Consider the following 57,671-nt stretch of genomic DNA (forward strand, 5'->3'; position numbering starts at 1 on the left):
AAAATACTTTTCCGTCCTTATTTTCATAATAAACGGCTTCCGGTACCCCATCTTCTACATCAGCAAATAATTGGACGTATTCCTTTGAATAATAAACATCTAATTTAGGGAATTTTTCTATATACGTGTTCCAATTATCATGTACACTTAATTTTACCATTTTTCCAGACACCTCTGTTTCACCACCTAACACTCCAAATACTGAGATGCTTTAGCTTAATATTTGGAGTTACGAATGTTTCATTTTTTTCTCCTAGATAAGTCTCTCCTCTTTTAGCTTAAGCGTAAAAAGAAGGAGTACAGTTATACAAATGGTTAAAACCATAAGAATGAGCTAAGGCCTCTAAAAAAACATAGACGGCACAACTAACATCATGAACTAAGTTGTGTCGTCTTCATTTAGATTCAATGTTGGATAATATTCAGCTAGATTTTGTTTAAACCTTCTTTGTGTATGGTCAATGACAGAAATTTTTTAAAGGATAATTCAGTTTTGAACTCTAGGAAACTTCCTTATAATATTGGTATTCAGTCAATAGACATTTGAATCTGCTATTACTACATATGAACTTTAAGTTCGGTAACGATTGTATATCTGGGCTTGGAGATAAAACAAGTAGGGTACGGTTAGGTTCGATAATAGACAGAGCTTTAAGTAAGTCTGAATCCTGTAAGCATTTTATATCTGTTATTCGAAGATACTGATCATTTACCAGTCCTATTGTATATTCCCCATTAGTTGTTTCGATTTCTAATAATGAAAAGTTGTATGTTTTTTGTGCGACTTCAGTTTGAGGGTAGTTTTTTAATTTAAATGGTATATTCTCATTTGAATTTGTATGATAAGGATTTTTTCCCATAAACCAATAGGTTTTTTCTGTCACCTGAAATCCAGTTCTTTCTTTCCAGGCTTTAGTTGTGACATTTTGATCAAAGACATCACAGGTTAGGTGTGAAATACCTTGCTCTTTAGCAAGTTTACATCCTCTCTTCATTAATTCTTTACCTATTCCGGAGCCTCTTATTTCAGGAGAAATAAAAAGATTATTATAATGTAATGTATTTTTGGTTAATCGGCATTCCAAGAATCCGGCTAACTTCTCCTCAATAAATGCTCCAAAAAATATGCAATTAGAGTACTGATATGGAACATTTACAATAGAGTTTACATAGTTTTTGTAACCTGGACATGCATAAATCATCAAGGAAAATAAATACGGGTCCATACCAGACTTTATCAGTGTGATGACATCGTCAACATGCTCCGTACTTAAAGGTAATATTTTCATGTTCATATATCCCTCTCTTTATTCTTTAAACGGCGTTCTTCGTCTAAATCTAACATAGGTCTGTTAGAAAATTCCGCCACACCATCCTTTTTGAAAACTTTAATGACGGTTATTAATAATATTTTCATATCCAACCAAAATGATCGTTCTTCTACATATTTAACATCCAACTCTAGTCTTTCGTCCCACCCTAACAGATTTCTACCTGATATTTGTGACAACCCGGTAATGCCTGGCTTTACGGAATGTCTTTTCATTTCCCTTTCTGTATAATAGGGCAAGTACTTCGTAAATAAAGGTCTGGGTCCGACTAAGCTAAGATCCCCTTTAATGACATTAAATAATTGTGGTAATTCATCTAGACTGTATTTTCTTAGTAAGTTCCCAAACCGAGTCACTCGTTTTTCTTCAGGTAGAAGATTTCCTTGTTCATCTTTATCATTCGTCATCGTTCGAAATTTATAAATATAAAATGGTTTGGCATTTAAGCCTGGGCGTAACTGCTTAAATAAAATGGGAGAACCTAGATAAATTTTTACTAACAAAGCAACGCATAAAATAATTGGCATAAAAAGAATAATTAAAAATAGAGCTGTAAAAAAATCAAATAGACGTTTCCACTTCATCCCCACACCATCTCACCCCTTTAATGTATCACCTTAGCTATATACATCTTTTTATCTATCAACTATTTATTAAATTGACATATCGTTTGCTATCCACATTACGTCCCCTTACTACTAACAAAAATCTTTCCTTTTGTATTTCATTTTATGAAGATATAATGCGAAGGGAACGTTTGGAATGAGAATTGGGTATTTGAAAAGTTCTTATTCCTCCTCAAAGGTTTGAGCAGCTTTTATGGCAGCGGCCAACTTCAGATCCCACTCTGTATCGATATCTAAGGAACGCTCTCTAGGCATACAAAATCCAACCGTCTCTGTTGATAGAAACGTTTTCTTTTCTTGAAACCATTTACATCTCGCGATATAAATGGCCCCATTCAATGAAAATACTTTTGGCAGGTCCTGGCGTCTTAGAGCTGATTGATTCAAATCAATGACTTTTCTCAACTTTGCTTCCTGATCCATAAAATACATCCAAAAAGGACTTTTTTCGGTTTCAGTAACAGATACACATGAATTGGCATTTTTCTTTATACAATATTCAATACATTGATCGATATCGTTTGTGGTACGGAAAGGGGAAGTTGGTTGAAGCTGGATGACCCAATCGTAGTCATCGAGATGTTGAAGACAATGTAAAATAACTTCAACGGAAGAAGAGTGGTCTAATGCTAGTTCTTTTGGTCGAATAAACGGGACTTCACAACCATATTGTTTGGCTACTTCAATGATTTTTTCATCATCTGAAGATAACACCAGCCTGTCAATATACTTTGATTTTTTAGCTTCTTCAATTGTCCAAGCTAAAAGGGGCTTACCTGCTAATGGGCGTATATTTTTACCTGGTATTCCCTTCGAACCGCCCCTTGCTGGTATGATCCCCAGTATACGTTCACCATTAATCATGGGACTCCTCCTGATATCGAATTGCTGTACCTACTTCCCTTGCTGGTACTCCAAGGACTTTTACACCTTTCTTTACGTCTTTATTCACAAGCGCACCTGCTCCAACTAACGCAGCTTCTCCAATATGAATTCCTTGAATAACGGTTGCCCCTGTTCCTACATGACAACGTTTTTCAACATGAACGTTTCCTGATAACGTTACGCCAGGTGCTAAATGAACATGTTCACCAATTATACAATCATGGTCAACAGATGCTTTTGTATTAACAATGGAGTTCGCGCCAATCACTACTCCTGGTTGAATAACAACGCCTGCCATAATTTGAACACCCTCTTCTAACACAACATTCGTTGCAATAATGGCAGAAGGGTGAATAATATTTTCAAAGGTATAACCTAATTTTTTAAACTTTCTAAACATATATTCTCTTTTCTTGGTGCTGCCTACTGAACCGATTCCATTCACTAAATGAATTTCGTCTTGGTGGTATTCTAAAATCTTTTGATTATCTCCTATAATATGTCTTGGAGAACTTCTGACTAGGGGATTATCATCTATATAACCTAAAATGGAGCGGTTTTGGAGTTTCAAAATATCAGTCAATACTGAAGCATGCCCTCCGCATCCGATAATAATCAACGGCTTATTCATAAGAAAACCCGCTCATTTTTTTGATACGTTTTGTTCGCCTTTTTCCCCAAATACTCCCAATAATAAAATGGGGAAACCCCATCTCCCGGCCTCTTTATCGTTAAGTTTTCGCTTGAAAACGTTTCTCCTTTATTGATTTGTCTAGAGGCTACAATACTCTTTCGTATCACCGGTTTGTTTTTTAATTCAGAATAAGAGGGGATTTTAAGAGATTGGCCAAGAGAAGCTTCAACTTGACGAATAGAGGAAACCATTTCGCTAAATTCATCTAGTTCAAGGGAAGCCCTATGGTCAGGTCCTGGGAGATTACAATCCAATGTAATATGCTTTTCAATCACGACAGCTCCCATAGCTACAGCGGCTATTGGAATGGCAATTCCTTTCGTATGATCCGAATATCCAACAGGAAGGGAAAACGTCCTTTGAAGCGTTTTCATTGCATTTAAATTAACTTCATCAAAAGGCGCAGGATATTCAGATGTACAGTGAAGGAGTGTTACGTTCTCTTGCAAAAGTTTCTGTCCCTCTTCACTGCTATATGCTCTTTCAAAAGCTTCAATCGAAGGTGTTTGCATGTGAGTGGATTGATAACCGAAAGCCAAAACACCTAAAGCTTTTTCGACATCTGCTATCGAACTTGCCCCAGTGGATAAAAGAATCGGTTTTCCCGTTCTTGCCATTTTCAGCAACAGCGGAGCATTGGTTATTTCTCCGGAAGCAATTTTTAATAGCGGGACGTTAAATTTGTTCACTAACAGGTCTACACTTGGTTCATCGAACGGTGTTGACAGGAACAGGATGTTATTTTTATTACAATGTTCGATTAGTTCCTCATGCATTTTGGGGCTTAATTCCAATTTTTTAACCATTTCAAACTGAGATTCGTCAGGGTCAGTTGACTTTATTTGATAATCGGCTTTTACTGCCGTTTCCGTTAAACACAAGTCTGTTATAAACGTTTGAAATTTGATCGCATCCGCCCCAGCTTTTGCAGCGCCTTCAATTAATTCTTTTCCGAGCTGAATGCTTCCATTGTGATTAACCCCTGCCTCTGCAATGATAAACGTATGTCCCACTTACATCACTTCCTTTATCAACATAAAAGATTCTGCAAAAGGAAATCCTGAAGTTGCCCCTCGATAGGCAGATAGTGCCTTGATCGCTTGATCACTCCTTGGGAAAGGATATTCTCCCATTTCACTCTTGAAAACCTTCATAATTTCAATTTTTTGATCAAGGTAGCGGGTAATATCCACATATACATTTGGTGTAAATTTTATATTCGAAGGATTGATTCCGAATTCCGTTTCTGAAAGAGTTTCATAGACGAGGATCCGTTTAATAGATGAATAGCGAAACCATTTCGTACAAGAGAGCCCGCTTTCAAACACAAATTTATGATCGCTGTGTATATCTCCTGGGTATGGAAGATAAACAATGTCAGGACGTATTCGATGAATCGTTTCGCCTATTTGTTGAACCAACTTTTCTACCGGTACGGTATCTAATCGCGCAGTAGGAAAACCAAGTTTAGAAACAGAGTCAAACCCATAAAGATTTGCTACTTCATTGATTTCCTTCTCTCTATTGTTGATACGTTCTTGTGTAAAACCGTGCTCTACGGTCATTTCCGTAACAATTAGCCAGTGAATATCATCTCCATTATCTTTATGCCGTAGTAACGTTCCTCCACATCCTAACGTTTCATCATCCGGGTGTGGGGCTATAACTAAAATTGTGCTCATAAGTAACTCCCTTCCTCAGGAAGATCATTAAATTCATGGTCAATAACCTGTACGGCACCATCCCCGCATTTGACAACAATTGTTGTTCCGTCCGATTTTAACACTTTTCCAGGTTCCAAGTTTTTTATGTTGGATGTAAAAGTTGGATCTTCAACAATCTGTACTTTCCATATTTTAACTTCTTCATTTTTATACATACAATGGGCCCCAACGTAAGGATGGGTTAATGCCCTTACTAAGTTATAAATTCCTTCTGCACTCATTCTCCAGTCGATTTCCCCGTCTTTTACAGAACGTTTTCTCCAATAATTTGACTGCAAATGATTCTGAGGATATTTCGTTAATGTGCCTGTAGCAAGCTGCTTTGTAATTTCAGTGATTTGTTCGAGTGCGATATCCGTTAATTTTTGATATAAAGTGCCTGCGTCATCTGTATTCTCAATTGTGACAAAGCGTTGACTAATAATGTCTCCTGAATCTGCTCCCTCGTCCATGAGAAAGAATGTGGAAGCTGTTTGTTTTAAGCCAAGGGCCAGAGCCCATATGATGGGATGCCTTCCTCTGTTTTGGGGTAAAGCTGCAGGATGATAGCCAATGACTCCTAGTTTAGGAATGTTTAAAATTTCTTTTTTTAATAAATAAGACCATCCAAAGCAGTATATGACATCTGGACTTTTCTCTTCCAACCACCTGGCCATTGGAAGTTGATCATTCCCTTCAGCAACAAAACAAGGAATGTTGTTTGCGTTAGCTAGCGGTTCTAACGAACAAAAATCGGAATTAATTTTTGATTGTCTTCTTGTAATAACCCCGATGACTTCAATTGCTGAATTTTTCATTGATAACAGTTGCTTAAGAGCTTGGTGACTGAAACGAACACAGCCAATGACAATTATTTTCATTGGTGTTGCTCCATATCATAAAATTTTTTCATCAGTAAATCTTCAAGAGAAACTTCTTTCAAAATTTTCTTAATTTTATTCGCCACATTTCCAGTACCATATGGGGATATTACTCGTTTCAATGTTTGTTGGAAGTCTGCCGATAACGCTTTGTTAATCGCCAAAACAATATCTTCAGCTTTCTCTTTACAATCGATGACGGAATTCGCTCTAAGTCTTCCCTTTTGGCGATCACCTATATTGACCGTTGGCTTATGAAGAAAAGGAGCCTCAACCAATCCGCTGGAAGAATTTCCAATAACCACATCTGAATGCTTCATTGCACTTAAATACCGTAACTGTCCTAACGATGTATAGGCAATTGATCGTTCAGGATTCTGCGAGACGTACTCATCGATCAGTTGATTAATAATCCGCCCTTCTGTGTCGGAATTCGATTTTGTAAAAATAAGATGTGCATCATGAAAGGTATCTAAAGCTTTAAAAAGTTCTTTTATCGCGCGGAATGGACCGGTTTTACTTAATGTAACCGGGTGGTAAGTGATAAGGAAGTTTTTTTCTCCTAATTGAAAGCCAATAGAATCTTCTAATTCTTTTTTTTCTAGTAACTTTAAATATTGAATATTGTCGATGGAAGTCGCCCCTACATTCCATACTCGGTCTGGATGCTCTCCAAGTTGAATGACCCGTTTCCGATAAGGTTCAGCTGCTACAAAATGAAGGTGAGACATCTTTGTTACTGAATGTCTGATGGCTTCATCAATTAATCCTTCTGTGGTTTCTCCTCCGTGCAAATGGGCGATAGGAATTCTTGCTACCATTGCCGCTTGAGCAGCTGCTAAAATTTCATACCGATCACCCAACACGACGAGTAAATCCGGTTTTAACCGTTCAAAGGCATCAGCAAATCCCATTATTGCAATACCCATTGATTTAGCAATACCAACTGGTGTATCACTGGAAAGAAGCATTTCCACTTTTTCATCAATCTTAAACTGATCTTCCTCGATGACTCTATAGGTTAAACCAAATTCCGGTGATAAATGCATACCGGTTACAACAATTTGCAAGGATAAATCGGGATCTGTATCAATTTCCTTCATCAGCCAATATAACAATCCATATTCTGCTCTCGTCCCTGTGACCACGCATATTTTCCGTTTATTCACCAATATCACCTAATTTTTTCAATAAGAAGTTTTTCATAACATTTTATGAATAGGTTTAATTTCCTACCACTGATTTTTACTTCCGTTTCAATGTTCACTTTTTTCCAAACAAAAAAATGATCAAAAAGGAAATCATTACACCTAACATAAAGGAAATACTAATATTTATAAAAGGTTTGGGTTTTACAGGTGTGGCATTGGTTTTGGCTTCTGAAAGGATATGGACATTCTTTGTTTTCATTAACTCGTAAATTTCTTCTTGGAAATAAAAAGCATAAGTATTGGCAATGTAAGCGGCTTTCTCAGGCGATTCATTTTCTACGATAATCTTAATTACCTGGGTATTTTCGACATTCTCGAATGATACTTTTTGTTCAAGGTCCTCCCTATTACCCGTTTTGGCAATTTCTCTCTCTACTCCGTCCATAATACGAGGACTTTTTAAAATTTCCATGTACGTACCGATTAATTTAAATTGATCATCAAGATTGATTAATTGCTCTTCAACTTCACCTTCGCCTTCATCGACCTCATTCGTTTCGTTTACTAAAATTTCAGCCTGCGCTTGATAGGTCGGCTTCATAACATAAAAGCTAATATACGCACTTCCCACAGTGAAAAGAAAAGTAATCACAATGATAACCCATGAATATTTCCACAACATGCGAACATAATCCTTAAATAAAATTGGTTTATCTGCCATCCTATTGATCCTTTCTTTTTTTCTTTAACAATTTATGCATTCACAAAATCGCTTGACACTTTATTGATGTCTTTTGAATAGAAAAGGGATTGGTAAATGAACCTTTGGTAGATCTTATTCTTGGGATGGAGTCTCTTCTATTTCATAAACCACAGCTTCTTTTGATTGATAAATTAATTTAAAGTTTGAAGGGATTTGTTCAGAGTCGGGGTCAAATAAAAAGGAAAATTGAGGAAGATACTTCATTGTAAATCGATCATAAATAAGATAGTCGCTTTTTACGGGTAGGGTGAGCGGACCAGAAAACGAATTTGGTGCATGTTGAATCACCTTCTCATTAAGATCTTCATAGAAATAAATCCCATCTACTTCTCCCTCATAATATAAAGGGATCATTAAAAATTGTGTTCCTAAGTAATAGGCTCTAGCAGGATTGACGGCCATCACTGTTTTATCTTCGATATTCGAATCATAAGCTTTAAGCGTCTCGGTAATGGCTTTCTGGTCTGCTAATTGTCCACCATCATAATCGTCTTCTTGAATATATTGATAGGTCAAATAACCAGTTATTATAAATCCGCAACTGAGCAGCGAGAGTAGAAGCCATTTCCGCATAACCATGAGCGAAGGATAACATTTTTCATAACGGGTCAAAAGGTTACTAATCAAGTGAATTGATAAAATAGTGAATACAACAGTCCAGCTAAGAAAAACTTCTGGAAACACAAAAGCTTGGGAAACTAAAATAATAAATAAGACGACACCAATTAACAGACTTACCGAATAAATCTTCTTAATCGAAAACCAACTCCCTATCCATGCAGGCAATACAAATGGACTTAAGATCACGCACGTTGCTACCAAAAGCAGGATACTTAATAACATATTCGAAAATACATGATGAACATATGCCCATGGATTGGAGAAAATGATATCGGTTATTCCGTTAAAGTCTGCATGTAGTTTCCACCACCACATTGGATTTCGATCAAAAAATCCAAATCCAATGTTTAAATATTGCCACGTAGCAAACGGAGAGCCATTCTGGATGGTGTTCATAAGCCACCATGGAGAATTAACGACCAAAAAGGAACCTGCAAACATCATCAACGGTTTGCATGCCTTTTTCCAATGAAATGCGCGAAAAATGGTTAAGGCGATGAACGGAACAAGTATATAACTCGTATATCTTGATAATCCGGCTAACCCGGCAACCAATCCTAACAAAATAAACCGTTTCGATTCAGGAGCTTTCAAAGACTGAAACAATATGAGAATACTTGATACAAAAAAAAGAGAATCCAGCATATGATTTTCAGCCTGTAGTGAGGATATCAAAAAAAGGGGGTTTCCAACTAAAAACAGTTGTGTTAATAAGGCAATCGATTTCTTCCCCGTTAGCTCTACGGCTAATTTATAGGCTACATAAAGTAGCAGCACCCCCGATACGTGTGAGATAAGTTTAGATGCTAAAAACCCCGGAAGAAATAAATCGAGGAATCCCGAAAGCGATGAATACAATGGAGGCCAATAGTGGGAAGGCCAGCCTGTATACCCCTCCCCATTAAAAATACCACGACCTGCAAATAATTGAATGACTCCATCCCATTCTTCAAATGTATTATGAAAGTAGGATAGAGGAATTAAAAGGATAGCAAAGAGAATTGGAATAACAAATCCATTTCTAATTTGAATCATTTTCTTGATGTTCTCCACAATAGATTTTTCTCCTTCCCATTATGTTTTGCTTTATAATAATGAACCTCGATCATTTTGGATTCCACTCCACAGGTCGTACCAGCGAAAAAACGTGTTCCCAGAATAATAGAGTTACGGTGTTGCCTACTGGACAGTATCCCCATCCGCCACTAAAACATCGCGTAGTACGTTAAACCAATCGGGGATCTTATGGGCGTCTTCCTCACATAAAATAAATGTAGGGAGGACGCCAAAAAAATATTAAATTAGCTTATCCCCAAGGGCATGTAATAGCCATCCAAGCAGAAATCCTAGTATGATTCCCCCAAGAACCTCTATTTTAGAATGACCAATCTCTTCTCTTTGTAAGTTATTTTGTTCTTCAGACGTAAATGCTCGATTGATGCTATTTAATTGTTTCGCGTGCTCTCCGACATATCTTCTTAAACCTGTTGCATCCATGACCACAATCCATAAAATGGTCACTCCTAATCCAAAAAGGGGGCTAATAAATCCTTCGCTAAATCCGATTAAAGTAGTAGGAGTCATTACAACCGTAGCATGGGTGCTTGGAAATCCACCATTTCCAGTTTTTTGTTGTGCATGATGATAACCAAATTGATAAAAATGAATGAGAAATTTCATTGTTCCGGAAACGAACCATCCAATAAAAGGAGCTAGAAAATACAACATTTCTCCACCTCCTTACTCAAAGCTGATACCGTTTTCTTGTTCTTATATAAACGAATAACCCGATTAAAAACCCTAGCCACAAGGTGACTAATCGGACCAATAATGTCACGGAAACAGCCGTTGATTTCTCCATTCCAAAATAAAGTAACATTCCTGTTAAACTACCTTCTGTAACTCCTACCCCGCCAGGAATCATCGATAATGCTCCTGCTAATGTTGAAAACGAAAACATAAAGATTGAATGGAGAAGATTAAGATCAATACCCATCCCTTTAAGAATAATAAACATGGACACGCATTCCAAAAACCAAGCTACGATACTTATTACAAATGAAACCAATATAATTTTTGGTCCTATTAACTGGTATATACTTTCATAAAACAGGAGCAATTGCTCTTTGTATTTATTGACGATATGAAAGGAGGCTAATTTTTCTATTATCCACGTAACCATTTTTCTTGATTGTAAAATCAAGAAAAACAAAATAGTCCCAATCAAAACTATTAAAAAAAAGAGCAAGCCAAACTGAAAAATGACGACTCCTAACGCAGCCAATAAAACCACGGCAAGAAAATCAGATAATAAATCGACAAAAATAACCGGAGCAGACAGGTGAACCTCTATCCGGAAGCATTTTTTTAGGGAGTAGGACTTAATAAATTCTCCTATTTTTCCTGGTGTCATAGACATACAATGGCCAATAAACCAAATGTTGAAACTGTCTTTTACATTTAAATCAATTTTTATCTGTTCAAGCAGATAATGCCATTTCACAAACCGAAAAAAGTAACTAATTAAAGTACTGAGAAGAGCTAAAACAATGACGGTCCATCCAATGGACAGCACCTTTCCACTTACTTTCTGAACATCTCCCCAGAGGATAAAGATCGAGAGTGTAACCACTCCGATTACAAACCCTGTGACAATTTTGGATGAGAGGTTTTTGTTCTTTTCCAATTCATTTTTTTGTCTAGGCATGGCTCTAGCACCCTTACCATTTTATGAATTTAAATAGTTTTTCTGGAACCATTCGAATGACCTGCATAATATAAAACCAATACCAAGGAGTGTAGAGGATCTCTTTTTTCTTTAGGATTGATTTGTAGATCGATGCGGCAATTGTTCGGGGAGGTGCCACTAATATCGATGGCTTTAGCAAACCGTAGGTCATTTTCGTGTCGACAAAACCCGGTTTTACGGTTAGTACATTCACTTTTGAATGAGCTAGTCGATTTCTTAACCCTTGTAAATAAACCGTTATAGCTCCTTTTGAAGCACCATAAATGTAATTATTCCGTCTTCCGCGATCTCCAGCAACGGACGAGATTGCACAGATAAACCCTTTTTGTTTTTTCTCAAAAAATCTTGCTGCTTCTTCAAGAATATATACTACTGAAGTAAAATTCACGTTAATCATTTCACGAATGGACGAACGATTTTGTTCCATTTCTTTTTGGTCATGCATTAAACCATAGGAGACGATTATTCCATCCAAATCACCAGTTAATTGAAGACATCTTTCAAAAAAAGACGAGATGTTTTCTTCTTTTAATGCGTCAAAATAAATGGTATTTGCATGAATTCCGTATCGGATTTCAAGATCGGTTGCAAGCCTGTTAATTTCTTCCATATCCCTTCCCGCTAGAATAAGATTTACATGTTTAGAAGCAAAGTGATAAGCTAACGCTTTGGAGATTCCGGACGTCGCACCTACTATTAATACCTGTTTCATTGACAATCCCCCGTTATCCCAAGCCTTCTAGACATCGACGATGAAAAAATTCCTTTTGGATCGACTTCCTTTTTTATTTTTTTAAACTGCTCTAATTTAGGGTACATCGCCTTAAAGGTGTCTGGATGTAAAACCGAATCTTTTGCAAGGTATATTCGACCATTATAACGAAGAACTAACTCATCCATTTCTTTTAAAAACGGAAAGATGGTTTGGTCTTTCACTGGAAAATCCAAAGCCAATGTATGACCTTTGAAAGGGAAGGAAAGCAATCCCTTATTTTCCATGCCAAAACTTTTCAATACCGCTAAAAAAGATGGCCTTTTAGATTGACTCAGTTTCTTTAGCATTTCTGTTAGCCCTGCAAAACTTGTCTCTTCCGGAAAGACAACCTGATACTGAATAAATCCTTTTTTTCCATAAAGTCGATTCCAGTTGAGAATGGAATCCAAAGGATAAAAATACGAATCATAATCAATGGTTTTATGAGATCCGTCCTTGAAAGAGTGGTAATAAAAATGATTAAATCCTTTAATCGTTAACGGGTTTAATAATGATGAAGGCATATCAATCGGGACCTTCCATTTCCGTTTACGTTTTATTGGAAGAAAATTTGATGTGGTTTCTGAAGAGGGAGAATGGTTTCCTAGCATTAAGACGGAGCGGCCTAACGAATCGCCAGTTGCTAAACAATCAATCCATGCAACTGAATAGTCATATAGATGATCATGATGACGGAACAATTCGAACGCTTCCTCAAGGTTAGTAGCTTTTAGATAATTTACATCGATAGTTGTACTACTAACTTGAATCAATTTCATTCGGGCGCTTAGAATAATTCCTGTAAGTCCAATCCCCCCTACCGTCGCCCAAAATAAGTCCGCATTTTGTTCCCGTGAACAGGTCAGGATTTCTCCGGAAGCCGTCAGTAGCTTTAAATCAAGAATATGCTCGGAAAGACAGCCGGCTTTGTGATGATTTTTCCCGTGAACATCATTGGCAATGGCCCCTCCTAAGGTTACATATTTGGTCCCTGGTGTGACTGGAAGGAAATATCCCTTTGGTAAAAAGAATTCAATGATTTCTTCTAACATCGTCCCCCCTTCACATTCTAAAATCCCTCTTTCAGCATCAAATGACAGGAAACGATTAAATTTTGAGAGTAAGAGAAGTGAGTGGCCCCCATTTAAGGCTGTATCCCCATAGCTTCTTCCATTCCCTCTAGAAATTTTATAAGTATCATCCTGCCACTCAACCAATTCTTTTAAATCGCTTAGTTTTTCGGGTCTATAAACGAAACATTCCTCTACTGGGTAATTCCCCCATCCGCCTATTTTTTCTTTACGAAACATTTTTTTGTTCCTTTCATCTATTTTTTTATAAAATGGTTTTGGCTTTTAAGAATTCCGTACACTACATCGAAGATTTATCGATCATGATCCATATTTTAGTAAAGACTAATTAAAATGAGCACAACATACATAACCGCCGTGATGAAAATATGCTTATCTTCCAATAAAATCTCTTCCGGTTTTCCTCCTTTTCCTTCTTGGTGAATTAAATAAAGGTATCGACAAATCCCGTAAATCACCAATGGGATGCTCCACATTAACAGATTGGAATGTTCTGAACTAATGACGAAAAGTGAGTAACTAATGATGGTGGTGGTGGCAAAAATGCTATTGTACTGATCAAGTAACGCAACGGAGTAACTCTCTAATACTTTCCGATGTGATCCTTTTTTGTTCTGTAATAAATAAAGTTCTTGTCTTCTTTTACTAACAGCTAAAAACATCGATAACCATAAAGCACAAAGTAAAAACCATTCTGTCAAAGGAACATCGATCACAAGTGCACCTCCAACAGCTCGTAATACAAACCCGGAGGCTATTAATAAAATGTCTATTAAGACGACATGTTTTAATCGAAGTGAGTAGAATACATTTAAGGTGAAATAGAGTATGAGGCATAAAGCAAAGGAAACGTTAAACAAGTTAGCAACCCAAACGGAGGAGACAAAAAGAAGAAACCCGAATGTTAGTGCTAAATTGGGATTTAAAGCTCCTGATGCCATCGGTCGATGTTTTTTATCAGGATGCATCCTGTCGGCTTTCCGATCGACAAAATCGTTCAAGATATAAACACACCCGGAAATAAAGCAAAATAAAAAGAAGCTGACTAGAGATTTCCAAAATACATTAGGATTGACAAGTTGCATGGAGTAAAGCGGAGCTGCGAAGACAATAAGATTTTTCGTCCATTGTTTGGGTCGCAATTGTATAAAAAGTAGAGCCATTACCTTTAGGAGATTAGATAGATTCATATTTAACCACTTCATTCTTAAAGATCATTTGTAACCCTCCTAAGACGAATTTGTAGTATAGTATGCTTGACTAAAAAACGGGGTTACAAATCAACGGAATTAAGGGTATTTATAACATCCTATTTTAAAGCTTCCCTAGAAATTTAAGAACATTTCTTCTTGAAATTGCCATGATAGAGCCTTGTGGATTTACCCCGGGGGCAGTGCAAAGCAAACTAGCATCAGAAATGTACAGATTTGAAAATCCATGCACTTTTCCAAAGGAATCCGTCGCACAAATTTCTTTCTTTTCCCCCATTGGACAGGATGAAAACAGATGAATCGTCATTAAATTTGTTTTTGATGTAGGAAGAACCTCCGGGATATCTTTTAAGTGTAACCGATTACTAAACCTATTCATGCCAGATATGCTCGGGTAAATAACAGATGCTCCCGCTTCAAATAGTAAGCAAGAGAGTTTATAGAGCCCATCAGAAAGATCCCTTAAATCTTCCTCAGTAAGATGATAGCGCACCACCGGATCTCTAAAGCCTGGAATCGTTCGAACCGTTCCTCTTCCGTGCCCTGTTATCATCGCATAATAAACAGCCATCGTCTCCCAGTTTTCAACTACTTTATTTAAAAAATCAGGATGATCAATCATTCCGGTTGCTAGATAGGGAGGAGAGCTTATCGAACAGCCGAAACTGAGTCTAGGAGCAAAGTTTTTGACTTGAAATACAGGTACCCCCAGATCCAAATCATTAATTATCTCGTCAAACTGTGCAATTACCTTTAATGTCGGATGGACTTGAAGCGTGTTACCAATATTTTGTTTGATTCCGCTTCTTCTTAATAACGCAGCGGTTTGTACCGCTCCACAACAAATGAATAAGTGTTCTGTTTCAATGACTATTTCTCTTTGGGATTGATGTTTCCCGATTAAAACCCACTTTGCTCCATTTTGCTTAATGGACTTAATCCAAGTATCCGGAAGAAGCTTACAGCCATGTTCGATTGCTTTCGGTATAAACGTTTTTGACATAGATTGTTTATGGCTAAGAAATCGACCGTATCGATCTTGTTGTTGACTATAAGTAAACCATCGGGGAACTTCAACCGCTTCCCATCCCATCTTATCCGCCCCTTGTTTAAGCTTTAACGAAGGTTTGGATGGTTCATGCGGGAGAGTAGATACCGATAACGCTTGTTCACAAGCTTCAAAATGTGGAAGCATATCCTTATAAGATAACGCATCAACGTCAAAATTTTTCTTCCATTTTTCCAAAATATAGTCAGGAGTACGATGATATAGTCCGCTGTTTACCTCGCTTCCTCCTCCAACAACTCTTCCTTCGACATAAACAATTTTTGGAGAACCGAACATAGGAGTTATACCTCCATTTCGGTATTTCTCAACCATTTCTTCAATTGAAAATGATTTAGTCGATTCCAAAGGTTGTAGCGATCCTTCTTCAATCAACAAAACATCTCTACCGGACTCAGCCAAATAATACGCTGTCAATGCGCCACCAGGACCAGAACCAACGACCACCGTTTCACTTTTTAACTTTTCTGGAAATTGTGGAGAAACAGTGAATATTTGACTAGTCATAAAGATTCTCCCTTATTTTTCGTTCTATTTCTGAAAATAACCATAAATAAATAAGACTTTCATAAAAACGGATAAAATCTCTAAAATAACTAATTTTCGAATGCTTCCAAGACTTCACTTGGCGAACTTTCAATTTCTCTGGAAGGTGTTGAAACAGTTTACCTCCAATAAAGATGCCATAAAATCCAAAAAAGATAGTTGCGATAAATAGCGCAAGCTGTAAATAACCTGCCATTCTATGAAACTGCCCAACTACAAAATCTGTCATCTCGCGAGAGAAGTGATTCTCTTCGATGATTTCTTTCATTGGAGATGAAATCGATTGAGATAAGGCGAAAACCACTTTATAAAAAAAACCCTTCATTGGCCATATCTCCTTTTTAATTTTCCTTTGGCTCTAACCTAAAATAACTGTGGATAACTTCTACTGTTATTTCATTCAGCGATGTGCCAATGTCATTTGGCATGAATGTCTGTTAAACGATACGGTTGATATTTATCCATTTCGCTTGTGGCGTACGCTTTCCGCGGGCAAGGTGCAAGCCGCTTCCCTCGCTGCGCTCAAGTATGGGTCTTGCGGCTTCTTGTTCCCGCTGGAGTCGCCGCCTTTCGCTCATGTGAACAACTTGCTAAAAATCAACAATGACATATAACATAGCCTTTCTTATAAAGGACAAATCATATTTAAACGATATGAATCGTCATCTCACTTCGTACTAAAAAACGGATATTCCATTTGGTTTGACCAAGACCGTTTGAAATATAAAGTTTCCCTGTGGTCAACTGGTGCTTGCCTGTATAGATCCCTTTTTTAGCAAAAGGACCCATTGGCTTCAATTTAAAAAGAAAAGGGATGTTTAGTTGTTTCCCATGAAAATGCCCTGCTAATCCAAGGTCATAATTAAAAATGATGTGTTCAAAACAGTTAGGATCATGACAAAGAATGATAAGTCGCTCGTTAAACGGCTGTGCTGTATGATTTTGAATAAATCTTTTCCATTCCTTTTTATAAGGATCAATCCCCATCAGGGTAAAGCCGTCCAATGAGACCGTCTCATTTTCAAGAAGGAAAATGTGATAATTCCGAAATAGTGTTTTCAAATAAGCAATGTCAGGGAGACGGTAATCATGATTACCTAAAACGGCAAATACAGGAATATTCGATTCCTCCAATACTTTTAAATAAGCTTCCAATTTGGGGAGGGCCCACGTTTCGTCAAGGTAATCACCCGTTAAAAAAATGTAATCGATGCATTCTCTGTTGATGAATTTTTTTAACCGTTCAGGAGATACCCTTAATCTCTCTACATGAAGATCACTGAGCTGGAGAACAGTTTTATTGAGTCCTAAAGGTGTTTCCACACGAACGATTCTGACCCACCAGGTTGGGAACACGAATAACATGTAATAAGTAATGAAAAAAAACGTTAACCCTATTAATATCGACATCGATTTCCATACTCCTTACCATTGACAACTTTTTGGAAACAACTAGTGAAGCAATGTCGTGACGAACTGTTGATAGCTCATTTCTTTCTCTTTCTCAACACGAAGTGGCAGTGAGTTGATTTTTTCGGAAGAATATTGATTAATCAAATCATTTAGTTCGGTGTAATTGTTTGCAAAAATCCCATTTAATTCATGATCGATGTTGAGTTTTCGTTTTAATAACAGATCATGTACATAGATCACGGGAGTGTGAAACCACGAGCTCATATTACCTGCCGCTGATGAATAAGGGGTGACAACGCAAGTTAATGAAAGAAAAAGAGGAATCATTTCCGCAGGCAGACTATTGGATATCAGCGTTAATTCGTTTTTGAATACAGCATATTTATCCAAATCTTCAAATGGATGAGGTTTAACTAAAAGTTTGAGCCTATTCTTTTTCGCAATCAAAAGAAGCTTCTGAAGAAAAGCTATTTCTTCCTCCAGCTTTATAACCCCAAGCTTTGATAAAGGCTGTCCGATATATAACAGGCTGGATGGATGTCCTTTTAAAGGCTGAAGCATATGTTCGGGAATGATTTCAGAATATGTGTCCAATAAGTGACGCGGAGGTGCTGTTTGAGGAATTTCTATTAATTGTTTCGATCTTTTTTTGATAGACGGAAGCTTTTCAGGATCTGTAACCGCAATAGCGTTTACTTTTGGATGCAATCCCTGTGTCCCATGGTAAACCCGGGGATACCCCAATAATATAGGAATTTTCATTGTTAGCCATTGTTTAACATACAATTCAGGATACCTGTAGATTCCAACCCCTTCTTGAACGAGAGTAATTTTTGAACCTATTCGTGATGCCGACTCAATCACCTGACAAGTTAAAAAATCATTATCCTTAAATAAAATAACCGTTGTCGGAGATTCATTACGGACGATATCCGCCACCTTTTTAAACACTTTTTTGTTATCAAATACGATTCCTTTCACCGTTTTTTTCAAGCCCGGTATTACCCAGGCTTTGTTTTTCTCTGCCGCTTTAATAGCCATATCATTCACTTCTGAATTTTGTGAGTCCAGGATTAAGTATTGAACTTCTCCATGTATATAATGAGTGAGAAAATAAGCGAACATCATTTGAAAGTTGGAACTAACGACAAATAATACTTTTGTACCCATCAAGTTGAGCCTCCACATTTTTAGGATTGCCCTTTTATTAAATTGTCAGTATATATAAATCTCGTGTCAGCTTTCTGGCATAAACGGACCAGAAACGAGGTGTTGGTTAAACAGTTGAGGTGTAATTAAGGTTTCAACCGCTCCAGGCTTTGTGAAAGTCTCGTCTTTTTATAAATGAAGGCGTTTCATTCGTTTTAGCCACATGAAATTAAAGCCAAACCGTATACTTTCAGCTGCTATTGTGGAAACAACCGCTCCCCATACTCCAATAACAGGAATAAGAGAAAGATTGATAACCAAGTTAATAGCCCCAGCTATAAAACTGCTTGCTGAAACACTGCCCGTTTTTTTTGAATACAGAAGTTTAGCTGCAATGATAAAGTTTACTCCCTGAATCATTTCTCCAATGAATAAAAAAGGGAGAAATTTCTGCGCAGGATAGTATGACTCAGATGCCAAAAGTTGTAATAAAAAGCCAGAAGAAACAATGGCTAGAAATCCCGTAACCAAAATGATGGCAAAAAAATAAGTATTCATATTTTCAGTGGTTTTCCCTTGTTTTTGTAACAAGTTATATCTCGGAACATAAGCACTATTAATACTCATATAGAGCAACCGAAGAACAGTAGCCATCTGGGCAGCTAATGAATAATAACCTAACTGATCCAACGGAATAAATTTTTCGAGGATAATGCGATCGGAAGCAACGATAAACCAGTTACTTAGCGTATGCGGTAAAAGGGGAATACTAAATGTCAAACTCATCCATATATAAGGTTTTGATAAGGAAAGAATCATATCACGTTTGCAAATGAAAAAATAAACGAGTAAAACAATACCTTCAGCCATAACATTAGCCAGTAATGCCCCAGAGGCCCCCATTTCCAATTTGATGATAACAACTAGCGAAATGGAAAGAATGAGAATACCTTTTAACATGTATCCTCCAATCATTGACCATGGCCGCTCTTTTACTCTAATAACGGAATGAAAGATAGAAGAAAGAGAGGTAAAAAAAGATAAAATAATAAAGTAAAAATAAAATGGATCAACAGGAATATTTTTAAATAGCAAACTCCCAATAATCGGTTTCAATACGAATAGAAAGATGGAAAGAGCACTTGAAAAAAGGAGAACAAAAAGGAAGATGGACCCTAAATACGTTTTTTGCTCATTTGGTTTTTCTAAGAATTCGTAATAAAGTCTTGTAATTGCACCATGAAGGGACAGTAACATGACCAGCTGCAGGATCCCTGCCAGCGCTTGAATGGTCGTGATGGTACCATATTCTCCTGGTGTTAAATACGATGTGTAAACGGGAAGCAAAATTAACCCTATTGCCGGAGTAATCATAGAACCTATTGTATATAACAGCGCATTTCCTAAGAAAGGGGAGCTATTCGCGGAACGATTTAGCATCTTTACCTATACTCTCTTTCGTATATTTTATTGTGCTTTCTATATATGATTGAGGAAATTTTTAATACAGGTAATGACCCGGTTTTGTTCTTCAATTGAAAGGTTTGACCCCGATGGCAAACAAATCCCTTTTTGGAACAAAAGATCGGATACACTTTCATTTGGCTGATGTGGATAATAACGATATCCTTGAAACAGAGGCTGAAGATGCATAGGTTTCCATACCGGCCGTGCTTCGATGTTCTCTTTCTCTAGGTGATGAATTAAATCGAGCGATGAAACTCCCATAAGTTCCTCATCCAATGTCATTGCTGTTAGCCATCTGGTTGAACGCCCGAACGATGCTTCAGGCATAAATGTTATTCCCTTATAGTCAGAAAGTGCTGCAAAATATTGTTCAAATACTTGCCTTCTAGCATTCACACGTTCTTCTAGAACACGAAGTTGAGCTCTTCCGATACCAGCAGATACATTGCTTAAACGATAATTGTATCCCATTTCTTTATGTTCATAATGTTTAGTTGGCTCTCTTGATTGGGTAGCCCAAAAACGGGCCTTTTCAAGAGCTTCTTCATCATCCGAAACTAACATACCTCCTCCTGAAGAAGTAATAATTTTATTACCGTTAAATGAATAAACCCCAAATTTGCCTAAAGTCCCGCTTGCCTTTCCTTTATAAGTTGCACCAAGCGATTCAGCGGCATCTTCAATAACTGGCACCTGGTATTCCTCACATATTGATAGCAATAAATCCATATCAGCACTTTGTCCGTATAAATGGACGATAATAACAGCTTTTGGTAGTTTTCCTTCCCTTCTTGCATCTTCAAAAGCCCTCTTTAACGCTTGTGGTGACATGTTCCATGTAAAAGGCTCCGAATCTATAAAAACAGGAGTTGCCCCTTCATAAAGAATGGGATTGGCACTTGCCACAAAGGTTAGGCTAGAACAAAACACGACATCCCCTTTCCCTACATTTAACAGCTTTAACGCAAGATGGATACCTGCTGTACCGGAACTTACAGCGACTGCTCCTTTTGATCCTACGACTTGAGATAATTCTTTTTCAAATAAATTAACATGCGGTCCTAGAGGTGCGACCCAATTTGTAAGAAACGCTTCTTTTACATAATCGATTTCTTTCCCACTCATATGAGGCGAGGACAAAAAAATTCTCTTATTCGTCATAAAAGATTCTCCTAACATTTATTTCTCTTTAATTTATTCAGTAAAAAATCTTCTGTGCCGATATATTTACCGTTATGCTTATGGGAACAAATTAAATGACTGTTCAACTTTTTATCTTTGATTTTTCTTGATCGACACAAACTGAAAGGAGAAACAACAAATAAAACCAATACATTGGATGACGTAGAGTGAAATGAAATGAAGTATAAAACAAGACGGTCATTAAACCTGTAAATAAAATAATCTCTTTTCTGACAATTAATAAATAGGCAATCCAGCCTAGAAAGCCAACATATAAACTTATTCCTACCAACCCTACATTCATCCCCATATCAATAAATGTGTTATGAGCTTCCATACCTTCAAATGGACCATCCCCTCCTGAAAACGCCCCCGGACCTAGGCCGAAAAAAGGGGAGGCTTCGATCGCTTTTAGCCCGTTTCTCCATAAAGTAATCCGCTCTTCTCCTTGATCCCCTTCATCAGAAATGGTCGACACTTCCTGTTTTAATCCTTCATGTATCGAAGGTCCAAATATCAATGCCGTAAAACAAAGGAATGTAGGTAGTAACACTTTCAACCATACGCCTGACCAATATCCGATTTGAGATTGGGTAACCTTTTTTACCCACATGGAAATAAGTAAAATGACTAAACCAACTGAAAAGGCGACAGTCAGGGCATCGCTTTTCGTTTCTATACCGATCCAAAAACAAGCCCCTGCTAAACCGATATACCAGGCTTTATGAAGGTAATTTTTTGCAATCGAACAAAAATAAAGACTTATATAAAGAAAAATTGAGACATTCATGGCGACCTGATTGGGGTTTTTTGACCAGGCTAAAAACCTTATACTGCCTTCCCAACTATCAATCGGGCCAATAGTAGAATACCGCGGGTTAAATAAGAGCAAAAAAAGAAACACACTGACGGTTACGGAAGAGGTTATTTTGGCAATCGTTAGTATTTTCGGTTTCCAATCTTTTTCAAAGGAAAGAACGATAAACAAGCAACTTGTAAAGAGATAAGCAAAAAAGGTACGGGCGACACCGGGAGTCCATACTCCGAGATATAGGGAGAACAAAGATCCAATCAATAAACATAAAAACATAAAAAACCAAAAGGGGACGAGTATTCTTGATAACGATGTTACAAATAATCTCTTATTCTTCCACTGCAGCAAAAAGGTCATGACCATCCAAAGAAAAAGCAAAATCTCTCCTGGCCCAACTGGTGATCCAGGTATTCTAAGCTGTGTAGCTGTTGATAAAATTAATCCGCCTGAAAGCCAGATAACCGAAATGTTTCTTGCTTCCCTCATTGTTCTTCCACCAACTTTACCGTCTTTTAATCCCGTGGTTGCTTTTCTTTTTCCAACCATGATTGAAACATTAAAATATCCCATAGATGGTGATGCCAGTTACGTTTTCCTGATAAATGCTCTTCCCATTTTTTTCTAACAGGTGATGGTTGGAAATACCCTTCTGTCAGCAAACGTTTTTCGTCTAATAATTCTTCCGCCCATTCCTTTAATGACCCCCTAAGCCAATAGCCGATTGGTACACCAAATCCGTGTTTGGGACGGTCGATCAATTCCCGATCAACATATTTGTATAACAGCTGTCTAAGTAACCATTTACTTTGGTTTTCCTTTATTTTCATTGATAACGGAATACGCCATGCAAACTCGACAACATTGTGGTCCAAGAACGGATTTCTCGTTTCAAGACTGACGCTCATGCTAGCACGATCTACTTTTACAAGGATATCATCTGGGAGATAATGGATCATATCGAGGTACATCATCGTCTCGGTCAAAGTGGAAAAATTCGTGAATGGATCATGATGAAATGGTTCATTGAAATAGTGGTTCTTTACTACCTGTTGGGGGTTTTTCCAATGGGAGGTTAGAGACTGGTACATCTCTACAAACGAATTGGCTTTTAGAATATCTGCGAGTTTGTGTAAATATTCCCCTAGAAAACGATTTTTGTATTTAGAGGGAATAAACCAACTATTTTCCAGCTTCTGTGGAGAGATTTTTTCTAGTGACAGAGCAGCTATAGAACGTACACTCTTAGGTACATAATGAATCCTCTTCCAAATTTTCTCACCCCAGACATGCCGATTATAGCCTCCGAATAATTCATCGCCTCCGTCCCCACTTAAACAGACAGTTACGTACTGCCGTGCAAGTTCTGAGACTAAAAACGTTGGAATTTGAGAAGAGTCTGAGAATGGTTCATCGTATATGAAAGGGAGTTTAGGAATCACTTCCATCGCTTGTTTTTCTGTCACATACAATTCTGTATGATCGGTTTGTAAATACGAAGCAACTTCTTTTGCATACGTTGCTTCGTTGTACTCTGTCTGGTGATAACCAATCGTAAAAGTCTTAATTGGCCGACTGCTCTGGCATTGCATAAGTGCTACAATCGTAGAGGAATCAATTCCTCCTGATAGGAACGCACCAAGCGGGACATCCGAGACCATTTGTTGCTTTACGGCCGTTCGTAACACTTGATCCAGTTGAGAGATAGCTTCTTCTTCCGAGCAAAGAAGGGGAAATTGAAATCCGTTTTCTGCTGCTTTTTTTGCTGACCAAAACGCAATTGGTTTTGACACATGAAAAGGTTTAGCAGGGTTTATGACGAGATAAGTCGCAGGCATTACTTTATTTATATTTTCATAAATGGAAAAAGGGGCCGGGATACAGTTATAACGTAAATATAAGGGCAACGCATCCCGATTCACCTTCCATACAAATTCAGGATGTACTTTCAACGCCTTTAACTCGGACCCAAACAAAAACGTGTGACCCATCCAACCGTAATAGAGAGGTTTTTCACCCATACGGTCTCGTGCGAGATAGAGGAGCCGTTCTTTCCGATCCCATAAAGCAAATGCAAACATTCCCGTAAATTTTGTTAATGCTTTTTTCATTCCCCACTTCTCAATACTTTCAATCATAACCTCTGTATCGGAACGACCTTTAAATACGACACCTGCTTGTTCAAGTTCTGAACGAAGAGCAACGTAATTGTAGATTTCACCATTAAAGATTAAAACGTATCGGCCGCTCTTTGAAAGCATAGGCTGATGTCCTTCAGAGGACAAGTCAATGACAGACAAACGCCGGTGGCCAAGTGCAATTCCGTTTTGTTCATCCACCCAACTATCGCCAAAATCAGGTCCTCTTGATTGCAATGTGTCGGTCATGCGTAAAACAGTTGCTTGGAGTTCATCGTGACTTGTGTGACACAATGAATCAATATAGCCTGCTATACCGCACATAACATCGTCATCCTCCTGTTCCTTTCCCCTTTTTTACTACGGCTTTTTTCGTTTGTTTTGGAAATTTTTTTTGGCATGACTCTCTGCTCCTTTCAAAATGCAAGCTCTATTCTAACCTATTGATTAAATCACATTGTTTTTTTAAAATGACGCTCTCGTCAAACTCCTTTACAGCTATTTCCCGGCTATTTTTGCCGAAAAGCTTTCGTTTTTCCTCGTTTTCTACTAGCTCATTTAGCTTTTCATATAGCTCTATATAATTCCCCTTTTCAAACAAGAAACCGTTAACTCCATGCTGAACCTCTTCACGGCATCCCCTAATATTGCTGGCTATAATAGGTTTTCCCATAGCCATTGCCTCAACGATCGAACGAGGAAGGCCCTCACGGTAGGAAGGCAACACAAAAATATCACTCAACGCCAATATTTCTGGAATGTCTTTTCGATAACCAACATTTAAAATGGAAGGATTCTCTAAAAATCTTTTTTCCAGCTCGATATTACTTTCCAGATCTCGTTCACTATTCGACACGCCTCCCACCATTAAGAGCTTGACATAGGTATGTTTTTCCTTTAATAATTGAAAACTGTCGATTAAATCAAAGATACCTTTTTCTTTTACAAATCTCCCAATAAACGTAATCACAACATCTTCCTTTTTAATGGAAAGATGTTTTTTTAACTCTTCGATCCTTTTGAAATTGATTCGTTCTGGGTTAAATGTAGTATGGATATCCACACCGTTTCCAAGATGGATCATTTTTGAAGGGGTTTTGAAGGAGTGAGAGATACTTAAATCATAGTCCTCTTTACTTTGCAGAAGAAGCCAGTCTGTAAAATATTTGGCGAAAAATTTTTCAAGCCAGTAATAAAACTTGTATTGAAAAAAACGCATCCCTTCGTGAAAATAATAACCGTGGGCAGTATAGATAACGGTTTTAATTCCTGCTAGCTTGGCAGCAATTCTACCTAACACCGCTGCAACCGGTGTATGCACATGGACAACATCATATTTTTCTTTCTTCATTAAGGAAACCAATCTGTAAATCGTCTTAACATTCGACCAAGGTTTTATTTTTCGTTCAACTGGTACTTCAATGACATACAGCCCTTGTTCCCTTAATTCTTTTATCTTTCCAGTATCTGAACATGCAATATGGACGATATGTCCTTCAGAAATCAATGCTAAAATGAGCGGTTTTAACAAATGTTCAACGGACATATCTACCGCGCAGAGCTGTAATATTTTCTTCATATTACAGCCTCCATAAATGAATATTTTTAGGACAGGTATCCCGATCCAGCACTCCTTTAATATCAATCAGGATGCCTTGTTGTTTTTTTAAAAGCTGAATAAAATCTTGCCAGTTTTTTTCAGTATATTCTTTATGAGGTACAGCTAAAATGACAGCATCGGATTTTTGCAAATCTTCCCATGGTGTTATGTGAAGATCATATTCTTGTTCAACTTCTTTTGGATCGGCCATCGGATCATTCACTTGAACTTCCATCCCGAACTGTTTGAGTTGATGAATGAGATCAATGACTTTTGTATTTCGAATGTCTGGTACGTTTTCTTTAAATGTTAAACCTAAAACTGTTACTCTCGATTCCTCAATTAGGTACCTGTTCTCAGCCATCATTTTAATTAAGGTTGTTGCAACAAATGTCCCCATATAATCGTTAATCTTTCTACCTGCTAAAATCACATCTGGTGAATAACCAAGGGATTCCGCTTTGTATGTGAGATAATAAGGATCAACTCCGATGCAGTGACCTCCTACTAAACCAGGTTTAAACGGTATGAAATTCCATTTTGTGCTAGCCGCTGAAAGAACTTCGTTTGTATCAATTTTTAATCGCTTGAAAATGATGGCCAATTCATTCATCAAGGCGATGTTCAAATCTCTTTGGGTATTTTCAATGACTTTAGAAGCTTCTGCCACTTTAATAGAAGAAACAGGATATACTCCGGCGTCTACCACCGTGCTATACATCTCAGCAATTATTTTCAATGCCTGTTCATCCTGACCTGATACGACTTTGACAATGTTTTTAAATGTATGATCTTTGTCACCCGGATTGATCCGTTCTGGAGAATATCCGATTTTAAAATCTTCTCCCCCTTTTAAGCCTGATTGTTTTTCGAGAATAGGCAAACAAACTTCTTCTGTTGCTCCCGGATAAACCGTTGATTCATAAACAATGATACTTCCTTTTGACAGGTTTCTTCCTATCGTTTCAGATGCCTTTATTAATGGTGTTAAATCTGGTTTATTTTCATTGTCAATCGGTGTTGGCACTGTGACGATAATAAAATCACATTCTTTTAGCTTTTTTTCGTTCGTGGTAAATTCAACAGAAGAATTCTTTAACTCTTCTGTTGAAACTTCACCTGTATGATCAATGTATCGTTTTAGCTCTTCTATTCGCTTTGAATGAATATCGAACCCTATAACAGGGAAGAATTTTCCAAACTCTAACGCAACTGGAAGACCTACGTAACCGAGTCCGACAACCGCTACCTTTCTCTGGACTGAAGGAATCTTGTAATAAGATTTATACCATTCTACAAATTGTTCGATTCCCTTTTCAATTGGAGTCTCTGGTCTAAAACCGACATCCCGCATTAAATCATCGATATCCGCAAAAGTTTCCGGCACATCTCCAGCTTGGATCGGCAAAAAGTTTTTTTTCGCTTTTTTTCCTAATTTGTCTTCAAGAATTGAAATAAACTTCATTAATTCAACAGGCTGATTATTTCCGATATTGTACACTTTATAAGGAACTTTTTCTTCTGATGTTGTATCCCCTTTTTTAATGAGACGAAAAATCCCTTCAATGATGTCATCGATATACGTAAAATCTCGTTTCATTTTTCCATAGTTGTAAATATCGATTTCTCGTCCCTCTAAAATCGCTTTTGTAAATTTGAAAAGGGCCATATCCGGTCGTCCCCATGGTCCATAAACAGTAAAAAAGCGTAACCCTGTGGTCTTCAAGTTGTATAAATAACTATACGTATGAGCCATTAATTCATTTGCTTTTTTCGTTGCTGCATACAAACTGATCGGGTGATCCACACGATCTTGAACGGAGAAAGGCATTTTTGTATTGGAACCGTAAACGGAGCTTGATGAGGCATAAATAAGGTGCTCAACGTTATGATTTCGGCAAGCTTCTAAAATATTCATAAAGCCGACAATATTGGAAGAAATGTAAGCTTCGGGGTTTTCTAAACTATAACGAACACCCGCCTGTGCCGCAAGATGAACAACAATTGGCATCCAGTGCTCGGAAAAAAGCTTTTTGATTGCTTCATTATCTTCTATTGAAGCTTCAAGAAAAATAAAATTTTCATTCTTTTGTAAAATAGCTAACCTTGAACGTTTTAAAGAAACATCATAATAATCATTAAGATTATCCAAACCAATCACTGTATAACCTTCTTTTAACAACCGATCGGCTAGATGAAAGCCTATAAAACCAGCACAACCTGTCACTAGTATTTTATTTGAACTAGACGTGGACATAGGCAAAAATCCCTTCTAATGATGTTAAGATAATACTGATATATGTGGACGTTTTAGAAGTGGTTCCTTTAGTGGGAAAAGATGGGCATGGAAAAACTCATATTGGATGAGGGCTGCCGATATGTCCTAATCGTTCAATAAGGTAATTTCCTATTAACATAATAGCTGGTATAGTGATGGTGATTCACGGTTTAGTATCTAACAAACACACCTTCATGTTTTGATTAGAGAAAAGGTTGAAATCACGGTTTCTATCATAAATAGGTACGAACGACTACTGTCACAAATAGCCTTATTTCAGTAATCCATTTTTGTCTTTCTATTGGACATCCGTCTATACAGAAAGAAGATTTCCTCATAAACTATGTGCAAAAGATCAAATAAATATTCCCTCCATTATACGAACAAAGTACATCTCCTCTATTATAAGCCTCTTTTGATTTTTCCTCTTTTATCAGCAAAGAGGCTGATTATTTTTTTTTGTGCCTAGCAGTTGTACCTAGTAATAAAGATCTACTCGTAAAATTCACCCATTAAAATAAATTACCCTAGCTGAAGTTGAAAACAAGCGAGCCTGTACAAACAGTAATATCTATTTCATACCGCATTACTTAACAGTAAAACCTATTATCTAAAAACAGTACCCTGTTTTTACCAACATATTTAAATTTCCAATAATAGAAAACAAGGAAATTACTAATATCCTATTGTTATTTATTTAAAGGAAGTAACTGGAGGAATCAAAATTGAACAGTCACAATGGAAAAGGAGTATTCCAAATATATTATAATGAAAAATTTTTATTTTTTATCATGGATACATTACTCATCCTGCTTTCTACCATTTTTAGCGTACTAATTAGCTTTAATGATGTAATCCCAAAAATTCTTCTTCCCGATATACCGTTCATATTTTTAAGCCTTTGGCTTGTCCACCTTATTGTCTTCTATTTCTTAAAAATCTACGACCGGATATGGATTTACAGTGGTCCACGTGATTTTGTTTCAATCATAAAAGGGACAATGATCGCCAATGCAGTTGCAGGTATCTTATATCTCCTTCTTTCTAGTTATCAGTTAATGGCCCCTATTCCTCTCACCGTCTTCGTCATGAACTGGATGAGTATATCAATTGTTACAGTCGGTATTCGTTTTTTCATAAGGTTTTACCATGATATTACCCCGAACCGTCACTCCCCGAATAAGCGAGTTCTGATTATCGGAGCAGGTAATACAGGGAGTTTCGTTGTAAAATTGATTCGAAATTCACCAAATACTCCTATGGATCCGGTCGCGTTTATCGACGATGACCATTTTAAACTCAATAAAAAGCTCTTTGACCTTCCGATTATCGGAACTAGAGAGGATATACCAACAATTGTAAAAGAAATGAATATCCAAACAATTATTATTGCTATGCCTTCCGCTCCCAAGCAAGAAATTGCTGATATTATTAATATTTGTAAAGAAACAAAAGCAGAAATTAAACTTTTCCCTCACTTTAGTGAAATTCTTCAAGGTGAGATCTCCTTAAAAATGATTCGAGACGTAAAAGTGGAAGACTTGTTAGGAAGAGAGCCCATCGAGATTGATTTGGAGGAAGTAGCGAGCTTTCTCACAAATAAAACCATTCTCATCACGGGTGCAGGAGGTTCCATCGGAAGTGAACTTTGCAGACAAATTGCCAGATTAAACCCTCAGAAAATGCTTTTACTTGGGGCAGGTGAAAATAGCATTTTTTCCATTGAAACTGAACTGAAGCACAAATATCCCTCTATTCAGTTTCATAGCCTTATTGCAAACATCCAAGATCCAGTAAGAATTGAAAGTATTTTTGCAACCTACAAACCACACGTCGTATTTCATGCCGCTGCTTATAAACACGTTCCATTAATGGAAAATAATCCGATAGAAGCCATCAAAAACAATGTGTTTGGCACAAAGAATGTAGCTGAGAGCGCTCATCGCCATAAAGCTGAACGATTTGTCCTTATTTCTACTGATAAGGCAGTGAATCCTAAGAGCATTATGGGAACTACCAAAAAAATTGCAGAAATATTGATTCAACAAATGAATGAAACGAGTGAGACGAAGTTCGCCGCTGTAAGGTTTGGAAATGTATTAGGCAGCAGGGGGAGTGTCATTCCTTTATTTAAGAAGCAAATTGCAGAAGGAGGTCCGGTAACTGTCACTCATCCCGAAATGGTTCGCTATTTTATGACGATACCCGAAGCCGTACAGCTTGTCATCCAAGGAGCTGCCATGGCAAATGGTGGAGAGATTTTTATCCTGGATATGGGGAAACCCGTCAATATTACGAAACTAGCAAACGATTTAATCCGATTGTCCGGCTTAGAACCTGGTAAAGATATTCCTATTATATATACAGGAATACGTCCCGGGGAAAAATTAAGGGAAGAATTGTTCACTTCAGAAGAAAGCCGGTCAACCACAAAGCACAACCGTATTTACATCTCAAAATCGTTTTCTTATTCTCAAGAAGAGTTTTCCTCTATTCTATCCAAGCTCGAACAACTAACTTTCAATAACACGTTTCCAATATCCTCGCAAGAGTTTAAATCGCTTTTGTCAGACATTGTCCCCTTTTACTCCGACTCTATTTATGAAGGAAATCGCCCGAACGTTTAAACTGTTTCTCGTATATTATAGACAGATCCATCTGTGAATTTTTCATTGCCACATCTAACTCTAAACTATGTCAAAATCTTATCGCTAAATGACGTGGAATCACTTTAAAGAATGAGATTTCTCTCCCTATCAGACTATAAACGCGTTATGCTCATCTTATTGAAAAATGTCCTCAGGTTAACCATTGGGGATAGCCAAATAATTAAGACAAAATAAAAAGCTTCGGTGATTAGAATGAAACGTTTATTTGACTTTACTATTTCCCTCTGTTTGTTAGTATTAACCCTTCCCCTTTTCTTTCTTATTATGATACTAACGTTGTGTACAAGCGGTACACCGTTTTTTTATACACAAACACGCATTGGAAGACATCAAAAACCATTTCAACTCATTAAGTTTCGTACGATGACAAACAAACAGGACGAAAATGGAAATCTTCTTCCTGAACAACATAGACTCACTAAAGTGGGAAAGTTTCTTCGTAAATTAAACTTAGATGAATTACCTCTATTCCTGAATGTCATTAAAGGAGATTTAAGTCTGGTAGGTCCCCATCCTCTATTAGCAAGATATTTGCCATACTTAACAAAACAGGAATTAAAACGATTTTCAATAAGGCCAGGGATTACCGGATTGGCTCAAATTTCAGGAGGGGATCAATTAAGTTGGGATAAGCGTCTTAAATTAGATATACAATACGTAAATGATCAATCTTTTTGGCTTGATATCAAAATTTTACTTAAAACGTTGGTTCAAGTTTTCAAACGAAAAAAAGTCATTAACACTCCAAAGGAAATAAGGCAGGGTTTAGATGAAGAAAGAAGAGCTCTTACGATTGATCCATCATCATTTATTCAAATTAGACCATTAAAAATAACAGATAGTGACTGCGTCATGCTTATGATTGAAAGAGGCCTTCCTTCTTCTATTTTCCAATGTACGATCTATAGCTGCAACGGCTACAAATCTTATTTAGAAGCGTTATTAAGTATTTCTCCACTTTCTCCGGAACAAACAATGGTTCATTTTATCGGAGCATACAAGCAAGATGAATTGGTCGGTTTTTCAGAGTGGAGAATCGGAGAATTCAATCTTCATTTGAATAATCTTTATGTGAAACCTAGTATGAGAGGTTCTGGTGTCGGTAAAAAATTAATACAAGAGGGATTGAATTTGGCCCAAAAGCTTCATTTATCCTCAATAACACTTGATGTTTTTGAGTATAATCAAAGCGCGTTGTCCTGGTTCAAACGTTTAGGGTTTATATATGGAAAAGCAACCTATTGGTATGTTGGAACGAATCCTGCTCCGTTCCCCGAAACAGACGTTTCCTATACAATCATCAACCATCCTGCTTCTAAAGCATCACATCGGATGTACGATTTTTCAACATTGGAAATCAAAACTCCCCGACAAACATATCATGTCAGCCGACTAAATAAAACATACTTCAAGATTCACGATCCATCCGCTCTCGACGATCACTTCTTACTACAAGCTCTCTACTCGATCGATCCGGTTCGTTCACTATTAATGGTACTTCCCACTCCATTAGGTGAGAAGTTTTCATATTTAAAAATGCTGGATAAATCCGTTCGAATGACCCTTCATTTGCGAAATGAGTAAAACCCATCGTATGATTGTGAATTTGGAATCCTCATGATAATTCACTTTCGGAATGATTTGCACCATGAGTAAATATTTAACATAACCTATATAAATTTTATTTAAACGTTTAAAGGGTCTTATGTTACCTATAAGCTCTAAAAATCGGTATAGGATTGATGGAGAATACACGAAGAGTAACATGTGATGAAGTTGAATGTATTGCTGAAAGAGACGATTCATGGCAACAATGATTTATTGAATTTTTTAAATGGGGGGAGTATCATGAATTCCATTTATAGCGAGCAAGAACTTAGAGAAATGGGTCTTAAAAGTGTAGGGAAAAATACGAAAATTAGTAGAAAATGCAGTATTTATATGCCGGAAAAAATTTCGATTGGCGACAATACAAGGATTGATGATTTTTGCTGTTTAGTTGGCGGGGAAAAAGGAATAAATATAGGTTCGAATGTGCACATCGCCCATTATTGTCTATTGGGAGGGACCGGCGGCATAACCATCAAAGATTTTGCAGGTGTTTCATCCAGAACGGCGTTATATAGTGCAACTGATGATTATTTAGGAAGCAGTTTAACTGGACCAACCATTCCTAAAAAATATTTAAATGTTACGAAAGGAGAAATCGTACTAAATAAACATGTTATTATTGGAACGAATTCTACGGTGTTGCCCAATGTCACGATTGGAGAAGGAAGCGCTGTAGGTGCACATAGTTTGGTAACAAAAAGTTTAGCGCCCTGGGGTGTCTATGTAGGTGTACCTGTAAAAAGAATAAAAGACCGTAAAAAGGATTTACTGCTATTAGAAGAAGCGTTCTTAAAAGAAGTAGCTGAAGAACGGTTAAATGAAAAATGTTAATTTTCCATAAACAACAAAAAATCCTTTTTTAGGAGTTATGTTGATTTTTGTCTCACTTCAGCTGTAGCTGAAAGTGAGACAAATCAACATGATTCTTAAAACTGTCATAAACGATGGTTGATTTTTTATTTTTAAGGATATCATATGTTTTTTATCTTTTGGCTATGTTATCTGTCATTATTGATTTTTAGCAAGTTGTTCACACGGCGGCGACTTCAGCGGGAACAACAAGCCAGGCAAGACCCTTACTTGAGCGTAGCGAGGGAAGCGGCTTGCCTGCGGAAAGCGGCCGCCACAAGCGTAATGTATAAATATCCACAGTATCGTTTAACAGACAACCATGCCAATAAAAATTGGCACATCGATAAATGAAATAACAGCAAAAGTGATCCACAGTTATTTTAGGGTAGAGCCTATCTTTTAAATAAAAATTTCACTATTGGAATCCAAATCTTATCCAAAAAAACCATCATTTGCACGATAAAATGTTCTTTTCCTCTACCTTCTATCCTAAAAATGGCTGATTGATGAAGGCAAATCTATATTATCTTATATGTTAAGTAGACTTCTCCCCTTGCCATCCCCTTTTTACCTTATGCATGATCTCAATAATCTCACGGTTGGTATCATCATTTCAGGTAGAACATTTATATAATCTTACGTTTCTTACGGATTACCTTTTTGAAGTCATAGTAATCGTATCGGTTGCCCAATTTTCGTAGACTTTTTGCCTCAAAAAACCCTCTTTGACGCCCATTTTGTTACATGCTTACACAAGCATTTCTTTAAAAGAATATGAATATAGTAACCTTTCACATTTTAAATGAGGTGAGATTTTTGAATGACTACAGAAAAATATTGGTTCCACCAACTGCCTCTATAAATGAAACATTAAAAATCATTGATGTAGGTTCCTTGCAAATTGCCCTAGTTGTTGATGATCAGAATAAGTTGTTAGGAACTGTTACAGATGGGGATGTTAGGAGAGGTATTTTAAAAGGCATCTCTTTGGATCAGCCTGTACCTCTCGTTATGAATCCTGATCCTGTAACCGTTTCTCCTACGATGGATTCGAAACAAATATTGAACTTGATGAAAACAAAAAAGCTGCAGCACCTGCCTGTTGTAGATAAGGATGGCTGTGTAATCGGTTTAAAACATTTAAACACGATTATTCAACCTCCTAACAGAGATAATATCGTGGTTCTCATGGCAGGGGGACTTGGAACGAGGCTAAGGCCGTTAACAAACGATTGTCCTAAACCATTATTAAAAATTGGGAATAAACCTATTCTTGAAACGATTTTAGAGAGTTTAATTGAACATGGATTTAATCGGTTTTACCTTTCCGTTAATTATAAGTCTGAAATGATTAAGGACTATTTTAAGGATGGTTCAAACTGGGGGGTAGATATTCACTATATACATGAGGATCAAAGAATGGGAACAGCAGGTTCTTTAGGACTGATTCCAGAAAAGCCGGAGAAGCCTTTTCTTGTAATGAATGGAGACATTCTTACAAAAGTAAATTTTCAATATTTACTGGATTACCATGAAAAACATAAAGGACAGGCAACCTTATGTGTAAGAGAATATGATTTTCAAGTCCCTTATGGGGTGGTAAATGTTGATAAGCATCGTTTGCTGTCAATAGAGGAAAAACCAAAATACCGTTTTTTTGTTAGTGCGGGGATATATATTTTTGAACCAAGCGTATTAGAAATCATTCCGAAAAACAATTATTTTGATATGCCCGATCTATTTAGAAACTTGCTTGAAAAAAAGAAAGATGTCTCCATTTTTCCAATTAGAGAATATTGGCTGGATATTGGAAGAATAGATGATTTTGAGCGGGCCAAAGGAGAATTTGATCAAGAATTCAGCTAGTATTGTAGACGAGAATTTGCATATGGAATTGACGAAATTACAAGGACGTTCTGTGCTACAACAGGGTTTATGGTCATATGATGGAATAGGGAGGGGATTGAAATGGAGCTGAAGAACAAAAAAATTCTTGTCACTGGTGCGGATGGATTTATCGGTTCACATCTAACCGAAGAGTTAGTGAAAAGAGGGTTAGATGTTCGTGCTTTTGTCTATTATAATTCGTTTAACTCCTGGGGATGGCTTGATCATTCACCCGACGAAATAAAAAGCGAATTAGACGTATTCGCGGGCGATATACGAGATCCATATGGTGTAAAAAATGCTGCCAAGGGCTGCGATGTTGTTTTTCATTTAGCTTCACTAATTGCAATCCCTTATTCGTACCACTCCCCAGATACGTACATCGATACAAATATAAAGGGAACCTTAAATGTTCTGCAAGCTGCAAGAGAACTAGAAATTGAAAAAGTTGTCCACACCTCTACAAGTGAAGTATACGGAACAGCGATGTTTGTTCCAATTACCGAAGACCATCCTCTTCAAGGACAGTCTCCTTATTCTGCTTCAAAAATTGGAGCCGATCAAGTTGCCATCTCCTTTTATAAGTCCTTTAATACCCCTGTCTCCATTATTCGCCCCTTTAATACGTATGGTCCCAGACAATCTGCCAGAGCTGTCATTCCTACCATCATCACTCAAATTGCTAGCGGAAAAACCAATATCAAATTAGGTGCTTTACATCCTACTCGAGATTTTAATTATATAAAAGACACCGTACAAGGGTTTATCGCTGTAGCCGAGTCCGAGAAATCCATTGGGGAAGTTATTAATATAGGAAGTAATTATGAAATTTCAATTGGTGAGACGGCTGAGCTCATTGCTGAAGTGATGGGGAAAGAAATTGAAATTGAAACAGAACACATCCGCTTACGCCCTGAGAAAAGTGAGGTTGAACGCCTCTGGGCAGATAATTCCAAAGCGAAGAGACTGTTAGGGTGGAAACCTGCTTACGGAGGCCGGGATGGGTTGAAAAAAGGTTTAAAGGAGACAGCGGAATGGTTTAGTAACGCCCAAAATTTAAAACACTATAAAGCGGATATGTATAACCAATAACTTACGGATTCTAATAGTCAACTACAACAGATAAAAATGATTTTTTAAATGGCACCAATTAAAAGGCGCGAAGAATTTTCCTCGCGCCTTTTACCTTTTGGTATTTTACTTTTGATTTTCTCTATTCTCTTTATCATAAAAATCGGGGAATGCTTTTTCCACGACAGATGAAGAGATTGGAAAACTAAGATCCACAGTAGTTCCTTGACCTACTTCACTTTCAATCTTAATTCTTCCTTTGTGAGCTTCGATAATTTTAAAACTTACCATTAACCCTAAACCTGTTCCCTTTTCCTTCGTACTATAAAAAGGCTCTCCCAACTTTGCGATTCTGTCTTTAGGTATCCCGCACCCTTGATCAATAAAGCGAATAACAAGATTATTTTCTTTCTTTTTGGCTTGAATCTTGACCTTTCCACCATTTGGCATTGCCTCTATGGCATTTTTAATAATATTTATGAATACTTGTTTTAATTGATTTTCATCGCAATATAGTAGAGGGAGGTTAGGTTCAAATTCGGAAATCATTTTAACATTATTTAAGATCGCCTGTGATTCAAGTAAGGTCATCACATCTTTTAAAAGATCGGAAACATCTTTCTGCCGAAAATTCATTACCTGTGGTTTCCCTAGCATCAAAAATTCGTTCACAATAAAGTTAATTCTCTCCAATTCAGATTCCATAATTTCAAAATAATGTTTATGTGTTTCGCATTCTTCTTTTAAAAGATGCATAAAACCCTTGATAGAAGTTAACGGATTTCGAATCTCATGGGCCACCCCTGCGGCCAGCTCCCCTACAACCGCGAGCTTTTCCGATTTTCGTAATAACTCTTCCGCCTGTTTACGCTCTGTAATATCTGTGGAAACAAATAGGATTTGATCGATTTCCCTGTTTGGAGAGAAAATTGGCAGTCTTACTGTTTCTATCCACCTAATCTTCCCTTCTTGATCCTTGAACTCTTCTTCAAGAACAAAGCGTTCCTTTATTGTCTCAATTTCTTCCCAAACTCGAACTAGATTAGAGTCTATATGAAACTGAAAATCATCGATCTTTTTGCCGAGAAGATCCTGCGTTTCTGTTCCTAAAAGTTTAGCAAATGACTCGTTTACAAGGGTAAATTTACCTTCCTTGTCGATAGCATAAATATAACTTGGATTCATATCGATAATTTTTCGGAGATATTCTTTTTGTTCTTTCAATTGTTCTTCTTTAAGGTGTAAATTCGCTTTCGACCGGCGAATATAATGAATCATTTCATTAAAACGATTGGAGAGTTGTCCGATTTCTGTATTATCAATTTTCTCGATTCGTTGATTATAATCTCCCTTCGCCACTTGATCCACCGCAAGATATAATCTACGAATTGGATGTATGATTTGCCTTGCATATAAAGCCGTCAAAATAGATAAAACAATAAAAGTAACTAGCGAAATCGTCCACAATGATTTTTGAAATGTTAAGTATGGCTGATAAATTTCATCAACCGGTATTTGGGCGACAATTCCCCAATCTAAAATCGGGATATGTTCAAAAGAAGCAAAAAACCAAGTACCTTTTGAGTTCAAAACTTCTTGATACCCCGATTTCTTTTCCAATACCTTTTTTACGACAAGGTTTTGACTTACGTCCTCCCCGATTCGTTCCTTTGATGGATGAGATATTATTTTTCCGTTTCTATCGACAATAAACGTGTACCCGTTATCCCCGATTTTAAAACTTTGAAATATAGATTGAAAAATTTCATTATCTTCAATACGCAACGATAAATTGACGACTCGTTCGACTTCGTTACGGTCGTCTAAAACAGGAACTGAAACAACAAGCAAAAATCGTCCTGTATCTGCGGACACTACATCACTAAAATAAACTTTTTTTGTTTTAAGTGCTTCCTGAAAATATTCACGCTTGCTTAAGTTATAATTTTGTAAATGTTTAAGGTCATTGGGGTAAAACGCTCGTACATATCCATTTGTATCCAAAACGGTGCCACTATCAATATAAGGGGAAACGGTAATAATCGTCTCTAACCCTTTAAAAAGTTGGTCAAAATCATTCGACTTAAAATGTTCATTCGTCTGAACATAATTCTCAAGACTCTGTAGGTCTTTCGCAATGAGAGTCATTTGATCTTTCATGCGCAAAACCGTTTTATCGGTAATTTGCCGATATTGTTCCTTTGAAATTTCCGGCAATATCATACGTGATACGATAAACATTAAACCTAAAAGTGTACATATAATGGCTAGAGTAATGATATAAATTTTCCAAAAAATCTGTGATTTAAACAGTTTCATGTTGTTACTCCTTAACTTATTGATAATCGTACACTAAAGGAAGATGAATAAAAGTTTGTGTAAAGAAAATAAGTAGCCGAAAAAGAAAAAGGCAGGGTATTCTCAGGCCAAAAATTTAAGAGAAAGCAGTACCCTACCATATCCAAAAGTATACCTAATTTCGACTTTACTAATCAACTAGAAGATGTTCAGTGGAATGGTTCAGCGTTTATGTTATAAATTCATTTCTTGTCTACCCACATTCTGTTCCATATGCAAGCCGTTTTCGAGTTTGTTCACTTTTAATGCCTTGTTAGCTATTATTTGGATCCATTCTAGAGAAACAAGATGAGAGTCTCTTGTCAAAAAATTTTACATATTTTTCACTCGATGGCCTCATCTACCTTTTACTTCTACCTAAAATTCACGCCAAAAATTATTTTTTTGGTACGAGGTATTGTTGAAACCATTCGCAAATATAATGAAGTCGTTTGATGCGTAGTGACGGCTTTCCACTTCGAGATAAATCGTGATTCGATTCCGGAAAGCGGATAAACTTAGTTACTTTCTTTTTCCTTTTTAAAGCAATAAATAATTGTTCTGCTTGTTCAATTGGGCAGCGGAAATCTTTTTCACTATGCAAAATAAGGAGCGGCGTTTCGACATTGTTTACATATGCGAGCGGAGAATGCTTCCATAGCTTTTCCATATTGTCTAAGTCACCGCCAATTTGCCATTCAGAAAAATAATAGCCGATATCACTTACCCCATAGAAACTGATCCAGTTGGAAATCGATCGTTGCGTGACCGCAGCTTTAAATCGATTGGTATGAGCGACAATCCAATTCGTCATAAACCCACCGTAGCTTCCACCTGTCACACCTAATCGTTCCTCGTCGATAAACGAATAACGGGATAACACGTAATCCACACCTTTCATGAGATCGACGTAATCGTTTCCGCCATAATCTCCCCGCACAGCATTTACAAACGTTTGACCATACCCATGGCTTCCTCTTGGATTCACATACAATACGGCATACCCTTGAGAAGCGAGCAATTGAAATTCATGGAAAAATCCGAATCCATACATCATATGCGGTCCTCCATGAATTTGGAGAACAAGCGGATACTTTTCTCCCTCCTTATAACGTGCGGGTTTCATAAGCCACCCATGAATAGTCCATCCTTCAGCACCTTCGTATTCGAAATCTTCCGGTTCAGACAATAACACTTCTTCTTTCCATTCTTTATTGACGTCGGTCAAGCGTTCTTTTTCACCCGTTGTAAAATCAATGAAGTATAAATCTCCTGGATCCGTCGGAGTACTGATGGCTACGACTCCACGGTGCCGAGCCGCATCTAACGTAAAACCGTACACATATTGAGATTCCAGTAAGGCTGGGTAAATTTCTCCCGCGCAACTACCGTAATAAATGCCCGTATTGCCACGATCAGTCGCCATGAAATAAAAGCTATGATGGTCGTCCGCCCATAAAACCCCAGGTGTCACAATGCCTTGCTGGACATCACCTAATAAATAGTTTCCTACCGGTGCATCAAATTCACTTGTAAAACATTGCAGTTCTTCGTTTTCCCAATTGTACAACCAAATGCGAGAAAGTGTTGCGTTTTCAAACTCGCGTTGATGACCGATAAACGTCAAGTATTGACCATTTTTCGACCAGGTGACTCCGTCGTAAAAACCAGACGTATTTGTCAATTTCCGATGGGTGTTCGTTTTACGGTCGTACAAATAGACGTCTTCATGAAACGATACATCTTTATCTTCTGATTGATCAGCTACATACGCTATGTATCGTCCATCTGGTGACCATGATTGGAGGCGAAAGTCAGTATCACCTTCCGTAATTTGTTCTACTTCCCCAGTTTCGATATCGATGACGACAATGTGCGATCGACTGCCATCCACCATTCCCAGTCCATCTTGTTTATACTTCATCCATTCGACTTCAATAGGTTGAAGCTCTTTTTCTTGTTCCTGACCTTCCTCTAACGATTCGCCTTCTTTAATGGATATGGAACAAGCAATTTTCGTTCCACACGGAGACCAGACAGGATGTTGAGCCCCATTTGTAAAAAACGTAAGCTGTTTCGCTTCTCCACCATATTTCGGTAACAAAAAGAGCTGATTTTTACCTGTGCGATTCGAAACAAAAACAATCTTTTTCCCATCTGGTGACCAACGTGGAGTCATATTCCGGTGTTCTCCATGTGTCCATTGAACATTTTCTCTAGCTTCTAAATCCATATAAAAAATGTGCGACTGGTATTCGTTTTTCTCTTCATTCATTGTTGTTTGGACATATAGCAATTCTTTTCCGTCCGGCGATAACTGCGGATCGGTTACACTTTTGATTCGGTATAAATCTTCCGCTACGACACCGCGCTTCTTCACCCTACATTCCACCTTTCTTTTACCCATATACTTTTCGACTCGGTTGTTCGTTTCCCTTTTTTTATATTTTACTATGTCCACTGCTTGATTTATTTTTTTAGTAGTGGAGGTAAACAGATATTCGATCCTGTCAATTCTAATAAAGCAGCAATTCCTGTCTCATTCCCCTCGATAACTCAAAAAAAACCCGGATTACCTTCTACTGTGATGAACAGTCAACTTCATCCAACTTCTTCACACCTTCCATAGTCTTGACCCATTTTTCCAGACTCGACTTCCTTTTATCTTCCATATTAGGTTTCTTTTGACGAACTCTTCCTCCATCACGAATCTTCAAAACAAAGTCGCACGAGCTGATTATCAAAATTGGCAAGTCGACATTGTTTATGAACGATGAAAACAATATTGCCAAAGTGAAGCTATGATTTCCCTTTCTTATCTTGAAAGCCTTTCGCAAAACAATAAGAAGAAAAAAGGAACCAGAGCTTTCTAGGCACTGATTCCTTCTGATTAACCGACATTTAACTGTCAACTTTATATTCCGTTATGGATATGCGCTTTGTTAGAAAAAGTATATGATCGATGTTTTTTCTTATACACATATTCCAATTTCTTCCTCGTAGATTGTCAACGCATCATCAAGCATTTTTAAGCCAACGTCAATTTGTTCTTTCGTTACGGTTAATGGTGGTATCATTCGAATGACTTCAGTTTTATTTCCACAAAAATAGAAGAGGACACCTTTTTCTAATGCCAAATCTAATATTCTAAATAAACCGTCTGAATTTGGTTTTTTTGTTTTCGGGTCAATGATCTCAATTCCGATCATCAATCCAATCGCACGAATATCACCAATGACAGGGTGTTTTTCTTTTAATTCCTTCAATTTCTCAACAGCATATGCACCCATTTTTTTCGTGTTTTCTAATAAATTTTCTTGTTCAATCACATCTAATACAGCAAGGGCTGCTGAACATGCAATTGGATTACCGCCAAATGTTGTTGCATGACTGCCTAACGGCCATTGTTTCATTAATTCTTTTGAAGCAACCGTTGCACTTAACGGAAGACCATTGGCAATTCCTTTCGCAATCGCCATAATGTCTGGAACAACATCAAACGTTTGGGCAGCAAACCATTCACCTGTACGTCCAAACCCTGTTTGGACCTCATCAAAAATAAGAAGTATGTTGTGGCGGTCACAAATTTCCCGCAGTTTTTTCAGCCATGCCTTTGGCGGAACAATATATCCCCCTTCACCTAATACAGGTTCAACAATAACAGCAGCAACCTCTTCAGGTGTGACTTGGTGGTCAAACAGACGCTGAAAATCTTTTTCCAACTTTTCCACTACATACGTTTCGGGATCCACACCTTCAGGGCATTCCCTTGTATCGGCATAAGGGATTTGATAGGAACCCGTGGGCTGTAAAAATTTACGGTATTTACTTTTTGAAGTTGTGACACTTAACGCTCCCATTGAGCGCCCGTGAAAACATCCGATAAACGAAACTATAAAGGGGCGCTGTGTCACATGTTTCGCTAACTTAATCGCTCCTTCAATCGCTTCTGTACCGCTATTACCAAAAAAGAAACAATCCAAATTTCCTGGTAATATTTTCGCCAATCGGTCAGCTAACGTTAAAATAGATTCATAGATAATGACACCTGAAGGCCCATGCGCCAGCTGATCGGCACCATCTTTAATGGCTTGTACGACTTTTGGATGACGATGACCAACATTGGTTGTGGCAATTCCTGACGTAAAATCTAAATATTTTTTTCCATCCATACCGTAATAATAGCAACCCTCTTCTTTTATGACTGGCAAATTCGGATGGTCCTTTGCCATACTTGGTGCTAAAAGATTAGACATTTTTTCGATAAGATAACTCCATTCTTTACCCATGATGATTACCTCCTAGTGTATTCTCATTTATCGAATTCGTTCTAATTAAAGTCGCAAAAACTAGCTTTAATGGAAACTACCTATCCTTTTGGAGTGCGAATCTCTCACGAAAAAGAAAGCTCCATTTGATCTTGTTATGATGGTTAGAAGAAGAATAAATGTGCCATTAAAGTCGCAACTGGCAACGTAATGATCGTTCTTTGTAAAAAGATAATAAACAGTTCAACAAACGAAATCGGAATTTTGGATTTCAAGAGCAGAATTCCGATTTCAGACATATAAATCAGTTGGGTTAAGGACAGAACGGCAATAACAAATCGTGTAATTTCTGATTCAATCCCGCTTCCGATTACAGCCGGCAAAAACATATCAGCGAAGCCTACGATCATCGCCGGTGCAGCTGCTTCAGCCTCTGGAAGCTGTAATAGATTTAAAAATGGAACAAAAGGATAGGATAAATAGTTAAAAATCGGTGTATATTCTGCAACAATTAGGGCAACTGTCCCTAATGCCATCACGAGCGGGATCAATCCAAACCAAATATCAACCACATTGTACATCCCTTTAATAACGACTTGACGAATACTTTTTACCTGTTCTGCTTTTTCAACCGCTTTTTCAATTGCCCAGCGGAAACTGGAAACACCGCTTGGCACAAACTCATCGATTTGCTTTCCAACAGGCTCATAGTAGGTATCTTTTTTTAATGAAAGCGGTGGGATTCTCGGACAAATAATTGCTGCAATGATACCAGCAACAACAACTGTAAAATAAAATTCTACAAACATATCATCAATTTTGATAAACTTGGCAATTACTAAACTAAAAGCGATGGAAGCGATTGAAAAGTTGGTTGCTACTACCGCTGCTTCACGCTTCGTATAATAACCAGATTCATATTGCTGGGTCGTAATCAATACACCAACGGTTCCACTGCCCATCCACGATGCCATCGCATCAATCGACGAACGTCCAGGCAATTTGAATACCGGATACATCACCTTACGAACCATCGTCCCAATAAAATCCATTAGTCCAAACTCTAGTAAAAGCGGCATAAAAAGGCTGGCAAATAAAAACCAAACCATTAACACAGGGATTAAATCAAAGAGAACAACACCGCCAGTCAATTTAGACCAAATAAATTCCGGGCCGACTTCGTTCAATGTAAATATTGCAAAAAAAGAACCGATGATTCGTAAGGTCAACCAAAATGGACTAACATCAAACAAGCTATTTAACCATGCATTCTTTTTTATCGCAGGCAGATCAATTATTTTTACGATGAAACTCCCAGCAGCAGATAAGCAAATAACACCTGTCATAAATAATGGTATGTAATCAGCAATGGCCACCTGCAGCCAATCTGCCATCACTCCTAGACCAATCGTAACCTTTCCATTTACTTGAATAGGAACAAGGAAGAGGAGAACTCCTAATAACGACGGCAACAAAAATTTTAAGTATTGCTTTGCTAAAAAGCCTTGTTTTACTCCTGTATTTTCTACTGAATTTATTCGTCTCGCTTCCATCTTTACCCCCCTCTAACAAAATGAATTCCCTCACTTGAATAATATTACAAGATTATACATAAATATGCAATCTATTTTATTACACTCCCCCCCTCTCTCCTAATCTTTTTTAATACCTACATTTATTTTTCGACTAGATTGTCGCTTTCCCTTTTAAAAAAGGAAATATTTTACCATGTCCATTACTTGATTTATTTCTGTTCAATGGGGTAAAATAAATACACGAACAGATGTTCGACACTTAAGAAAAAAGGGGAGCTTCGTATGACACGAATTCCTGAAAACGATCGAAATATTTTAGAACAGGCGATTTATTTACCAATGGTGTTAACCGTATTAAACCGAGATTTAGCCATTATCGAGCAAGCGCCATTTAAGTTAAAACGACCATACATTGAACTCATTGAAGAAACGATGAAAGCCATCCAACAAGAACTGGCTGATGTAAAAAAATATATGCACAAAAATAAAATGAAAGTGGAACGGTTAAAAAGTGACGACACGTTTACCATGTATTTGTTTTTGTACAAAGGATACGAAGAGCATCATAATTATTTTAACCCGCGACTGCGAAACAAAGTCGAAGAACTGATGCGCCATTATTTATATAAACGACACCTTCCCGTCACCGACAAACGGAAAGAAGCATGAACATTCACGCTTCTTTCTAATGTTTTTTCTCCACAGACCACGTATACGGATCAACGTGTTCTGCCGCTTTTGTCTTGGTCATTGGAAAGTAGATAAAATGGGCTCTTCGCTCCATTTCTTCCATTCGTTGTGAAAGTCTTGTCCGTAAAAGAGCCGTGCGCAATAATTGCGAATTGAAAACACTGTACGATACTGGAAGTCGAAACGTTTGTTTATTCCGGAACATAACGCTTGTCGTGTTGGTATCTAGCCGCTCATGAGAAACGACGTGTTCATGGGAAATCCAAATACACTCCTGCTTCGAGGGAGACATGGTGGGAAAGAGAAAAATAGATGTGTGAGGATCAATGATGATTGGAGGTTTGTGTCCAGAGCCGATGAGTTGCTTTGCTCCTTGCCTCCTTCCTTCGTAAGAGGATCCAAAAAACTCACAGCTTTTTTTCACAATATCTAACGGTTTAAATGGAGATAAAAACTGATCCGATAGTTCAAACACTTCCGTATAAATTTTTGATCCATATTTTATAGGAAAAAGCAACATCGTATGTGGATTCACTTCGTACTCTTCAATCATTCTTCGACGTTCTTGCACTCCTAACCCTCCTTTATTATTTCTATATATTTACAATTGTACCATTAATGGTAAAGATTGTCTGTATTTATTTAACATAGAATAATTTATCAAAATATTTAAAATTTTCAGTTGATTTATCACCAAATTGACCATATAATAGAAAAAAGGTCAACAGAGGTGAACGATATGAAAAATGAAAAGTCTTACACAGAGTTAATGAAGTCTTGTGCGATGACCTGGAATAAAGACAAAGAGCGGACGGTTTTGGACATTTATATCGACACGCTATTGTATGAAGTACAGTTGAATAGAGAAAAAGAGCGCCTACTCAACGAAATCGATACCTCTTTGGATCGCTACGACAAAGCTTCATTTATGCATTATTCTTCCCAATACATTAAGCTTATGGAATGTTTCGGTTAATTCTTCTTTCTTCCCCCATTTTCCTTCATGCCATGTATATGGCATCTTTTTCTGTGTTTATAACACTTCTTTTAAATCCCATGACGATGAGAAAAACCACAAAAAAACCTTTTTCCCTTCACGCAATAAGCAAGAAGGAAAAAAGGTTATTCATTATTCTTCATCATCTTCGATTGGATACGTTTCAATCATCATGATCCGGTCCAACATCGACGGATGGCTATAGCGAAACAGCTTCACGAAAAATGGTGGATGAACTTGACTTAGGCTTGCTTTCGTAAGTTCTTGAAACGTACCAATCGCTGCCTCTTTATTTTCGGTTAACTCAATCGCATACTTGTCGGCACGGGTTTCTTCATAACGTGACACCGCGTTTGATAACGGACTGACCGCAAAAAGCAACATGGACGTAAAAAGAAAGAATAGTGGTAAGGTACGCAATTGATGAACGTGTTCCAAGTGAAATGTTTTTCCGTATTTGGTGATAAAGGCTCGCATCCATTTTGCAGTTAACCAAAGCCCGACAAACGATAATAGTAAATAAACTGCAATACCAAAATAAATATGCTTTTCTACATAATGAGCCATTTCGTGCGCCATGACGAATAAAATTTCGTCCTCACTTAATTGATTTAACGTCGTATCCCAAAGTACAATACGGGAGTTGGAACCAATTCCGGTCACATATGCGTTTAACGCATTCGTTTTTTCAGCCATGTTCACTTCATACACATGCTTAGCAGGTATTCCTGCTTCTTCTGCCAACGTTAAAATTTTCTTTTCTAATTCTTTATTTTGCAATGGATAAAAATCGTTGTACAACGGATCAATCATGACCGGTTGAATAAACATAAGAAACAATGTAAACGGAATCGACAATATCCAAGCAACGAGCCACCAACGTTGTTGAAACCGTGCCATTAACCAATAAAGTACTAAAACGACAATGTACATAATGACGTAATTGACCCAAAAATCGATTAACTGATCCTTCATCCAAAGCGAAAACGTTTGGGTTGTAATACCATATTGAACCGAATAATAGTAGGATATATAATTCAATGGTAATGTAATCAACGTTGCCACTAAATAAAACCAAAACAAATAAACAGCTGTTTGTACAAACGATAAACGAGAAGTTTTTTTCCCCCACTCTTCAAACTTTCGTGAAAATCCCCAAATGATCAGGAAAAAGTAAATGAACCATTCAAATGGGGTCGCTAAAAAAAATAAAAAGTTTCGAATGGCAGAATACTTCTCACTTAACATCAGTTCTCGGTCATTTAAAAATGTCGCTGGGTCCGCACTTGTCCCTTCATACCATTCTGGAATACTTGTATTAGCCCAATGAAATATATACGCATACATAACCAATACAAATAAAAGATATCCGCCTATTGAAAAAAACGTCCATTTCCGGACCATCGAATTCCCTCCCCCTGTCCTTCTCCTTATTATTTGTAGTTCAAAATCATTTATTTAGAACAAGCAATAAAAAAAAGACCATTCCTATTGCTGAGGAATTGGTCTAGAAGTCAAAGGTGTCTAGAGGTCTAAGGTGTAAGTGTCCGGCTAGTTGAGAAACTGTCCCAATACTTTGTAAAAAAATGCCAGAAACCAAGCAATCTGACCGAAAACCAAATCATTTTAAAAAATGATAGAAACAAGTGCTAACATACCGATTGAGCCAAGCACAACCACAATTACGTTCATTTCGATAAAAGCTAATACGAAGGCTGTTGCGGCCCCAATGACACCATACCATATACTCTCTTGAATAAATAATACACCTGGGAGTATAAGTGCACCTAATGTAGCGTAAGGAACATTTTTTAACACGTTTTGCCAAAACGCAGGGAGCTCCATGTTTTTCAACAAGAGAAAGGGTAACATTCGGGGAATATACGTGACCAGTCCCATTCCTAAAATGACCCAAATCAAATTAGTCTGCATGAAGCTTAACCCCCTTTTTTCGAAATTGTTCAATCCATTCTACAATAACGGAGGACAAAATGGTCGAACAAACGATTGCCCAGCCACTGGATAACACATTGCTGAATACAAATATCGAGTTAAAGGAAGCAGCAATTATAGCTAAATGAACCACTTTGGCACTTTGCTTCATTGACGGTACTAAAAGACCGATAAACATAGCGTACAAACCAATGGTCATACTTTCTTGCAAAACAGACGGCAAATTCGCCCCAACGATATGTCCTAAAGCCGAGTTGACCACCCAACTAGTATAGGCTATAAAAATAACTCCAAAAAAGTAGGCTGATGACACGGTTCCTTTTTGAGTTGCGGCAATCGAAAATGTCTCATCGGTCATCCCAAACGCATAAAGCGCCTTTTTCCACACGGCATCTTCTTCCATTTTTTCGTTTAAAGAGGCCGCCATTAACAAATGGCGAATATTAACAATAAACGTCGTCAGAACAATTTCAAATCCGGTAACCCCAGCCGCTAATAAGTTCAATGAAATGTATTGGGACGCCCCCGCAAACACGATCACGCTCATCAACACGGTGTCCAAAAGGGACAAATGAGTCGATTTTGCTAACAGTCCGAACGTTAAAGCGATTGGAAAATACCCAATCCCAATGCTAATCCCTGCCTGTAATCCTTTCGTAAATTCAGACTTTCGCTTCACTTGTTCGACCGGCAATTCCACAGTTTCTCACCTCATCTCCCTAATCTCACCTAAAATTGTTAATAATTACATTCATACCATTAACTATTTGCCATTAAAAATTTAGTATAATAGGAGTATATTTCCTTCCTTTGACTATTAAACTATATTATACATTTGTGCGTTATATTACACAAGCGGAGATGTGAATACGAATGAAAAAAATTCAACAAACCATCGGTGAAAATTTAAAAACATTACGACAAAGCCGCGGCCTTAGTTTAGATCAAACATCCGCGCTAACAGGTGTAAGTAAAGCCATGCTCGGCCAAATTGAACGCGGGGAGTCAAATCCAACGGTTGCGACTCTATGGAAAATCGCCAACGGGTTAAAAGTTTCCTTTTCTTCTTTGTTAAAAGTAGCTAATGCACCTGTCACCATTATTCGGCATCATGAAAACGAACCGATTCCCGAAGATGATGGAAAATATCGCGTCTATCCTATCATCCCATTTGACCCCGAAAAAAAGTTTGAAGTATATATTATTGAGCTTGACCCAGGTTGTAACTATGTCAATACTGGTCATGCTCCAGGAATGGAAGAATACATTACGATGATAAAGGGGACGATGCACATTACTGTTGATGAAACAGTCTATACGTTAAATCAAGGTGACTCCTTGCACTTTCAAGGAAACGTATACCACGTGTATGAAAATCGCACCAACGAAACCATTATGTGTCAAATGATGATTTACTACACAGAGGATTAATAAAACGAGGCAGAACGGATCATCGCTCTGCCTCGTTTTATATTTTCTTATTTTCCTTGAAAGACTGGCTTCCGTTTTTCGGCAAAGGCACGTAATGCTTCCACACGATCTTCGGTTGGAATGGTTATTTCATATGCTTTACGTTCCAAATGAAGACCTGTCTGTAAATCTACTTGCATTCCATGTTTCACAGCAAATTTGGCCTGTTGAACAGCGATCGGTCCATTGGCTAGCAAACGCTGCACAAATACATCGACTTGATCTGAAAGTTCATGACCTTCAATTATTCCGGTTAATAACCCATAGGAATACGCCTCTTCGGCGGTCATTTTTTTCGCCGTTAATATTAGCTCAAGCGCCTTTGCTTCCCCAACGATGCGCGGAAGTCGCTGCGTCCCGCCGGCACCTGGAATGATTCCTAAGCTCGTTTCCGTCAATCCCATCAACGCTTGTTTGCTAGCAAAACGGAAGTCACAGGCTAACGCTAACTCCATGCCACCTCCGAACGCATATCCATTTATCATGGCAATCGTTGGCTGAGGGAGGTCATCAATAGCGGAAAATACTTCTCCAATTTTATACACATTCCGCTTCACTTGTTGTTCTGTTAATGTTTTCCGCTCTTTTAAATCGGCTCCCACGCTAAACGCCCGCTCTCCGGCACCGGTAAAGACGACGACCCGAATATCCGGATTAATCCGGATGGATTCCACTACCTGTTCGAGCTTTAACAGCATATCGTAATTAAAAGCGTTCATCATTTCTGGACGATTTAATGTTACGTACGCCACATGCTGTTTTTGTTCAAGCAGCACAACGTTCATTCCTCATCACCTCTCCCCTTTGTTCAACCACCTTAATTCGACAAAAGAAGAGAAAATCCTTTGAATATTCTTAAAATAGTAGATAAAAAGAAATTAGTAAATACTAGAATCACTTTACTTCTACTTGTGCTGCTTGTTGTTTTAATACCCTTCTTAAAATTTTTCCTGTCGTATTTTTCGGTAGTTCATCAAGAAATTCAACCAATCTCGGAACTTTATAATCTGCAATGTGTTCACGACAAAATTGAATAATGGCCTCTTCCGTTAACCCTGGATTCGAAGAAACGATATAGCCCTTCACCGTTTCCCCATAGGCTGGATCAGGAACGCCTACGACACACGCTTCAACGACGTCTGGATGGCGGTACAGCACTTCCTCGACTTCTCTCGGATATACATTATATCCACCGACAAGAATCATATCTTTTTTCCGATCGACGATATAAAAATAACCTTCTTCGTCTTGTTTAGCTAAATCTCCTGTATATAACCAGCCATCTTTAATCGTCGCATTCGTTTCTTCCGGCATTTTATAGTATCCTTTCATCACGTTTGGTCCGCGAACAATTAGCTCGCCTACTTGTCCAACAGGCACTTCCTGGCCAAGTTCATCGACAACTTTATTTTCTACATTCATAATCGATGTACCAATGGAACCAGGTTTTCGCGGACGGTCCAAAGGATTAAAGCATGTAACTGGTGCCGCTTCTGACAAGCCGTAGCCTTCGGAAATGATGACACCAAACTTTTTCTCAAAGTTTTCTAATAATGCAACTGGTAGGGATGCACCCCCAGAAATACATAGACGCAATGTAGATAAATTCGTTGGGTCCCCTTCTTTATACTGATATAAGAAATTGTACATCGTCGGAACACCGGTAAAAATGGTCGCTTTATAAGTCTTCGCTAGGCGGAAAATTTCTTTTGGGCTAAACTTTGGAACAATTAACAACGTAGCCCCGTTTAACAGAGGTGCATTTAAAGCCACCGTTAAGCAAAAGACATGGAACATCGGTAACGTCGTAATAACCCGATCGTCCTCACTCATTTGTAAGTAATCGGCGACATCTTTCGCATTGGAATATAAGTTTTTATACGTTAGCATAGCCCCTTTTGGTTTTCCTGTCGTGCCTGAAGTATACAAAATGACTGCGACATCGTCGTTATCTATCGGTACATCGACAAATTGGGAATCCCCTAGGGCCAAAACATTTGTAAAGGCTTTCAAAATAGTGTTTAATGTAGAAGTGGTCCATTTGGTTTCTTGGGAAGTTTCACATAAGATGACATGCTCAACGGATGGAACGTGAGGGACGATTTTTTCCATGACAGGGAGTAGAACGTCTAAGGTGATAATGGCTTTCACATCGCCGTTGTAGACGATATACTGAATTTCCTCTGGCGTATATACCGGATTAATCGGGATAACAGTCACCCCAAGGCGCATCGCCCCATATAGGGAAATAATAAAATGTGGTGAATTACCGACAATTAAGGCGATATGGTCTCCTTTTTTTAATCCTAATTGGGATAAACCATTAGCAAATTTGGAAACAGCTTCGTTTAATTCTCCATATGTACAAGGTTTGTCTTGAAAATAGTAAGCCGTTTTATGAGAATACGTTTGAGCCGTTTTCTCCAACTGACTGGCTAAATTCATGAATACCCTCCCTTTCTAAAATGAATGAATAACCATTCATTACTTGTGTAAAATTTTCTAAATATATTATATAAAAAGAAAATTTTGTATTCAATAACCGCCAATAAAAAAAGAGCGGATCCTAAATCATAATATCCCGCTTTGCCACTGGATAAACGACGTACGACGTGAATTCCATTTTTCTCTACATATCCGTAATAATTTCTTTAATGGTGTTTTGATTTTTTTCCTATAATAATAGAAAGTTCATTAATAAATGAATAACAAATACGTTTCGTTTGGATCTAAATGCTTTAGGGTTTATTCTTCAATCACTAAATTGATTTACGATTCCTTGATTCAATAAACAGTATCTCTATATTTCCTCCTTTACATATGTATGGTTAAACCTTTTTCCGCTAACATAATCGGCCCTTCGTAAATGCTGCCTGCTTCTTTAAGTAGCTGTTGTATATCACCAAAATGTGGAAGATGGGTTAATACAAGTTGTTTCACTTGTGCTTCACGCGCCATCCTGCCGGCATCCGTACTCGTCATATGCCCTGCCTTAGCGCCGTTCATACCAGCATAAAAATTACACTCACAAAGTAGAACATCAGCCTCTTTCGCAAAAGAAGCAAGACGTGGGTGATAAGCGGTATCCGCCGTATACACGAGGACTTTCCCGGCTGCTTCTATTCGCATCGCGTAACATGGGACCGGATGGATTGTTTCACAAAACGTAATGGTAAACGGTCCGACGATAACTGGTTCATTTTCATTATAAGGAATCCCTTTAGTTAAGTCCTTGTAGGTAAGCTTTTGAAATTCCTGTACCTGTTTTGTATGTCCATAGATGGGAAGCGGCAACTTTGGTACGTTCCCTAGATGCTTTTGAATGAGGCAAGCGTGCTGTAAAACCCCAATGTCGGCTATATGGTCGGCATGATAATGGGAAAGAACAACCGCATCTAATTGTTCTGGTTGAACGTCTTCTGGCAAATGGGATAACACACCACTTCCACAGTCTACTAATAATTTAAATCCATCATGCTCTAATAAGTATCCAGAACTAGCTTCTTGTTTTTTCGGATACCCGCCCCAATGTCCGATAACGGTGGCTTTCATATCCATCCCCTCCTTATATCTTCCTTGTTCCTATAAATAGCGATTCCATTAATAAAGATACTACACGTTCCTGCTTCTATTGTAGCGAAAAGATTCAAACCTTTCCTTATTTTTACCTTTCGCGCATAATTTTTGTATTTTCAAAAAAATGATTGACCAACCTCACTCTGTTATAATACAATTTAATAAAAGATATACAGTTATATAACACCTTGTCCACTGGAGGTGAGTAGATTGATTAAAAACATTGTCGATTTTTTTAAAAACCTTCCCCCTAAGCATTGTGTTAAATGTGGAGAAAAAATAGAAGAACAACACGAATGTTACGGAAATACATGCGATCAATGTCTTAACGTGACCAATCTTAATTAATGCCGCTTCTATTCAGCATTCGCCATTCATGAGTCCTCATATAAAAAGGCTGCATTGTCATTCAAACAATACAGCCTTCTTTTTATTTTACCTTTAATGGGAATGACCAACGTGCAGAATCTCTTCTTTTTCAACCATGTCTTCTCCACTATGAACCATCGTCAAAACTTTGTAATGTCCTTCTTGTTCGAGTGTCACTGTTCCTTTATATTCACCGATCGCACTCATTTCACCATCTACTTTAGCTATTTCTTTGTTTGCTTCGTTTATAATGGTAAATTTCACTGTTGCGTTTTCAACCGGCTGACCGTCTTTGTTCACATGAACGGTCAATTCAATCGGTTTACCTACAGGATTCATTTCTGGTTCCATCCAATGAACAGACAACCCTTCTTCCATTTGGTCATGGTGTGCCATTTCGTTTGTTGGATTTCCTATGGTAATGGTTTGTTTTGGCATGTTATGCATCCCTCGCGCCGTTACGTGTGCTTGGACAACGAATACCCCGTCACGATCAAACGTGTACGGTGCCGTATACGTACCGTCCTCGTTATTTGTTCCTTCCACCATCGTACTCTCGTCTTTTTTTCCGTCTTCCCAAACTTCAAACATTACCTCATCGGCGTCGGCCACTTTTTCTTTATTTTGTGTAACAATCGCTTTTAGTTCAATTTCTTCATTTACATCCCCTTTTTCAGGAAGCTCAATGGTGACTTCGATGGGATGAATGTCCTTTGCATCTTCAGTTTCGTCGTTATTTGCAGAACATCCAAGAAGCAATCCACCTATAAGTAATAAGACAAATCCTAATTTCCAACCTTTCTTCATCACTTTTTCCTCCTCTATGTTTCTACAAGTTCACTATATCTTTTAGATGTGAAATCATTGTGAAGTTCTTTTCACAATTTTTTGTCCATCAATTGGTAGTGTATTCTATCAAGTACACTGTCTTTCTACATCATTGACAGTTGAAGTTGTGATTAAACGAGGAGAGTTTCACTTTACAAGGTAGATGGGTTGAAATTGTGAGGAAACTATGAAAAAATTATGGACAAATGATAACAATTTAACTAGGAGCCACCATAGCAACGTTCATTTCGCTATAATAGTTCTGAAATGATTCTAAATTTGGGGGATGAATATGAAAATTTCCAAACGAACAATTGGCTTATTTATCATCATCAGCACTATGCTTTTAACTGCTTGTAATTCCGAACTTGGAAACGGTGAACCAATTCAAGACTTTGAATTTACGAACCAAGATGGTAAACCATTTGGTTTGGCAGACTTAAAAGGTAAGGTTTGGATTGCTGACTTTATTTTTACTAATTGTGAAACGGTTTGTCCACCAATGACTTTTCATATGAGTGAATTACAAAAAATGGTCAAAGAAGAAGGACTAGAAAATGTCCATTTCGTTTCCTTTAGTGTCGATCCTGAAATAGATACCCCAGAGATTTTAAAAGAATACGCTAGTAAATTTGACGCCGATCTATCGAATTGGCATTTTTTAACAGGTTATTCTCAAGAAACAATCGAAAAGTTTGCTTATGAGCAATTTGAAACATATGTGAAAAAACCTCAAAACGATGACCAAGTCATTCACGGTACCCGTTTCTTTTTAATCAATGCAGACGGTGAGCTCGTCAAAGATTACAGCGGTAATGCTGATGTACCATTTGATGAAATTATTGACGACTTGAAAAAGCTCCAATAAATGTTAGCCCTTGGCACAAATTTGGCCAAGGGCTTTTTTTCTAGGATTATTTTTTCCATAAATTAAAAGTTTTTTCTCATAAAATTGAAGTTTTTTCTCATAAAATTGGATTTTTTTCTCATAATGCAGAAGGTTTGCTCGTAAGATTTGATTTTTCTCATAACAATCGGGGCACCTGGCTTTCTTCATCTGACGATTTGCTCATTAATGTAGCGGTTTTCTCTTATGATCGGAAATTTTCCCATAAGCTTGAAGTTTTTTCTCATAAACTTGAATTTTTTTCTCATAAACTTGGATTTTTTTCTCATAAACTTGGATTTTTTTCTCATAAATTAAGATTTTTTTCTCATAAAGCAGAAGGTTTGCTCATAAGATTTGATTATTTTTATAAAATCGAAATATTTTTTTATAAATCAGAAGGTTTTTCATCCATTAAAAGTTTAAACGAGAAGAAACGAATTCGTCTCTTCTCGCTTTAATTCTAGGATTTTAAATACGCTAACATTTCTTGTACCGCTTTTTCTCCTTGGTCGATACAATCCGGCAAGCCAATTCCTTCAAATGAACTGCCGGCAATAATGACACCAGGTAGCTGTTGTCGCAGTTGTTGTTTTAACTTTTCCACTCGCTTTTGATGTCCCACTACGTATTGAGGCATCGCCTGTTTCCAACGGGTCACAATCGTAAAGAGCGGCTTTGCGGTCAGATCCATTGTTCGTTTTAAATCATCTAGTACAATTTGGGTAATGTCTTCATCGGATAAATCAACGACCGCTTCATCTCCTGCTCGACCGACGTAACAACGAAGGAGGACTTTCCCATCAGGAGTCGTATGAGGCCATTTTTTATGCGTCCACGTACATGCGGTAATCGTATAATCGCTATTGCGTGAAACGACAAAACCAGTCCCATCTAGTTGTTTTTTAATCGCTTCTTTCGGAAACGCCATAGCGACTGTAGCCACCGATGTCGACGGCATATGTTTAAACTCTTGAACCGCTTCAAGTTCCGGTAAAAGAGTAGTCAAGGCGACATGCGGTACCGTTATTACGACACCATCGGCTTGCAGGACTTCCCCGTTATTTAACTCGATCTGATACGTGTTTCCATCTTTTTTTACGTTTGTTACCTTGATTCCTTTTTTCACGTTTACGTCGGTTAAATGCTGTTCAATCGCTTCCACGAATGATTGTAATCCGTTTTTAAATGTAAGGAAAATCCCTTTTTTCTCTTTCCCTTTTGAACGAGGTTTTGGCATCGTTTTTTTCATTCCTAAAATCAGGCTACGATGCTTCTTTTCCACTTCATAAAATTGTGGGAACGTACTTTGTAAACTTAATTGATCGATATCTCCCGCATAAATTCCTGATAACAGCGGTTCAATTAAGTTCTCGACGACTTCATTCCCTAGACGCCGACGGAAAAATTGCCCAAGCGATTGGTCCCCGGTTGCTTTTGAGCGAGGAATCACGACATCGAGAGCGGCTCGAAATTTTCCTGTCATAGAAAATAATCCGCTTGTCACAAAAGGTGTTATATGCGTCGGAATCCCCAACACCGCTCCCTCTGGAATCGGATGAAGTTGTTCATTCACTAGTACATACGACGTACCGGTTGCGTTATTGACTAATTGATCGGCCATTCCAACTTCTTGTGCCAAACGGCTCATACTTATTTTCCGCGCTAAAAAGGAATCCGGACCACGTTCTATAACAAAACCATCTTTACGAACGGTTTGAATTTTTCCTCCTAACTGGTAATTCGCTTCAATTAACGTAATTTCGTATGGGAGCTGTTGGTTTCGAATTTCTTTTTGTAAGTAATAAGCGGCAGTCAATCCAGTCATTCCACCGCCAATGATTGCAATGTGTTTTTTATTCACGTTCCATCGCCTTCTTTTTATCAACGTATTACTTGTTCATTCCAAGTGTTTTCATTACTACTGTAGCCATGGCGTCAATGAATTCCGGTGCCGTATTAGGCATTGGCGGTCGATAGTAGGAAACACCAAGTTCATCCGTTACCGCTTTACATTCAATGTCGTTATCGTACAACACTTCCAAATGATCAGAGACAAAGCCAACGGGTGCATAAACAAACGCTTTGTATCCATTTTCTTTATACAAAGTCCGAGTAATATCTTGTACATCTGGTCCTAACCATGGCTCTGGTGTATTTCCTGCACTTTGCCATGCAACCGCATAATCAGAAATGTTTGCCTTTTCCGTGATTAATTTCGCTGTTTCTTCTAATTGTTGTGGATATGGATCGCCTACCGTTAAGATTTTTTCCGGTAAGCTATGCGCTGATACAATTAATACGGCCTCATTTCGTTCCTCTTCTGGCATAGACGCGTATGTTTCTTTAATTTTTGTGACCCAGTAGTCAATAAATTTAGGCTCATCGTACCAGCTTTCAACCGAAGTAATCGTAGGTCCTCCTAATTTTTTGGCTGTTTCTTTTGCCCGGCCATTGTATGATTTGACGCTAAACGTTGAGAAATGTGGTGCTAACACGATCGATACGGCTTCTTCGATTCCATCTTTGTGCATTTTTTCCACCGCATCTTCAACAAACGGT

General features: G+C 37.7%; 50 protein-coding genes and 2 pseudogenes (1 of these 52 running past the window's edge). 10 read left to right on the forward strand and 42 right to left on the reverse strand.

All coding sequences use genetic code 11. From position 1 onward, the window contains the following. Positions 1-500: 500 nt before the first annotated feature. The 27 genes and pseudogenes from ABES52_RS08585 to ABES52_RS08715 form a co-directional block, all read right to left on the reverse strand. Positions 501-1,289, reverse strand: a complete 789-nt coding sequence (locus ABES52_RS08585) for a GNAT family N-acetyltransferase (protein WP_429650741.1) — start codon at positions 1,287-1,289, stop codon at positions 501-503. Between the two features lie 2 nt (positions 1,290-1,291). Next, entirely contained in the window at positions 1,292-1,915 is a 624-nt protein-coding gene (locus ABES52_RS08590; protein ID WP_429650818.1) for a sugar transferase, read from the reverse strand. A 204-nt stretch (positions 1,916-2,119) separates the two neighbouring features. Next, positions 2,120-2,821: an acylneuraminate cytidylyltransferase family protein gene (locus ABES52_RS08595; RefSeq protein WP_429650742.1), complete on the reverse strand. Its 702-nt coding sequence runs from the start codon at positions 2,819-2,821 to the stop codon at positions 2,120-2,122. Then, the gene (locus tag ABES52_RS08600) at positions 2,814-3,473 is read right to left on the reverse strand and encodes an acetyltransferase (protein ID WP_429650743.1); all 660 of its coding nucleotides are present in this window, start codon (positions 3,471-3,473) and stop codon (positions 2,814-2,816) included. The genes ABES52_RS08595 and ABES52_RS08600 overlap by 8 nt, the downstream gene beginning before the upstream one ends. Further along, positions 3,470-4,549 carry an N-acetylneuraminate synthase gene (neuB, locus tag ABES52_RS08605; protein ID WP_429650744.1) on the reverse strand — a complete coding sequence of 360 codons (1,080 nt, stop codon included), beginning with the start codon at positions 4,547-4,549 and terminating at the stop codon, positions 3,470-3,472. The genes ABES52_RS08600 and neuB overlap by 4 nt, the downstream gene beginning before the upstream one ends. Beyond that, a complete protein-coding gene (locus ABES52_RS08610) occupies positions 4,550-5,218 on the reverse strand; it encodes a PIG-L deacetylase family protein (RefSeq protein WP_429650745.1) in 669 nt (222 codons plus the stop codon). Then, complete coding sequence (locus ABES52_RS08615) at positions 5,215-6,120, reverse strand: methionyl-tRNA formyltransferase (RefSeq protein WP_429650746.1); 906 nt, start codon at positions 6,118-6,120, stop codon at positions 5,215-5,217. Before ABES52_RS08615 ends, ABES52_RS08610 begins: the two co-directional genes overlap by 4 nt. Next, a complete protein-coding gene (neuC, locus tag ABES52_RS08620; protein ID WP_429650747.1) occupies positions 6,117-7,289 on the reverse strand; it encodes a UDP-N-acetylglucosamine 2-epimerase in 1,173 nt (390 codons plus the stop codon). The genes ABES52_RS08615 and neuC overlap by 4 nt, the downstream gene beginning before the upstream one ends. Positions 7,290-7,383: 94 nt before the next feature. Next, entirely contained in the window at positions 7,384-7,992 is a 609-nt protein-coding gene (locus tag ABES52_RS08625) for a YveK family protein (protein ID WP_429650748.1), read from the reverse strand. A 114-nt stretch (positions 7,993-8,106) separates the two neighbouring features. Continuing rightward, positions 8,107-9,708, reverse strand: a complete 1,602-nt coding sequence (locus ABES52_RS08630) for an ArnT family glycosyltransferase (protein ID WP_429650749.1) — start codon at positions 9,706-9,708, stop codon at positions 8,107-8,109. A 243-nt stretch (positions 9,709-9,951) separates the two neighbouring features. Continuing rightward, positions 9,952-10,383 (reverse strand): divergent PAP2 family protein, encoded by a 432-nt coding sequence (locus ABES52_RS08635; protein ID WP_429650750.1) that lies wholly within the window; start codon positions 10,381-10,383, stop codon positions 9,952-9,954. Between the two features lie 16 nt (positions 10,384-10,399). Further along, entirely contained in the window at positions 10,400-11,362 is a 963-nt protein-coding gene (locus ABES52_RS08640) for a lysylphosphatidylglycerol synthase transmembrane domain-containing protein (protein WP_429650751.1), read from the reverse strand. 13 nt (positions 11,363-11,375) lie between these two features. Beyond that, the gene (locus ABES52_RS08645; protein ID WP_429650752.1) at positions 11,376-12,116 is read right to left on the reverse strand and encodes an SDR family oxidoreductase; all 741 of its coding nucleotides are present in this window, start codon (positions 12,114-12,116) and stop codon (positions 11,376-11,378) included. Then, positions 12,113-13,468, reverse strand: a complete 1,356-nt coding sequence (locus ABES52_RS08650; protein ID WP_429650753.1) for an FAD-binding oxidoreductase — start codon at positions 13,466-13,468, stop codon at positions 12,113-12,115. Before ABES52_RS08650 ends, ABES52_RS08645 begins: the two co-directional genes overlap by 4 nt. A gap of 95 nt (positions 13,469-13,563) precedes the next feature. After that, a complete protein-coding gene (locus ABES52_RS08655) occupies positions 13,564-14,439 on the reverse strand; it encodes a decaprenyl-phosphate phosphoribosyltransferase (protein ID WP_429650754.1) in 876 nt (291 codons plus the stop codon). Between the two features lie 124 nt (positions 14,440-14,563). Continuing rightward, a complete protein-coding gene (locus ABES52_RS08660; protein ID WP_429650755.1) occupies positions 14,564-16,033 on the reverse strand; it encodes a GMC family oxidoreductase N-terminal domain-containing protein in 1,470 nt (489 codons plus the stop codon). Then, entirely contained in the window at positions 16,026-16,397 is a 372-nt protein-coding gene (locus ABES52_RS08665) for a hypothetical protein (RefSeq protein WP_429650756.1), read from the reverse strand. Before ABES52_RS08665 ends, ABES52_RS08660 begins: the two co-directional genes overlap by 8 nt. Positions 16,398-16,509: 112 nt before the next feature. Further along, positions 16,510-16,650 (reverse strand): hypothetical protein, encoded by a 141-nt coding sequence (locus ABES52_RS08670; RefSeq protein ID WP_429650757.1) that lies wholly within the window; start codon positions 16,648-16,650, stop codon positions 16,510-16,512. Between the two features lie 67 nt (positions 16,651-16,717). Further along, positions 16,718-17,482: a metallophosphoesterase gene (locus tag ABES52_RS08675; protein ID WP_429650758.1), complete on the reverse strand. Its 765-nt coding sequence runs from the start codon at positions 17,480-17,482 to the stop codon at positions 16,718-16,720. Between the two features lie 42 nt (positions 17,483-17,524). Then, entirely contained in the window at positions 17,525-18,655 is a 1,131-nt protein-coding gene (locus ABES52_RS08680) for a glycosyltransferase family 52 (RefSeq protein WP_429650759.1), read from the reverse strand. A gap of 168 nt (positions 18,656-18,823) precedes the next feature. Further along, positions 18,824-20,074, reverse strand: a complete 1,251-nt coding sequence (locus ABES52_RS08685) for a lipopolysaccharide biosynthesis protein (protein WP_429650760.1) — start codon at positions 20,072-20,074, stop codon at positions 18,824-18,826. 39 nt (positions 20,075-20,113) lie between these two features. After that, a complete protein-coding gene (locus tag ABES52_RS08690) occupies positions 20,114-21,262 on the reverse strand; it encodes a DegT/DnrJ/EryC1/StrS family aminotransferase (protein ID WP_429650761.1) in 1,149 nt (382 codons plus the stop codon). A gap of 103 nt (positions 21,263-21,365) precedes the next feature. Next, positions 21,366-22,583 carry an O-antigen ligase family protein gene (locus tag ABES52_RS08695; RefSeq protein ID WP_429650762.1) on the reverse strand — a complete coding sequence of 406 codons (1,218 nt, stop codon included), beginning with the start codon at positions 22,581-22,583 and terminating at the stop codon, positions 21,366-21,368. A 26-nt stretch (positions 22,584-22,609) separates the two neighbouring features. Beyond that, complete coding sequence (gene asnB / locus ABES52_RS08700) at positions 22,610-24,556, reverse strand: asparagine synthase (glutamine-hydrolyzing) (RefSeq protein ID WP_429650763.1); 1,947 nt, start codon at positions 24,554-24,556, stop codon at positions 22,610-22,612. A 106-nt stretch (positions 24,557-24,662) separates the two neighbouring features. After that, the gene (locus ABES52_RS08705) at positions 24,663-25,811 is read right to left on the reverse strand and encodes a glycosyltransferase family 4 protein (protein WP_429650764.1); all 1,149 of its coding nucleotides are present in this window, start codon (positions 25,809-25,811) and stop codon (positions 24,663-24,665) included. A gap of 1 nt (position 25,812) precedes the next feature. Next, entirely contained in the window at positions 25,813-27,102 is a 1,290-nt protein-coding gene (locus tag ABES52_RS08710; RefSeq protein ID WP_429650819.1) for a nucleotide sugar dehydrogenase, read from the reverse strand. Positions 27,103-27,144: 42 nt separating this feature from the next. Beyond that, positions 27,145-28,089: pseudogene (locus ABES52_RS08715) on the reverse strand (NAD-dependent epimerase); the annotation flags it as partial. Positions 28,090-28,835: 746 nt separating this feature from the next. Between ABES52_RS08715 and ABES52_RS08720 the strand changes: the two are divergent. The 5 genes from ABES52_RS08720 (at position 28,836) to ABES52_RS08740 (ending at position 36,221) form a co-directional block, all read left to right on the forward strand. Continuing rightward, complete coding sequence (locus ABES52_RS08720) at positions 28,836-30,737, forward strand: polysaccharide biosynthesis protein (protein WP_429650765.1); 1,902 nt, start codon at positions 28,836-28,838, stop codon at positions 30,735-30,737. A gap of 234 nt (positions 30,738-30,971) precedes the next feature. After that, positions 30,972-32,363: a GNAT family N-acetyltransferase gene (locus ABES52_RS08725; RefSeq protein WP_429650766.1), complete on the forward strand. Its 1,392-nt coding sequence runs from the start codon at positions 30,972-30,974 to the stop codon at positions 32,361-32,363. A gap of 264 nt (positions 32,364-32,627) precedes the next feature. After that, complete coding sequence (locus ABES52_RS08730) at positions 32,628-33,221, forward strand: acyltransferase (protein WP_429650767.1); 594 nt, start codon at positions 32,628-32,630, stop codon at positions 33,219-33,221. Positions 33,222-34,058: 837 nt separating this feature from the next. Then, on the forward strand, positions 34,059-35,108 hold the full coding sequence (locus tag ABES52_RS08735; protein ID WP_429650768.1) for a nucleotidyltransferase family protein: 1,050 nt from the start codon (positions 34,059-34,061) through the stop codon (positions 35,106-35,108). 102 nt (positions 35,109-35,210) lie between these two features. Then, a complete protein-coding gene (locus ABES52_RS08740; RefSeq protein ID WP_429650769.1) occupies positions 35,211-36,221 on the forward strand; it encodes an NAD-dependent 4,6-dehydratase LegB in 1,011 nt (336 codons plus the stop codon). Positions 36,222-36,326: 105 nt separating this feature from the next. Here ABES52_RS08740 and ABES52_RS08745 read toward each other — a convergent pair whose 3' ends face one another. The 4 genes from ABES52_RS08745 to ABES52_RS08760 all read right to left on the reverse strand — a co-directional run bounded on the left by ABES52_RS08745 (position 36,327) and on the right by ABES52_RS08760 (position 44,358). Continuing rightward, positions 36,327-38,519: a cache domain-containing protein gene (locus ABES52_RS08745; RefSeq protein WP_429650770.1), complete on the reverse strand. Its 2,193-nt coding sequence runs from the start codon at positions 38,517-38,519 to the stop codon at positions 36,327-36,329. 415 nt (positions 38,520-38,934) lie between these two features. Then, a complete protein-coding gene (locus ABES52_RS08750) occupies positions 38,935-40,944 on the reverse strand; it encodes a S9 family peptidase (protein ID WP_429650771.1) in 2,010 nt (669 codons plus the stop codon). A 565-nt stretch (positions 40,945-41,509) separates the two neighbouring features. Continuing rightward, the gene (locus ABES52_RS08755) at positions 41,510-42,826 is read right to left on the reverse strand and encodes an aspartate aminotransferase family protein (protein WP_429650772.1); all 1,317 of its coding nucleotides are present in this window, start codon (positions 42,824-42,826) and stop codon (positions 41,510-41,512) included. Between the two features lie 143 nt (positions 42,827-42,969). Then, complete coding sequence (locus ABES52_RS08760; protein ID WP_429650773.1) at positions 42,970-44,358, reverse strand: YjiH family protein; 1,389 nt, start codon at positions 44,356-44,358, stop codon at positions 42,970-42,972. Between the two features lie 264 nt (positions 44,359-44,622). Between ABES52_RS08760 and ABES52_RS08765 the strand changes: the two genes are divergently transcribed. Then, a complete protein-coding gene (locus ABES52_RS08765; RefSeq protein WP_429650774.1) occupies positions 44,623-45,009 on the forward strand; it encodes a YhjD family protein in 387 nt (128 codons plus the stop codon). A 16-nt stretch (positions 45,010-45,025) separates the two neighbouring features. Here ABES52_RS08765 and ABES52_RS08770 read toward each other — a convergent pair whose 3' ends face one another. Then, positions 45,026-45,601 carry a competence protein ComK gene (locus tag ABES52_RS08770; RefSeq protein ID WP_429650775.1) on the reverse strand — a complete coding sequence of 192 codons (576 nt, stop codon included), beginning with the start codon at positions 45,599-45,601 and terminating at the stop codon, positions 45,026-45,028. A 168-nt stretch (positions 45,602-45,769) separates the two neighbouring features. On the opposite strand from ABES52_RS08770, the gene ABES52_RS08775 reads away from it, so the two are divergent. Continuing rightward, positions 45,770-46,006, forward strand: a complete 237-nt coding sequence (locus ABES52_RS08775; RefSeq protein ID WP_429650776.1) for an IDEAL domain-containing protein — start codon at positions 45,770-45,772, stop codon at positions 46,004-46,006. A gap of 153 nt (positions 46,007-46,159) precedes the next feature. Here ABES52_RS08775 and ABES52_RS08780 read toward each other — a convergent pair whose 3' ends face one another. The 3 genes from ABES52_RS08780 to ABES52_RS08790 all read right to left on the reverse strand — a co-directional run bounded on the left by ABES52_RS08780 (position 46,160) and on the right by ABES52_RS08790 (position 48,680). Continuing rightward, positions 46,160-47,431, reverse strand: coding sequence for a M48 family metallopeptidase (locus ABES52_RS08780; protein WP_429650777.1), 1,272 nt, complete (start codon positions 47,429-47,431; stop codon positions 46,160-46,162). Between the two features lie 222 nt (positions 47,432-47,653). Further along, positions 47,654-47,959 (reverse strand): AzlD domain-containing protein, encoded by a 306-nt coding sequence (locus ABES52_RS08785; protein ID WP_429650778.1) that lies wholly within the window; start codon positions 47,957-47,959, stop codon positions 47,654-47,656. Then, entirely contained in the window at positions 47,949-48,680 is a 732-nt protein-coding gene (locus ABES52_RS08790; protein ID WP_429650779.1) for an AzlC family ABC transporter permease, read from the reverse strand. Before ABES52_RS08790 ends, ABES52_RS08785 begins: the two co-directional genes overlap by 11 nt. Before the next feature lie 173 nt (positions 48,681-48,853). Here ABES52_RS08790 and ABES52_RS08795 point away from each other — a divergent pair, with 173 nt between their 5' ends. Beyond that, complete coding sequence (locus ABES52_RS08795; protein WP_429650780.1) at positions 48,854-49,411, forward strand: helix-turn-helix domain-containing protein; 558 nt, start codon at positions 48,854-48,856, stop codon at positions 49,409-49,411. A gap of 47 nt (positions 49,412-49,458) precedes the next feature. Here ABES52_RS08795 and ABES52_RS08800 read toward each other — a convergent pair whose 3' ends face one another. The 4 genes and pseudogenes from ABES52_RS08800 to ABES52_RS08815 form a co-directional block, all read right to left on the reverse strand. Beyond that, complete coding sequence (locus ABES52_RS08800; RefSeq protein ID WP_429650781.1) at positions 49,459-50,235, reverse strand: enoyl-CoA hydratase-related protein; 777 nt, start codon at positions 50,233-50,235, stop codon at positions 49,459-49,461. 109 nt (positions 50,236-50,344) lie between these two features. Further along, positions 50,345-51,895 carry a fatty acid--CoA ligase family protein gene (locus tag ABES52_RS08805; RefSeq protein WP_429650782.1) on the reverse strand — a complete coding sequence of 517 codons (1,551 nt, stop codon included), beginning with the start codon at positions 51,893-51,895 and terminating at the stop codon, positions 50,345-50,347. 107 nt (positions 51,896-52,002) lie between these two features. Further along, positions 52,003-52,219: pseudogene (locus ABES52_RS08810) on the reverse strand (lipoyl protein ligase domain-containing protein); the annotation flags it as partial. 45 nt (positions 52,220-52,264) lie between these two features. Next, positions 52,265-53,002 carry an MBL fold metallo-hydrolase gene (locus ABES52_RS08815; RefSeq protein WP_429650783.1) on the reverse strand — a complete coding sequence of 246 codons (738 nt, stop codon included), beginning with the start codon at positions 53,000-53,002 and terminating at the stop codon, positions 52,265-52,267. A 234-nt stretch (positions 53,003-53,236) separates the two neighbouring features. Between ABES52_RS08815 and yhfH the strand changes: the two genes are divergently transcribed. Next, complete coding sequence (yhfH, locus tag ABES52_RS08820; RefSeq protein WP_429650784.1) at positions 53,237-53,374, forward strand: protein YhfH; 138 nt, start codon at positions 53,237-53,239, stop codon at positions 53,372-53,374. A gap of 93 nt (positions 53,375-53,467) precedes the next feature. Here the strand turns inward: yhfH and ABES52_RS08825 are convergent, their stop codons facing one another. Beyond that, positions 53,468-54,202, reverse strand: coding sequence for a FixH family protein (locus ABES52_RS08825; protein WP_429650785.1), 735 nt, complete (start codon positions 54,200-54,202; stop codon positions 53,468-53,470). Positions 54,203-54,515: 313 nt separating this feature from the next. On the opposite strand from ABES52_RS08825, the gene ABES52_RS08830 reads away from it, so the two are divergent. Further along, positions 54,516-55,091, forward strand: coding sequence for an SCO family protein (locus ABES52_RS08830; protein ID WP_429650786.1), 576 nt, complete (start codon positions 54,516-54,518; stop codon positions 55,089-55,091). Between the two features lie 481 nt (positions 55,092-55,572). Here the strand turns inward: ABES52_RS08830 and hemY are convergent, their stop codons facing one another. Both hemY and hemH read right to left on the reverse strand, forming a co-directional pair. Next, positions 55,573-56,973, reverse strand: coding sequence for a protoporphyrinogen oxidase (gene hemY, locus ABES52_RS08835; RefSeq protein ID WP_429650787.1), 1,401 nt, complete (start codon positions 56,971-56,973; stop codon positions 55,573-55,575). Positions 56,974-57,001: 28 nt separating this feature from the next. Further along, positions 57,002-57,671 carry the 3' portion of a ferrochelatase gene (gene hemH / locus ABES52_RS08840; RefSeq protein WP_429650788.1) on the reverse strand. It continues 269 nt past the right edge of the window, so the window shows 670 of its 939 coding nt (coding positions 270-939); the start codon falls outside the window, past its right edge; it ends in the stop codon at positions 57,002-57,004.

The organism is Aeribacillus pallidus, assembly GCF_050478865.1.
Classification (GTDB): domain Bacteria; phylum Bacillota; class Bacilli; order Bacillales; family JACDOC01; genus JACDOC01.

Excerpts from the sequence above, each read along its gene's own strand:
- ABES52_RS08775 (WP_429650776.1), top strand. The coding sequence starts at position 45,770 with ATGAAAAATGAAAAGTCTTACACAGAGTTAATGAAGTCTTGTGCGATG.
- ABES52_RS08655 (WP_429650754.1), bottom strand. The coding sequence starts at position 14,439 with ATGAATCTATCTAATCTCCTAAAGGTAATGGCTCTACTTTTTATACAA.
- ABES52_RS08660 (WP_429650755.1), bottom strand. The coding sequence starts at position 16,033 with ATGACTAGTCAAATATTCACTGTTTCTCCACAATTTCCAGAAAAGTTA.
- ABES52_RS08805 (WP_429650782.1), bottom strand. The coding sequence starts at position 51,895 with ATGAATTTAGCCAGTCAGTTGGAGAAAACGGCTCAAACGTATTCTCAT.
- ABES52_RS08670 (WP_429650757.1), bottom strand. The coding sequence starts at position 16,650 with ATGAGCGAAAGGCGGCGACTCCAGCGGGAACAAGAAGCCGCAAGACCC.
- ABES52_RS08680 (WP_429650759.1), bottom strand. The coding sequence starts at position 18,655 with ATGGGTACAAAAGTATTATTTGTCGTTAGTTCCAACTTTCAAATGATG.
- ABES52_RS08755 (WP_429650772.1), bottom strand. The coding sequence starts at position 42,826 with ATGGGTAAAGAATGGAGTTATCTTATCGAAAAAATGTCTAATCTTTTA.
- ABES52_RS08705 (WP_429650764.1), bottom strand. The coding sequence starts at position 25,811 with ATGAAGAAAATATTACAGCTCTGCGCGGTAGATATGTCCGTTGAACAT.
- ABES52_RS08635 (WP_429650750.1), bottom strand. The coding sequence starts at position 10,383 with ATGTTGTATTTTCTAGCTCCTTTTATTGGATGGTTCGTTTCCGGAACA.
- ABES52_RS08695 (WP_429650762.1), bottom strand. The coding sequence starts at position 22,583 with ATGAGGGAAGCAAGAAACATTTCGGTTATCTGGCTTTCAGGCGGATTA.
- ABES52_RS08785 (WP_429650778.1), bottom strand. The coding sequence starts at position 47,959 with ATGCAGACTAATTTGATTTGGGTCATTTTAGGAATGGGACTGGTCACG.
- ABES52_RS08740 (WP_429650769.1), top strand. The coding sequence starts at position 35,211 with ATGGAGCTGAAGAACAAAAAAATTCTTGTCACTGGTGCGGATGGATTT.
- ABES52_RS08800 (WP_429650781.1), bottom strand. The coding sequence starts at position 50,235 with ATGAACGTTGTGCTGCTTGAACAAAAACAGCATGTGGCGTACGTAACA.
- asnB (WP_429650763.1), bottom strand. The coding sequence starts at position 24,556 with ATGTGCGGTATAGCAGGCTATATTGATTCATTGTGTCACACAAGTCAC.
- ABES52_RS08825 (WP_429650785.1), bottom strand. The coding sequence starts at position 54,202 with ATGAAGAAAGGTTGGAAATTAGGATTTGTCTTATTACTTATAGGTGGA.
- ABES52_RS08725 (WP_429650766.1), top strand. The coding sequence starts at position 30,972 with ATGAAACGTTTATTTGACTTTACTATTTCCCTCTGTTTGTTAGTATTA.
- ABES52_RS08730 (WP_429650767.1), top strand. The coding sequence starts at position 32,628 with ATGAATTCCATTTATAGCGAGCAAGAACTTAGAGAAATGGGTCTTAAA.
- ABES52_RS08765 (WP_429650774.1), top strand. The coding sequence starts at position 44,623 with ATGACACGAATTCCTGAAAACGATCGAAATATTTTAGAACAGGCGATT.
- ABES52_RS08675 (WP_429650758.1), bottom strand. The coding sequence starts at position 17,482 with ATGTCGATATTAATAGGGTTAACGTTTTTTTTCATTACTTATTACATG.
- ABES52_RS08815 (WP_429650783.1), bottom strand. The coding sequence starts at position 53,002 with ATGAAAGCCACCGTTATCGGACATTGGGGCGGGTATCCGAAAAAACAA.
- ABES52_RS08685 (WP_429650760.1), bottom strand. The coding sequence starts at position 20,074 with ATGCTAAATCGTTCCGCGAATAGCTCCCCTTTCTTAGGAAATGCGCTG.
- ABES52_RS08585 (WP_429650741.1), bottom strand. The coding sequence starts at position 1,289 with ATGAAAATATTACCTTTAAGTACGGAGCATGTTGACGATGTCATCACA.
- ABES52_RS08600 (WP_429650743.1), bottom strand. The coding sequence starts at position 3,473 with ATGAATAAGCCGTTGATTATTATCGGATGCGGAGGGCATGCTTCAGTA.
- ABES52_RS08830 (WP_429650786.1), top strand. The coding sequence starts at position 54,516 with ATGAAAATTTCCAAACGAACAATTGGCTTATTTATCATCATCAGCACT.
- ABES52_RS08640 (WP_429650751.1), bottom strand. The coding sequence starts at position 11,362 with ATGCCTAGACAAAAAAATGAATTGGAAAAGAACAAAAACCTCTCATCC.
- ABES52_RS08645 (WP_429650752.1), bottom strand. The coding sequence starts at position 12,116 with ATGAAACAGGTATTAATAGTAGGTGCGACGTCCGGAATCTCCAAAGCG.
- ABES52_RS08615 (WP_429650746.1), bottom strand. The coding sequence starts at position 6,120 with ATGAAAATAATTGTCATTGGCTGTGTTCGTTTCAGTCACCAAGCTCTT.
- ABES52_RS08610 (WP_429650745.1), bottom strand. The coding sequence starts at position 5,218 with ATGAGCACAATTTTAGTTATAGCCCCACACCCGGATGATGAAACGTTA.
- ABES52_RS08625 (WP_429650748.1), bottom strand. The coding sequence starts at position 7,992 with ATGGCAGATAAACCAATTTTATTTAAGGATTATGTTCGCATGTTGTGG.
- ABES52_RS08795 (WP_429650780.1), top strand. The coding sequence starts at position 48,854 with ATGAAAAAAATTCAACAAACCATCGGTGAAAATTTAAAAACATTACGA.
- ABES52_RS08780 (WP_429650777.1), bottom strand. The coding sequence starts at position 47,431 with ATGGTCCGGAAATGGACGTTTTTTTCAATAGGCGGATATCTTTTATTT.
- ABES52_RS08745 (WP_429650770.1), bottom strand. The coding sequence starts at position 38,519 with ATGAAACTGTTTAAATCACAGATTTTTTGGAAAATTTATATCATTACT.
- ABES52_RS08650 (WP_429650753.1), bottom strand. The coding sequence starts at position 13,468 with ATGTTTCGTAAAGAAAAAATAGGCGGATGGGGGAATTACCCAGTAGAG.
- ABES52_RS08690 (WP_429650761.1), bottom strand. The coding sequence starts at position 21,262 with ATGACGAATAAGAGAATTTTTTTGTCCTCGCCTCATATGAGTGGGAAA.
- ABES52_RS08590 (WP_429650818.1), bottom strand. The coding sequence starts at position 1,915 with ATGAAGTGGAAACGTCTATTTGATTTTTTTACAGCTCTATTTTTAATT.
- ABES52_RS08665 (WP_429650756.1), bottom strand. The coding sequence starts at position 16,397 with ATGAAGGGTTTTTTTTATAAAGTGGTTTTCGCCTTATCTCAATCGATT.
- ABES52_RS08750 (WP_429650771.1), bottom strand. The coding sequence starts at position 40,944 with ATGGGTAAAAGAAAGGTGGAATGTAGGGTGAAGAAGCGCGGTGTCGTA.
- ABES52_RS08760 (WP_429650773.1), bottom strand. The coding sequence starts at position 44,358 with ATGGAAGCGAGACGAATAAATTCAGTAGAAAATACAGGAGTAAAACAA.
- ABES52_RS08595 (WP_429650742.1), bottom strand. The coding sequence starts at position 2,821 with ATGATTAATGGTGAACGTATACTGGGGATCATACCAGCAAGGGGCGGT.